This is a genomic window from Lysinibacillus sp. FW301-JW8, assembly GCF_058788755.1.
Window position 1 is genome coordinate 1 of record NZ_JBYTBB010000026.1, and the last position, 57,671, is coordinate 57,671.

General features: G+C 36.5%; 45 protein-coding genes, 1 rRNA gene, 2 pseudogenes and 2 riboswitches. Of the genes and pseudogenes, 39 read left to right on the forward strand and 9 right to left on the reverse strand.

From position 1 onward, the window contains the following. The first annotated feature begins 259 nt into the window (after positions 1-259). Positions 260-375: ribosomal RNA gene (gene rrf, locus AC3WOM_RS12100) — 5S ribosomal RNA — on the forward strand. Positions 376-1,446: 1,071 nt separating this feature from the next. Here rrf and AC3WOM_RS12105 read toward each other — a convergent pair. Both AC3WOM_RS12105 and AC3WOM_RS12110 read right to left on the reverse strand, forming a co-directional pair. Then, entirely contained in the window at positions 1,447-1,620 is a 174-nt protein-coding gene (locus AC3WOM_RS12105) for a hypothetical protein (RefSeq protein WP_492447003.1), read from the reverse strand. 66 nt (positions 1,621-1,686) lie between these two features. After that, entirely contained in the window at positions 1,687-1,839 is a 153-nt protein-coding gene (locus AC3WOM_RS12110) for a hypothetical protein (protein WP_492447005.1), read from the reverse strand. 197 nt (positions 1,840-2,036) lie between these two features. Here AC3WOM_RS12110 and AC3WOM_RS12115 point away from each other — a divergent pair, with 197 nt between their 5' ends. The 13 genes from AC3WOM_RS12115 to purD all read left to right on the forward strand — a co-directional run bounded on the left by AC3WOM_RS12115 (position 2,037) and on the right by purD (position 15,811). Then, the gene (locus AC3WOM_RS12115) at positions 2,037-2,231 is read left to right on the forward strand and encodes an NETI motif-containing protein (RefSeq protein ID WP_492447007.1); all 195 of its coding nucleotides are present in this window, start codon (positions 2,037-2,039) and stop codon (positions 2,229-2,231) included. 94 nt (positions 2,232-2,325) lie between these two features. Continuing rightward, positions 2,326-2,424: riboswitch (purine riboswitch) on the forward strand. A 408-nt stretch (positions 2,425-2,832) separates the two neighbouring features. Then, a complete protein-coding gene (purE, locus tag AC3WOM_RS12120; RefSeq protein ID WP_492447009.1) occupies positions 2,833-3,321 on the forward strand; it encodes a 5-(carboxyamino)imidazole ribonucleotide mutase in 489 nt (162 codons plus the stop codon). After that, positions 3,318-4,442, forward strand: coding sequence for a 5-(carboxyamino)imidazole ribonucleotide synthase (gene purK, locus AC3WOM_RS12125; protein ID WP_427548359.1), 1,125 nt, complete (start codon positions 3,318-3,320; stop codon positions 4,440-4,442). The genes purE and purK overlap by 4 nt, the downstream gene beginning before the upstream one ends. Positions 4,443-4,455: 13 nt before the next feature. Next, positions 4,456-5,751 carry an adenylosuccinate lyase gene (gene purB, locus AC3WOM_RS12130; protein WP_427548361.1) on the forward strand — a complete coding sequence of 432 codons (1,296 nt, stop codon included), beginning with the start codon at positions 4,456-4,458 and terminating at the stop codon, positions 5,749-5,751. A gap of 122 nt (positions 5,752-5,873) precedes the next feature. Next, the gene (purC, locus tag AC3WOM_RS12135; RefSeq protein WP_427548362.1) at positions 5,874-6,584 is read left to right on the forward strand and encodes a phosphoribosylaminoimidazolesuccinocarboxamide synthase; all 711 of its coding nucleotides are present in this window, start codon (positions 5,874-5,876) and stop codon (positions 6,582-6,584) included. Between the two features lie 2 nt (positions 6,585-6,586). Beyond that, positions 6,587-6,835 carry a phosphoribosylformylglycinamidine synthase subunit PurS gene (gene purS, locus AC3WOM_RS12140; protein ID WP_286925698.1) on the forward strand — a complete coding sequence of 83 codons (249 nt, stop codon included), beginning with the start codon at positions 6,587-6,589 and terminating at the stop codon, positions 6,833-6,835. Positions 6,836-6,837: 2 nt separating this feature from the next. Then, positions 6,838-7,521, forward strand: coding sequence for a phosphoribosylformylglycinamidine synthase subunit PurQ (purQ, locus tag AC3WOM_RS12145; protein ID WP_427548365.1), 684 nt, complete (start codon positions 6,838-6,840; stop codon positions 7,519-7,521). Then, complete coding sequence (gene purL / locus AC3WOM_RS12150) at positions 7,508-9,742, forward strand: phosphoribosylformylglycinamidine synthase subunit PurL (RefSeq protein ID WP_492447013.1); 2,235 nt, start codon at positions 7,508-7,510, stop codon at positions 9,740-9,742. The genes purQ and purL overlap by 14 nt, the downstream gene beginning before the upstream one ends. After that, positions 9,718-11,142 carry an amidophosphoribosyltransferase gene (purF, locus tag AC3WOM_RS12155; RefSeq protein ID WP_492447015.1) on the forward strand — a complete coding sequence of 475 codons (1,425 nt, stop codon included), beginning with the start codon at positions 9,718-9,720 and terminating at the stop codon, positions 11,140-11,142. The genes purL and purF overlap by 25 nt, the downstream gene beginning before the upstream one ends. Positions 11,143-11,219: 77 nt before the next feature. Further along, the gene (gene purM, locus AC3WOM_RS12160; protein WP_492447017.1) at positions 11,220-12,275 is read left to right on the forward strand and encodes a phosphoribosylformylglycinamidine cyclo-ligase; all 1,056 of its coding nucleotides are present in this window, start codon (positions 11,220-11,222) and stop codon (positions 12,273-12,275) included. Beyond that, positions 12,275-12,844, forward strand: coding sequence for a phosphoribosylglycinamide formyltransferase (purN, locus tag AC3WOM_RS12165; protein WP_492447019.1), 570 nt, complete (start codon positions 12,275-12,277; stop codon positions 12,842-12,844). Before purM ends, purN begins: the two co-directional genes overlap by 1 nt. 107 nt (positions 12,845-12,951) lie before the next feature. After that, positions 12,952-14,478 (forward strand): bifunctional phosphoribosylaminoimidazolecarboxamide formyltransferase/IMP cyclohydrolase, encoded by a 1,527-nt coding sequence (gene purH / locus AC3WOM_RS12170; RefSeq protein ID WP_492447021.1) that lies wholly within the window; start codon positions 12,952-12,954, stop codon positions 14,476-14,478. Positions 14,479-14,554: 76 nt separating this feature from the next. After that, entirely contained in the window at positions 14,555-15,811 is a 1,257-nt protein-coding gene (purD, locus tag AC3WOM_RS12175) for a phosphoribosylamine--glycine ligase (RefSeq protein WP_492447024.1), read from the forward strand. A gap of 92 nt (positions 15,812-15,903) precedes the next feature. Here purD and AC3WOM_RS12180 read toward each other — a convergent pair whose 3' ends face one another. After that, a complete protein-coding gene (locus AC3WOM_RS12180) occupies positions 15,904-16,362 on the reverse strand; it encodes a YgaP-like transmembrane domain (protein ID WP_427548376.1) in 459 nt (152 codons plus the stop codon). 202 nt (positions 16,363-16,564) lie between these two features. Between AC3WOM_RS12180 and AC3WOM_RS12185 the strand changes: the two genes are divergently transcribed. The 11 genes and pseudogenes from AC3WOM_RS12185 to gatB all read left to right on the forward strand — a co-directional run bounded on the left by AC3WOM_RS12185 (position 16,565) and on the right by gatB (position 30,408). Next, complete coding sequence (locus tag AC3WOM_RS12185; RefSeq protein ID WP_492447027.1) at positions 16,565-18,286, forward strand: adenine deaminase C-terminal domain-containing protein; 1,722 nt, start codon at positions 16,565-16,567, stop codon at positions 18,284-18,286. A 74-nt stretch (positions 18,287-18,360) separates the two neighbouring features. Beyond that, complete coding sequence (locus AC3WOM_RS12190) at positions 18,361-19,416, forward strand: DUF3048 domain-containing protein (RefSeq protein ID WP_492447077.1); 1,056 nt, start codon at positions 18,361-18,363, stop codon at positions 19,414-19,416. 15 nt (positions 19,417-19,431) lie between these two features. Continuing rightward, entirely contained in the window at positions 19,432-19,752 is a 321-nt protein-coding gene (locus AC3WOM_RS12195) for a YerC/YecD family TrpR-related protein (protein WP_004225717.1), read from the forward strand. A 110-nt stretch (positions 19,753-19,862) separates the two neighbouring features. After that, a complete protein-coding gene (pcrB, locus tag AC3WOM_RS12200; RefSeq protein ID WP_492447029.1) occupies positions 19,863-20,552 on the forward strand; it encodes a heptaprenylglyceryl phosphate synthase in 690 nt (229 codons plus the stop codon). A gap of 32 nt (positions 20,553-20,584) precedes the next feature. Further along, positions 20,585-21,277, forward strand: a pseudogene (locus AC3WOM_RS12205) (UvrD-helicase domain-containing protein); the annotation flags it as partial. Positions 21,278-22,075: 798 nt separating this feature from the next. Further along, positions 22,076-23,638: pseudogene (locus AC3WOM_RS12210) on the forward strand (3'-5' exonuclease); the annotation flags it as partial. Between the two features lie 14 nt (positions 23,639-23,652). After that, positions 23,653-25,656: an NAD-dependent DNA ligase LigA gene (gene ligA / locus AC3WOM_RS12215; RefSeq protein ID WP_492447031.1), complete on the forward strand. Its 2,004-nt coding sequence runs from the start codon at positions 23,653-23,655 to the stop codon at positions 25,654-25,656. Between the two features lie 151 nt (positions 25,657-25,807). Beyond that, positions 25,808-26,941: a CamS family sex pheromone protein gene (locus AC3WOM_RS12220; protein WP_492447033.1), complete on the forward strand. Its 1,134-nt coding sequence runs from the start codon at positions 25,808-25,810 to the stop codon at positions 26,939-26,941. 262 nt (positions 26,942-27,203) lie between these two features. Beyond that, entirely contained in the window at positions 27,204-27,491 is a 288-nt protein-coding gene (gene gatC, locus AC3WOM_RS12225; RefSeq protein WP_054772107.1) for an Asp-tRNA(Asn)/Glu-tRNA(Gln) amidotransferase subunit GatC, read from the forward strand. A gap of 24 nt (positions 27,492-27,515) precedes the next feature. Further along, complete coding sequence (gene gatA / locus AC3WOM_RS12230) at positions 27,516-28,979, forward strand: Asp-tRNA(Asn)/Glu-tRNA(Gln) amidotransferase subunit GatA (RefSeq protein WP_492447034.1); 1,464 nt, start codon at positions 27,516-27,518, stop codon at positions 28,977-28,979. A gap of 1 nt (position 28,980) precedes the next feature. After that, positions 28,981-30,408 carry an Asp-tRNA(Asn)/Glu-tRNA(Gln) amidotransferase subunit GatB gene (gene gatB / locus AC3WOM_RS12235; RefSeq protein WP_427548388.1) on the forward strand — a complete coding sequence of 476 codons (1,428 nt, stop codon included), beginning with the start codon at positions 28,981-28,983 and terminating at the stop codon, positions 30,406-30,408. A gap of 43 nt (positions 30,409-30,451) precedes the next feature. On the opposite strand, the gene AC3WOM_RS12240 is transcribed toward gatB, so the two are convergent. Then, positions 30,452-31,081: a hypothetical protein gene (locus AC3WOM_RS12240; RefSeq protein ID WP_492447036.1), complete on the reverse strand. Its 630-nt coding sequence runs from the start codon at positions 31,079-31,081 to the stop codon at positions 30,452-30,454. Positions 31,082-31,593: 512 nt separating this feature from the next. Here AC3WOM_RS12240 and AC3WOM_RS12245 point away from each other — a divergent pair. From AC3WOM_RS12245 to rlmD, 6 genes are all read left to right on the forward strand, one after another. Beyond that, complete coding sequence (locus tag AC3WOM_RS12245; RefSeq protein ID WP_427548900.1) at positions 31,594-32,154, forward strand: thioredoxin family protein; 561 nt, start codon at positions 31,594-31,596, stop codon at positions 32,152-32,154. Positions 32,155-32,250: 96 nt separating this feature from the next. Next, a complete protein-coding gene (locus AC3WOM_RS12250; protein WP_492447039.1) occupies positions 32,251-33,174 on the forward strand; it encodes a diacylglycerol kinase in 924 nt (307 codons plus the stop codon). A 623-nt stretch (positions 33,175-33,797) separates the two neighbouring features. Then, entirely contained in the window at positions 33,798-35,144 is a 1,347-nt protein-coding gene (locus AC3WOM_RS12255) for a cytochrome ubiquinol oxidase subunit I (RefSeq protein ID WP_492447041.1), read from the forward strand. Then, positions 35,141-36,166, forward strand: coding sequence for a cytochrome d ubiquinol oxidase subunit II (locus AC3WOM_RS12260; protein WP_427548906.1), 1,026 nt, complete (start codon positions 35,141-35,143; stop codon positions 36,164-36,166). Before AC3WOM_RS12255 ends, AC3WOM_RS12260 begins: the two co-directional genes overlap by 4 nt. A gap of 12 nt (positions 36,167-36,178) precedes the next feature. Then, positions 36,179-36,304: a cytochrome bd oxidase small subunit CydS family protein gene (cydS, locus tag AC3WOM_RS12265; RefSeq protein WP_492447043.1), complete on the forward strand. Its 126-nt coding sequence runs from the start codon at positions 36,179-36,181 to the stop codon at positions 36,302-36,304. A 418-nt stretch (positions 36,305-36,722) separates the two neighbouring features. Next, positions 36,723-38,090, forward strand: coding sequence for a 23S rRNA (uracil(1939)-C(5))-methyltransferase RlmD (gene rlmD, locus AC3WOM_RS12270; RefSeq protein WP_492447044.1), 1,368 nt, complete (start codon positions 36,723-36,725; stop codon positions 38,088-38,090). A 7-nt stretch (positions 38,091-38,097) separates the two neighbouring features. On the opposite strand, the gene AC3WOM_RS12275 is transcribed toward rlmD, so the two are convergent. From AC3WOM_RS12275 to AC3WOM_RS12285, 3 genes are read right to left on the reverse strand one after another with little or no spacing between them, the layout of a single operon-like run. Continuing rightward, positions 38,098-39,654 (reverse strand): recombinase family protein, encoded by a 1,557-nt coding sequence (locus tag AC3WOM_RS12275; protein ID WP_492447045.1) that lies wholly within the window; start codon positions 39,652-39,654, stop codon positions 38,098-38,100. Next, positions 39,651-39,875: a hypothetical protein gene (locus AC3WOM_RS12280; RefSeq protein ID WP_492447047.1), complete on the reverse strand. Its 225-nt coding sequence runs from the start codon at positions 39,873-39,875 to the stop codon at positions 39,651-39,653. Before AC3WOM_RS12280 ends, AC3WOM_RS12275 begins: the two co-directional genes overlap by 4 nt. Then, positions 39,872-40,021, reverse strand: coding sequence for a hypothetical protein (locus AC3WOM_RS12285; RefSeq protein ID WP_492447048.1), 150 nt, complete (start codon positions 40,019-40,021; stop codon positions 39,872-39,874). The genes AC3WOM_RS12280 and AC3WOM_RS12285 overlap by 4 nt, the downstream gene beginning before the upstream one ends. A 196-nt stretch (positions 40,022-40,217) precedes the next feature. On the opposite strand from AC3WOM_RS12285, the gene AC3WOM_RS12290 reads away from it, so the two are divergent. Then, complete coding sequence (locus AC3WOM_RS12290) at positions 40,218-41,357, forward strand: hypothetical protein (protein WP_492447050.1); 1,140 nt, start codon at positions 40,218-40,220, stop codon at positions 41,355-41,357. A gap of 80 nt (positions 41,358-41,437) precedes the next feature. Here AC3WOM_RS12290 and AC3WOM_RS12295 read toward each other — a convergent pair whose 3' ends face one another. Together AC3WOM_RS12295 and AC3WOM_RS12300 are read right to left on the reverse strand one after the other, a co-directional pair. Further along, complete coding sequence (locus tag AC3WOM_RS12295; RefSeq protein ID WP_492447052.1) at positions 41,438-41,857, reverse strand: hypothetical protein; 420 nt, start codon at positions 41,855-41,857, stop codon at positions 41,438-41,440. Between the two features lie 52 nt (positions 41,858-41,909). Then, a complete protein-coding gene (locus AC3WOM_RS12300) occupies positions 41,910-42,899 on the reverse strand; it encodes a tyrosine-type recombinase/integrase (RefSeq protein ID WP_492447054.1) in 990 nt (329 codons plus the stop codon). Positions 42,900-43,930: 1,031 nt separating this feature from the next. On the opposite strand from AC3WOM_RS12300, the gene AC3WOM_RS12305 reads away from it, so the two are divergent. The 7 genes from AC3WOM_RS12305 (at position 43,931) to AC3WOM_RS12335 (ending at position 57,406) form a co-directional block, all read left to right on the forward strand. After that, positions 43,931-45,538 (forward strand): ATP-dependent nuclease, encoded by a 1,608-nt coding sequence (locus AC3WOM_RS12305; protein ID WP_492447055.1) that lies wholly within the window; start codon positions 43,931-43,933, stop codon positions 45,536-45,538. Next, entirely contained in the window at positions 45,525-46,610 is a 1,086-nt protein-coding gene (locus AC3WOM_RS12310) for a UvrD-helicase domain-containing protein (RefSeq protein WP_492447057.1), read from the forward strand. The genes AC3WOM_RS12305 and AC3WOM_RS12310 overlap by 14 nt, the downstream gene beginning before the upstream one ends. Before the next feature lie 309 nt (positions 46,611-46,919). Then, the gene (locus AC3WOM_RS12315; RefSeq protein WP_492447059.1) at positions 46,920-47,948 is read left to right on the forward strand and encodes a ComEC/Rec2 family competence protein; all 1,029 of its coding nucleotides are present in this window, start codon (positions 46,920-46,922) and stop codon (positions 47,946-47,948) included. A 1-nt stretch (position 47,949) separates the two neighbouring features. Next, positions 47,950-51,849: a S1 family peptidase gene (locus AC3WOM_RS12320; protein WP_492447060.1), complete on the forward strand. Its 3,900-nt coding sequence runs from the start codon at positions 47,950-47,952 to the stop codon at positions 51,847-51,849. A gap of 740 nt (positions 51,850-52,589) precedes the next feature. Then, positions 52,590-53,444: a malate synthase gene (locus AC3WOM_RS12325; RefSeq protein ID WP_492447062.1), complete on the forward strand. Its 855-nt coding sequence runs from the start codon at positions 52,590-52,592 to the stop codon at positions 53,442-53,444. Positions 53,445-54,135: 691 nt separating this feature from the next. Next, positions 54,136-56,088, forward strand: coding sequence for a lipoteichoic acid synthase (ltaS, locus tag AC3WOM_RS12330; RefSeq protein ID WP_492447064.1), 1,953 nt, complete (start codon positions 54,136-54,138; stop codon positions 56,086-56,088). A gap of 334 nt (positions 56,089-56,422) precedes the next feature. Then, positions 56,423-57,406 (forward strand): tRNA dihydrouridine synthase, encoded by a 984-nt coding sequence (locus AC3WOM_RS12335; RefSeq protein WP_492447066.1) that lies wholly within the window; start codon positions 56,423-56,425, stop codon positions 57,404-57,406. Between the two features lie 171 nt (positions 57,407-57,577). Beyond that, positions 57,578-57,664, forward strand: a riboswitch (cyclic di-GMP riboswitch). Positions 57,665-57,671: the final 7 nt, after the last annotated feature.

Consider the following 57,671-nt stretch of genomic DNA (forward strand, 5'->3'; position numbering starts at 1 on the left):
GAGGTAGATAGGTTCGAGGTGGAAGTGTGGTGACACATGGAGCTGACGAATACTAATCGATCGAGGACTTAACCAAAATGTTTGAAACATTCAATGCACCGTTTATCCAGTTTTGAAAGAATAATTTCTTTCAAGGGTTTCAAGATACGAGTAGTTCGAGGAAGCGATGGAGAGAGGGAAGGAGCGTACTCAAGTACGTGACTGACTGAACGACAGAAGCTGACGAAGAAATGCGACGTATATTGAAAGCCGTAAATAGTCTAGTGATGATGGCAAAGAGGTCACACCCGTTCCCATACCGAACACGGAAGTTAAGCTCTTTAGCGCCGATGGTAGTTGGGGGCTTCCCCCTGTGAGAGTAGGACATTGCTAGGCAAATGACACAGTTAGCATTCAGCTGACTGTTTTTTTATTGTTAAAGAAATTATAGATTTTTTAAACACGAATAACTTAAGACATAGTTATAGTCTTAAGCTAAAATACTGCATCCTCAAGGTCGCTCGGGAAAAAATAGTAAAGCAAATCCTTTTACATCAGGCTCTCAATCTCTCTGTGCATAAGGAGTATGGCTGGTATCGTAAACACTATGTCCTGTGGTATTTATGGCCAGCACATATTGAATATAAACGATCTTTTTAGAGCATTTATTCTTTATAAGAAAAAAGTATAAAATGTCTATAAGAATAATGTAACTTTCTCAAAATACTATTTCTCAATTTCGCCTTCTGAATCCTCTTGGCTTTTATCACTTATACCCACAATTAATTTATCATCAAGCTTATTGTCCTCTAGCTTTTCAGTAATTCGCTTCTGAATATTTTGAATCCGTAATTTTAAATCCTATAGTTTATCGTATTTACGATTTATAAAAATTCCTCTACTAGCATCTAGATTAACTTCACTTTCAAGTTGATTATCCTCACGCGTCAATGCATTGTAGACCATATGTAATGTTTTGGCCTGTTCAAGGGACGCAGTTTTCGATAATATATCTTCAGTTGTATCTGTTGATTTATCTTTATTCAGTAGAAGACTCCCACCTCTACAGGTAGTGAGATGAATGCGGTTTTGATTCCTTTTCAGTGGGTGTCCAAACACCTACTGAAATAGAGGAACTCAGGCTAAGATCTTCACATCCTGTGAAAACGCCTGAGTGACCAACATCATGTTGCTGCCGCTACGTTAGCACTACGCTTTCGCACAAAAAAACATCATGTTGCTGCCGCTGCGTTAGCACTACGCTTTCGCACAAAAAAACATCTGTTGGCCCAAAGCCTCCAGCGGATGTTCACGGATTTTCAAAGAAATGAATAAAAGGATGTTAGCCTAAAACCTTCGCATCCTGCGAAAACGGCTAACTGACCTGCATCGGTAAAAACGCCACGTCCTGTGGCATTACCGAAATGACCGACATCGTGTCAACCCTCGTGCAGGCCTGGGCACAATTCAAAATCTGGACGCAATTACGCCAAGGCGAAATTGATTTTTGGTTGCTGCTCTGTCTACATTAGGGTTTTTGTGGAATTGTGCATCAATATTGGCAAGTTGCTTATCAAGTTCCTTTAACTGTTCTTTAATCGCAGCAATGCCGCCACCGTTATCTAATGTACGCTCAGTCAAACTGCTTTCTATTTCTTGGGTGCTTTCAAGTTGTTTTAATAAGCTTTCAATAAGGCTCGTTTTGCTCTACTGGTCATTAAATAAATTTTGTGCTTGTTGACCGGCTGTTAATGTGTCTTTTTGATTGAAGTTTTGTTTCTGTAATGAGTTCTTTTTAGTTGCTAATATAGAAGCTGTCTTATAAAGACTTAATAAAACTGAACCAACTAAAATTTCCATTTTCACCTCTTTCGTAAGGTGTATCTGGATTTCATTGAATGCTTATACCTGTATTATTAATTATATCCAAAATTGGCTGATGTAATGGGATGATAAATATCATTGAAAAATGAGAGCTTTGGAACCCAAAGTGGTTTCTTTTTTGTATTGTGATATCATAATTATGTGAATGAAACGAAATTGGAAGGAAGAACAACTTGGGAAAAAGACAAATTTGGTATGAGGTAGAAGAAAACGAGTCAATTGAAGATTGTCTGGCAAGAATGCGACAAGATGGTTTCATAGCAGTTGGCAGAAAAGAAGAACCGATTTTTCACTTAGTTAATGGAGAACCTACATTTTTACGTCAAAAAATACAATTTAAAGCGATGCCCTATCAAGAAACTGAATAGTTTTGACTAAAATCCGAACGTTTGTAAATAGCTAAAATAAAATGTTCGCATTTTTACATTGACGATAGTGAAATCACTTGTTAAAATGTGAGAAGGAAAAACAAATAAGGTCCCACATATATGCTAGAGGATTGGCTCTAGTGTCTCTACCCGGCACCGTAAATGCTGGACTATGCGGGAAAGCGCTTTTGGCATGTTACGGAAGGTATATGTACAGGAATGTACTTTTGCATATTCTTTTCTTAATAAGTCCTCAAGTAAACTGCTTTCACGTATATGGTAGAGTAGTTTATTTGGGGATTTTCTTTGTTTAACTTATTTCAGCGGGTGTCCAAACATCCGCTGAAATAAGTTAAAGCCTCCAGCGGATGTCACGGAAATCGGAAAGGAGTTCAATATAGGAAGTTTGCCTAAAATCATCGCATCCATGCGATAACGGCTAACTGACCTGCATCATGCAGGCCTAAGCACAAAGCCGATTCCGGACGCAATTATGACGAGGCATAATTGATAAAGAAAAGAATTGCAGTAGCTATTTGAAGAATAATGGCTTGCACAATATTTTAATCATTTTTCTATCGTTTAAAAGGAGCGACAATTCATGAATCCGAAAATCAGTGTCATTATGGGGAGTTCAAGTGACTGGGAAACAATGAAACATGCATGTGATATATTAGATGAATTACAAGTACCGTACGAAAAAAAGGTTGTGTCTGCCCATCGTACCCCAGATTTAATGTTTGAGTATGCAGAGTCAGCACGTGAGCGAGGTATTCAAGTGATTATTGCGGGTGCAGGAGGGGCTGCACATTTACCAGGAATGGTTGCAGCAAAAACAACGTTACCTGTAATTGGCGTGCCCGTACAATCTCGTGCTTTGAATGGTCTTGATTCTCTATTATCAATTGTCCAAATGCCTGGGGGTGTACCTGTAGCAACAGTTGCAATAGGCAGAGCAGGAGCGACAAATGCAGGTTTGCTTGCAGCGCAAATTTTGTCGACAACAGATACAGAGCTTGCTACTAAACTAGATGCTAGAAGAGAAACAATAAAGCAACAAGTATTGGAAAGCACAGGTGACTTGGTGTGACAAAGATTATTTATCCAGGGCAAACGATCGGTATTATTGGAGGTGGGCAGCTCGGTCGTATGATGGCACTTGCTGCAAAAGAAGTTGGCTTTAAAATTGCCGTTCTTGAACCAACAATGGACTCTCCATGTGGACAGATTGCAGATATCCGTATTGTGGCACCATATGACGATGAGGCTGCTTTAGAGGAGCTTGCAGAAGTAAGTGATGTGATCACTTTTGAGTTTGAAAATATCGATTATGATGGACTAAAACGCTTAACACAAATGGCTTATGTACCACAGGGTGCAGAACTAGTACGTATTACACAAAATCGAGTGACTGAGAAGGAAGCAATAGTGAAAGCTGGTTGCCCAGTAGCACCTTATATTGTTGCAAATACTTATGAGGAATTAGTAGCCAATATTGATACGATTGGTTATCCTTGTATAGTCAAAACAGCAAGAGGTGGTTATGATGGCAAAGGACAGCAGCTTTTAAAATCAGCACAAGACCTGCCATTAGCAAGGGAGCTTTTCTCTCATTCCCAATGTATTGCTGAGGGATTTGTACCTTTTGTAAAAGAGGTATCTGTTATTGTCCAAAGAAACGGTAATGGTGAATCCTACTGTCAGCCAGTTGGAGAAAATATTCATGTTCATCATATCTTACATGAAACCATTGTGCCAGCCCGTATAAAAGAAGAAACAGCTCAGGCTGCAGAACGAGAAGCTTTGAAAATTGCTGATTACTTACATTTAGTCGGAACGCTTGCGGTAGAGATGTTTGTATTAGAAGATGGTGGCATTATGATTAATGAATTAGCACCTAGACCTCATAATTCAGGTCACTATTCAATAGAAGCATGTAATGTTTCACAGTTCCAACAGCATATTCGTGCTGTATGTGGTTGGCCGCTACGAAAACCACAGCTTTGGGCATCATCTATTATGGTCAATGTTTTAGGGCAGCATGTCATGCCACTTAGTAACTCAATTGCTAAATATCCTGAATGGTCAATACATCTTTATGGGAAAGCTGAAGCTAAAGTGAACCGTAAGATGGGCCACGTAACGATTATGACAAAAGACTTGGAGAAAACACTACAACAAATCGAGGGTTCTGGCATTTGGTCAGAATAGAAGGAGATACGCGATGATCGAACGTTACACAAGACCCGAAATGGGCGCAATTTGGACAGAGCAAAATAAATATCAAGCTTGGCTAGAAGTTGAAATTTTAGCATGTGAGGCTTGGGCAGAAATAGGAGACATTCCAAAAGAAGATGTAGCTAAAATACGTGAAAATGCTTCATTTGATGTTAATCGTATATTAGAGATTGAGCAAGAAACACGTCATGATGTTGTAGCATTCACACGTGCTGTCTCTGAAACACTTGGTGAAGAGCGAAAATGGGTGCACTATGGTTTAACTTCTACTGATGTAGTTGATACAGCTCTTTCTTATTTGATTAAACAGGCAAATGATATTTTACACAAAGACATCGTGAATTTCATTGATATTATTGCAGCAAAAGCAAAAGAGCATAAGTATACGGTCATGATGGGTCGTACACATGGTGTTCATGCTGAGCCAACAACTTTCGGTTTAAAACTAGGTTTATGGTATGAAGAAATGAAGCGTAACCTTGAACGCTTTGAAGCAGCAGCAAAAGTAATTGAAACAGGGAAAATGTCTGGAGCTGTTGGAACATACGCCAATATCGACCCTCGTGTTGAACAGTATGTTTGCGATAAATTAGGGCTAACAGCATCACCTATTTCAACACAAACATTACAGCGTGACCGACATGCACAATATCTAAGTGCTTTAGCGTTAATCGCAACTTCCATTGAAAAGTTTGCAACAGAAATTCGCGGCTTACAGAAATCTGAAACACGCGAAGTGGAAGAAGCCTTTGCAAAAGGGCAAAAAGGGTCATCAGCAATGCCACATAAACGTAATCCAATCGGTTCTGAAAACATGGTTGGTATGTCTCGTTTAATGCGTGGCTATATGGTAACAGCTTATGAAAATGTAGCTTTATGGCATGAACGTGATATTTCACATTCATCTGCAGAGCGTGTTATTTTACCGGATGCAACGATTACTCTTAACTATATGTTAAATCGTTTCGGTAATATTGTGAAAAACTTAACCGTATTCCCTGAAAACATGAAACGTAATATGGGTCGCACTTTTGGTTTAATTTATTCTCAACGTATCTTATTAGCACTTATCGATAAAGGATTAGTGCGTGAAGAAGCGTATGATACAGTACAACCTTTAGCGATGCAGGCGTGGGACGAGCAAGTTCAGTTCCGTACGTTAGTCGATGCAAGTGAAAAAATTACATCGTATTTAACAAAGGAAGAGCTAGATGAGTGCTTTGACTACAACTACCATTTACAGCATGTTGATATGATTTTTGAACGACTAGGACTTAACTAATATTTATTTAGCCTGCTTAAAATGAATGTTAGAGCCACTAACGGATGTATCAGAATTGAATCATTACGGTTCAATTCTGAATAATTCGCACGTATTTCATAATATCCAGGGGGAATAACGATATGACTAAAGGTCAACTTTTGTATGAAGGCAAAGCAAAAAAATTGTATACAACAGAGGAGCCAAATGTGTTGCTTGTTGAGTACAAGGATAGTGCCACAGCATTTAATGGTGAGAAAAAGGAAGAGATTGAGGGAAAAGGTGTTTTAAATAACCGTATTACTTCATTAATATTCGAAAAATTACAAGCAAACGGAATTGCGTCACATTTCGTAAAACAATTATCTGATACACAACAGCTTGTAAAAAAAGTAGAGATTATTCCGATAGAGGTTGTAGTTCGTAATATAGCAGCAGGTAGTTTAGCGAAACGCCTTGGCTTAGAGGAAGGAACGCCATTAAAACGTCCAATCGTTGAGTATTATTATAAGGATGATGAGCTGGGTGATCCGTTCATTACAACGGAGCATATTGATGTACTTGATCTTGCAACGCCTGAAGAAGTGACAGCTATTTACGATGGTGCTTTAGCTGTTAATAAAGTTTTGCAGCCAATCTTTGCGGATGTTAATGTTACGCTAATCGACTTTAAATTGGAGTTTGGACGTGACCATGATGGAAACGTGCTATTAGCGGATGAAATTTCACCAGATACATGCAGACTTTGGGATGCAACAACCAATCAAAAGTTAGACAAAGATGTCTTTCGTCGAGACCTTGGTAATTTAACTGAAGTTTATACTATTATACTTTCTAGACTCGGAGGCAAATAACAATGAAAAAAGTTAAAATTTACGTAACATTACGCGAGAGCATTCTTGATCCACAAGGCTCAGCTGTACAAGGTTCTTTAGTAAAGATGGGGTACACTGAAGTAGAAGATTTACGTATTGGTAAATATCTTGAACTATCAATTAAAGATACAGAACGTGACATTGATACTCTAGTAAAAGAAATGTGTGCAAAGGTTTTAACAAACGTTGTAATCGAAGACTACCGTTATGAAGTCGAGGAGGCTAACTAATCATGAAATTCGCAGTACTCGTATTCCCTGGGTCCAACTGTGATATCGATATGTATCATGCGATTAAAGATGAGCTAGGTGAAGAAGTTGAATATGTATGGCATACAGCAACAGATCTAAGTGGCTTTGATGGTGTATTAGTACCAGGAGGATTCTCGTATGGGGATTATCTTCGTTGTGGTGCAATGGCTAATCAATCTAACATTATGACAGAGGTTAAGAAGGCAGCAGATGCTGGTAAACCAGTACTAGGTGTTTGTAATGGATTCCAAATCCTAACGGAAGCAGGTTTATTGCCAGGTGCATTACTGCGCAATAAAAACTTGAAATTTATGGGCCGTACAGTACAGCTAAAGGTTAACAATAACAATACATTATTCACAAATCAATATGAGTCAGGCCAAATTATCAATATCCCTATCGCACATGGTGAGGGTAACTACTACTGTGATGAGGAAACTTTACAGAAATTAAAGGATAACAATCAAATCGTGTTCACTTACTCAGGTGAAAATCCAAACGGATCTTTAGAAGATATCGCAGGGATTATAAACGAGCGCGGCAATGTATTAGGGATGATGCCACACCCAGAGCGAGCTGTTGATGCACTGGTGGGCGGCTCAGACGGTCTAGCAGTATTCAAATCAATTGTGAAGCAGTGGAGGGAAAATCATGTCAACAACTAAGTTTGAGCCAACAGCACAGCAAATTAAAGATGAAAAGCTATACGCTGGTATGGGGATGTCAGACGAAGAATTTGCAATGGTAGAAGGTATTTTAGGACGACTACCTAATTGGACAGAGACAGGTCTTTTCTCAGTAATGTGGTCTGAGCACTGCTCTTACAAAAATTCAAAGCCAGTGTTACGTAAATTCCCTACAAAGGGACCTCAAGTTTTACAGGGACCAGGTGAGGGTGCAGGTATTGTCGATATTGGTGACGAACAAGCAGTTGTATTTAAAATGGAATCACATAACCATCCATCGGCGATTGAGCCTTATCAAGGCGCTGCAACAGGTGTGGGCGGTATTATCCGTGATGTTTTCTCAATGGGTGCACGTCCAATCGCAATGCTGAACTCACTACGCTTTGGGGAATTAAAATCAGCGCGTGGTAAATATTTATTTGAAGAAGTAGTTGCTGGTATCGCAGGTTATGGTAACTGTATCGGAATTCCTACTGTAGGTGGAGAGATTCAATTTGATCCTTGCTATGAAGGTAATCCTTTAGTTAATGCTATGTGTGTCGGTTTAATTGACCATAAAGATATTCAACGAGGAATTGCTGCTGGTGTAGGTAATACAGTGATGTATGTTGGAGCAAAAACAGGTCGCGATGGTATTCATGGTGCAACATTTGCTTCTGAAGAGTTAACTGAGGAATCAGAAAACCAACGTCCAGCAGTACAAGTAGGGGACCCATTCATGGAGAAGCTTTTACTTGAAGCATGTTTAGAGGTTGTTAAATCTGACGCCCTAGTTGGTATTCAAGATATGGGGGCGGCTGGTCTTACTTCTTCTTCAGCAGAAATGGCTTCAAAGGCTGGTTCTGGTGTAGAAATGAACTTAGACTTAGTACCACAACGTGAGACAGGTATGACAGCGTACGAAATGATGTTATCTGAATCTCAAGAACGTATGTTATTAGTTGTGAAAAAAGGTCGCGAAGATGAAATTAAAGTGATTTTCGATAAATATGATTTAGATGCTGTAGCAATTGGTCATGTGACAGATGATAAAATGCTTCGTCTATTACACAACGGTGAAGTAGTAGCTGAAGTGCCTGCCGATGCACTTGCAGAAGATGCACCAGTTTATCATAAGCCATCTGCAGAACCTGCTTACTATGCAGAATTCCAAGCGATTGAGAACACTGAGCCAGTGGTAACAGATTACAAAGAAACTTTAAATGCACTTTTACAAGCACCTACAATTGCTTCAAAAGAGTGGGTTTATGATCAATTCGATTATCAAGTTCGTACATCAACAGTTGTTACACCAGGTTCTGATGCTGCTGTAATTCGTGTGCGTGGCACAAATAAAGGTTTAGCAATGACAACAGATTGTAACTCTCGTTATATTTATTTAGATCCAGAAGTCGGTGGTGCTATCGCAGTAGCTGAAGCAGCGCGTAATATCGTTGCAACTGGTGGTACGCCACTTGCTATTACAGATTGCTTAAACTTTGGTAATCCTGAGAAACCAGAAATCTTCTGGCAAATTGAAAAATCAGCTGATGGTATTTCTGCTGCTTGTACAGCCTTAAATGCTCCAGTAATTGGCGGTAACGTATCTCTTTACAATGAACGATCAGGCGAAGCAGTTTACCCAACGCCAACAATCGGTATGGTAGGGCTTATTGAAGACTTAGCTCATGTAACAACTCAAGAAGTAAAAGCTGCTGGGGATGTAGTATTTGTGATTGGTGAGACAAATACTGAGTTTGGCGGATCAGAGCTTCAAAAGTTAGTAAACAATGGAGTTATTTCAGGTAAAGCACCATCTATCGATTTAGCAGTTGAGGCTACACGTCAGCAAGCATTACTGAAGGCTATTAAAGCTGGGCTTGTACAATCTGCTCATGATGTGGCTGAGGGTGGTCTTGCTGTTGCCATTGCTGAATCAACATTTAGTGCAAACGGTCTTGGTGTTGACGTAACATTAACTGGCTCAGCAACAACAGCATTGTTCAGTGAAACACAGTCCCGTTTTGTGGTAACAGTAAAAGAAGAAAATGCAGCTGCATTTGTAGAAAACGTCAAAGATGCGGAGAAAATTGGTGTCGTAACAAACGATGCACTTGTTAAAATCAACGGGGACCAAGGTGTGCTTGTAGAAGGTACAGTGGAGGAATTCCGTTCTAATTGGAAAGGAGCAATCCCATGCTTGCTGAACTCAGAGGCTTAAACGAAGAATGTGGGGTGTTTGGTATTTGGGGTAACCCAAGTCCTGCACACCTTAGCTATTACGGGCTACATGCTCTTCAACACCGTGGACAAGAAGGTGCTGGAATCGTTGTTTCAGACGGTCAGCATCTTCGCGCGGTGAAAGGCGAAGGACTAGTTAATGATGTATTCAACGAAGATAAATTAAAGGCAGTGAACGGCAAAGCGGCTATTGCACATGTTCGTTATACGACTGCTGGTGGTGGCGGTATTGAAAACGTACAGCCATTATTATTCCACTCCTCAACTGGTAGCCTTTCAATTGCCCATAACGGTAACTTAGTCAATGCGACACATTTAAAACAGTATTTAGAGCGTCAAGGTAGCATTTTCCATTCTAGCTCTGATACGGAAGTGCTGGCGCATCTTATTAAGAAAAGCTCGCATTCACCATTCCGTGCGAAGGTGAAAAATGCCCTCTCTTTATTAAAGGGTGCGTATTCTTTCTTAATCATGACAAAGGATGAAATGCTTGTTGCACGTGATCCACATGGTTTACGTCCACTATCTCTTGGAAAGTTAGGAGATGGCTGGGTGGTAGCTTCTGAAACTTGTGCATTTGATTTAATCGGCGCAGAATTTGTTCGTTCTGTTGAGCCTGGTGAATTATTAATTATAAACGATGAAGGCGTAAAGTCAGATCGTTTTGCAGAAATGGATAAACGTGCAATGTGCGCAATGGAGTATGTTTATTTAGCTCGTCCTGACTCAGATATTGATGGAATTAATGTCCATATGGCACGAAAACGTATGGGTAAACAGCTTGCTCGTGAATGTGCACATATTGAGGCTGATGTTGTAACAGGTGTACCAGACTCAAGCATTTCTGCAGCAATTGGTTTTGCTGAGGAAAGCGGTATTCCTTATGAGTTAGGTTTAATTAAAAATCGTTATGTAGGTCGTACATTTATTCAACCAACTCAGGAATTACGTGAGCGCGGGGTAAAAATGAAACTTTCCCCAGTTGTACAAGTTGTGAAAGGGAAACGAGTTGTGATGGTAGACGATTCAATCGTTCGAGGTACAACTTCCCGACGTATCGTTAAAATGTTGAAGGATGCAGGTGCAGCAGAGGTACATGTTGTGATTTCTTCACCACCAATGACAGATCCTTGTTATTATGGCATCGATACGTCGACACATGAAGAATTAATCGCATCTAGCCATAATGTAGATGAAATCCGTGAAGCAATCGGTGCAGATACATTAACATTCCTTTCTGTTGAAGGTATGGTGGAAACGATCGCACGACCATATGAAGACGAAAATCGTGGGCTATGCCTAGCTTGCTTTACAAGTAAATATCCAACGGAAATTTTTCCAGATACAATCTTACCACATGAAAAAGAACTATTACGTTAAGAAAAAAATTCAATCACGCCTAGCATTGCAAGACGCAGGTGTGCCAAGGTGATTTGGATGATAAGGAGGATCTCTGCGTGTCAAAAGCATATGAACAAGCAGGTGTAAATATTGAAGCAGGCTATGAAGCCGTAAAACGAATGAAATCTCATGTTGAACGCACAAACCGTCTAGGTGTGATGGGTACGTTCGGTGGTTTTGGCGGTATGTTTGACTTGTCAGAACTAAATCTTAAGGAGCCTGTTCTTATTTCAGGTACAGATGGTGTTGGGACAAAGCTTAAGCTAGCCTTTATGGTGGACAAGCATGATACGATTGGCGTGGACTGTGTAGCTATGTGTGTGAACGATATTGTGGCACAAGGTGCTGAACCACTGTACTTTTTAGATTATGTTGCACTTGGTAAAGCTGAACCAGCGAAAATTGAACAAATTGTCAAAGGTGTTGCAGATGGCTGTGTACAATCTGGTGCAGCATTAATCGGTGGTGAGACGGCAGAAATGCCAGGTCTTTATGAAGAGGATGAGTATGATTTAGCAGGTTTTGCAGTAGGTGCATGTGAAAAATCAGCCATCGTAACTGGCGAAAAAATCGCTGAGGGTGACGTGCTTATTGGTATCGCTTCAAGTGGTGTGCATTCAAACGGTTATTCCTTAGTGCGCAAAATTGTTTTTGCGGATAATGATTATGCAGTAGATGCGATTGTGGAAGGCTATGAGGATCTTGGTCCTATTGGAGAAGCTTTATTAGTGCCAACAAAATTATATGCAAAACCTGTTCTTGCAGCTTTAAAAGCAGCAGATGTTCATGGCTGCGCACATGTAACAGGTGGTGGCTTTTATGAAAATCTTCCTCGTATGATGCCAGAAGGGTTAGCAACTGAAATTGACTTAGGTTCATGGCCAGTGCTACGTATTTTTGAGTTTTTGAAAGATAAAGGTCAGCTTGAGGATAAAGATTTATATAATGTCTTTAACATGGGCATCGGCTTCGTTTTAGCGGTACCTGCGGATGCAGCAGACAAAGTGATTGCTACAGTGGAAGCAAATGGTGAAAAAGCATATCAAATCGGTCGCGTTGTCAAAGGCGAGGGTGTTGTATTTAATGGCTCACATGATGGGAGTTTAGTGTAATGACTGCACCAGCTAAAATTGCCGTTTTTGCCTCAGGCAGCGGTAGTAATTTTCAGGCCATTCAAGAGGCGATTGAACGTGGCGAGCTACATGCAAAAGTCGAGCTTGTTGTGACAGACAAGCTTGGCGCGTTTGTAGTGACACGTGCCGAGAATTTTAGTATTCCAGTACTAGCTTTAAACCCAAAAGAGTTTGCTTCAAAAGCAGATTATGAGACAGCTATTATCGAGGCTTTACAGGAATGTAATGTGGAATGGATTGTGCTTGCTGGTTATATGCGACTGATTAGTGAAGTATTACTGTCAGCATTTCCACAGCGCATCGTGAATATCCATCCGTCATTATTACCAGCTTTCCCAGGTAAGGATGCTATTGGGCAAGCTATGGAACATGGAGTCAAAATAACAGGTGTAACTGTGCATTTTGTAGATGAAGGTATGGACACTGGTCCTATAATTGCACAAGCAGCAGTTGCCGTTATTGATGGTGACCGTGAGGCAACAGAAGTGGCTATTCATAAGCAAGAGCATGTACTATATACGAAAGCTTTACAGCAATTATTAAAGTAAATCATTGATGTGGAGTTAGGGCTGCTTACTGAATACCTAACTCTACTCCATCAATAATCGCAAGACATTTTCGTGGCAAACACGATAAAAATTAGGAGGATATTGTTGTGACAAAACGTGCATTAATCAGTGTTTCCAATAAAGATGGTATTTTAGAATTTGCAAAAGAACTAGTAGCATTAGGTTATGAAATTTTATCAACTGGTGGTACAAAAAAAATGCTACAGGACAATCATGTTGCTGTAACTGCAGTTGATGAAGTAACTAAATTCCCTGAAATTTTAGATGGTCGTGTAAAAACATTAAACCCATTGATTCACGGTGGTTTATTAGGAAAATTCGACGATGCTTCTCATCAAGCACAAATGAATGAGCATGGCATTGAGCCAATTGAGATTGTATGTGTCAATCTTTATCCGTTCGTTGAAACAATTTCAAAGCCTAATGTAACATGGGATGATGCTATCGAAAATATTGATATCGGTGGTCCAACAATGTTACGTTCTGCAGCTAAAAACCATCAATATGTCACAGTAATTGTAGACAGCAATGACTATGCAAACGTATTAGAGGAACTAAAAGCAAACGGTACAACAACAATTGAAACGCGTCGTAAGCTAGCTGCAAAAGTTTTCCGTCACACAGCTGCCTATGATTCCTATATTTCAAACTACTTAACAGAAGAAGAGTTTCCAGAGAGCTTAACAATGACATATGAATTAAAACAAAATTTACGCTATGGTGAAAATCCTCATCAAAAAGCGGCATTTTATCAAAAACGTCTTGGCTCAGATTTCTCATTAGCTTATGCAACGCAATTACATGGCAAAGAATTATCATACAATAACATTCAGGATGGCAATGCAGCATTACAAATTGTCAAAGAATTTGAAATGCCAGCAGCAGTTGCTGTAAAACATATGAACCCTTGTGGTGTTGGTACAGGAGTAACATTAGAGGAAGCATTTGATAAAGCATACGCTGCTGATCCTACATCTATATTTGGTGGCATTATCGCATTAAACATGGAAGTGGATGCAGCAACGGCTGAAAAATTAAGTCATATTTTCTTAGAAATTATTATTGCACCTGCCTTTACGCAAGAAGCACTTGATATTTTAACGCAAAAGAAAAATATTCGTTTGTTAACAATTCCTTTTGAGCAAGCAAAACAAGATAATTTCAATGTAGTATCTGTAGAAGGTGGACTTCTCATTCAAGAACCAGATCGTTACGGCTTTGCCAATGCTGATATTAAAGTAGTGACAGATCGTGAACCAACAGAACGAGAATGGGAAGCATTACAGCTTGGTTGGTCGGTTGTCAAACATGTAAAATCAAATGCAATTGTCGTAACTGATTCTCAAATGACGCTTGGTGTTGGTGCAGGTCAAATGAATCGTGTTGGTGCTGCTAAAATTGCTTTTGAGCAAGCTGGTGAAAAAGCAAAAGGTGCTGCATTAGCATCTGATGCGTTCTTCCCAATGAGTGATACAGTGGAAGCAGCTGCGGCAGCTGGTATTACGGCAATTATTCAACCAGGCGGCTCCATTAAAGATCAAGATTCTATTGATAAAGCAAATGAGTATGGTATTACAATGGTATTTACTGGTGTACGCCACTTTAAACATTAATCAAAATATATTAAATTCTACAGACCGAGATGTTGGTTCATCTCGGTCTTACTTACAAATAGGAGGATTTCCCAAGATGAATGTATTAGTAATCGGAAGCGGTGGTCGTGAGCATGCTATCGCTAAACAATTTAGTAATTCCCCATCAGTTCGTAAGGTATTTGTTGCACCTGGCAATGATGGAATGCGAGGCGATGCAGAGGTCGTTGCTATTGATACGATGGATTTTGCAGGTTTAGCGCAATTTGCAAAAGAAAATGCAGTAGATTTAACTTTCGTCGGACCTGAGCAACCACTTGCTGAAGGGATTGTAGATTTCTTTATTGCTCGTGGTTTACGTGTATTTGGTCCAACAAAAGAAGCAGCACAAATCGAAAGCAGTAAATCATATGCTAAGGATATTATGAATAAATACAATATCCCAACAGCTGCTCACGAAACGTTTACAGAAGCAGAGAAGGCAATCACATATATTAAAGAACAAGGTGCACCTATTGTTATTAAAGCGGACGGCTTAGCGGCTGGAAAAGGTGTGGTTGTTGCTATGACACAGGAAGAAGCCATTGAAGCTGTTCAGGATATGATTGGTAATCAACGTTTTGGTGAATCTTCTTCCCGTGTTGTTATCGAGGATTTCTTAGATGGTGAAGAATTCTCATTTATGTCATTCGTCCATAAAGGTCAAATTTATCCAATGGTTATTGCTCAGGATCATAAACGAGCATACGATGGAGATAAAGGTCCTAATACAGGTGGGATGGGTGCTTATTCACCGGTACCTCAAATTTCACAGGAAATAGTAGACGTAGCTTATAAAACAATTGTTGAACCAACTGTTAAAGGCATGGAATCAGACGGTGTATCGTTTACTGGTATTTTATATGCAGGGCTCATATTAACGAAAAATGGTCCAAAAGTGATTGAGTTTAATGCACGCTTTGGGGATCCAGAAACACAAGTCGTTTTACCACGAATGGTTTCTGATTTTGGTGATTTTATGATGGCTTTAATGGATGAAAGACCATTTGATTTACAATGGTCAGAAGAAGCAATGCTTGGTGTTGTAATTGCTGCAGAAGGATATCCAGGGGATGTTGAAAAAGGACATGCATTACCTTGTTTAGAGAATCTATCAGCTTCACATGCCGTATTCCATGCAGGTACAAAGCTTGCAGGTGACAAATTCGTTGGTAACGGTGGGCGAGTTTTATTAGTTGGAGCAAAAGCATCTACTCTAAAAGAAGCGCAAGAAAAAGTATATGCAGGTATTGCAACTGAAGAATGGAACAATTTCTTCTACCGTAAAGATATTGGATGGCGAACATTTAAATAAAATTTCATCATGCTTTGAAACTTATTATTGTTTTCAAACGTATGATTTATAAGGGTAAGAGCCGTCTCACATAGTTGAGACGGCTCCTTTGACTAAGAAGGATTTTGTGCTTTATTTGTAGAATTTCTACTGTCTGAGGAATTTTGATTTGAAGTGCTGGCGTCAGATTGCTTTGAAGCAGTTGCGTTTGATTCTGACGAATTACCAGATATGGCAGAGGAGAAATCTTTCATGAGTTTGTCGATTTGCTCAGATGACATGGATTGATTAGATGTCATAGATTGATCAGATGACATAGAATTTTGTCCGCTGAGCATACTTTGCATAGAGCTATTCATGGCATTTTGCATATTGGAACCCAGTAAAGCTTTTGTCGGGCAATATTTAAAGATACCCTCAGCCATTTTCATAGCACCTAATGCTATCATTAATCGACCTCCCGTACAGTTAGGATTTCTTGAGACCCTAGCGATGCCAAATGCCGTCATACTTGTACCCATGGCAAAGCGACAGAAGGCATTTTTTTCACTTAAATTAGCTTGTTGCATCATACTATTTCCTCCTTTAGTCATTGTGGAAAAAATAAAGCGGGGTGCACTTTGCTTTATGAAAGTGCTGTGTTACGATTGAAACAAGATGATTGCATAAAAAACTCATTTTAATGAAAAAATGCGCTTATGCAGTAGTAGTATGTGATATCACATTAGAATTACACAATGAAATTTTTACGTAATTTAGGAAGGAGCGAATAGAATGGATCCAGTATGGAAAATTACAAAATTACGCCAACAATTAGCAGTAATTGATGGTAAAAAGGCACCGGATATTGTGTTAAAAAATGCACGTTATTTACATAGCATGCTCAAACAATGGATAGTAGGAAACATTTGGATTTTAGGAGATCGAATTGTCTATGCTGGTGACAGAATGCCTCCTTTAATAGAGGGAACAGAGGTGGTTGATTGTACGAATAAAACAATTGTACCAGGCTATATTGAACCTCATGTCCATCCATTCCAGCTCTATCATCCACAATCATTTGCTGATTTTTGTGGACAGTTAGGCACAACTGCTTTTATTTCTGATAATTTAAGTTTTGTTTTATCTTTAGAAAATAAGAAAGCGTTTTCAATATTGAATCAGTTGAAAAAGCTTCCGTTTTCTTTTTACTGGTGGACACGCTTTGATTCACAAACTGAGATGGAGCAGGAGGAAGAGATTTTCTCTAATACATCAATTTTAGAATGGTTAGAACGGGATGATGTTTTACTTGGAGGAGAATTAACGGGCTGGCCAAGATTATTGCATGGGGATGACCAAATGCTCTATCGTATGCAAATGGCTAAAGGATATGGCAAAAAAATAGAAGGACACTTTCCTGGAGCTTCAGAAAGAACTTTAGCCCGTATGAAATTGCTTGGAGCAGATGGTGATCATGAGGCAATGACAGTGGAGGAAGTGGAAAGGCGTATTATGCAGGGGTATGCGGTAACACTTCGCCATTCTTCGATTCGCCCAGATTTACCGCATCTCTTAAAAGGAATTGTAGAAAAAGAGCTTCCTATTTTTGATCATTTAATGATGACAACGGATGGCTCAACGCCTTCTTTCCATCAGGATGGTGTGATGGATAAATGTATTCAAGTAGCTTTAGATGCAGGTGTATCACCAATAGATGCCTATCAAATGGCTACTTATAATGTGGCACGCTACTACAATATGTCCAACCTACATGGTTTTATCGCGACAGGACGCTTTGCTTCTTTGAATATTTTACAGGATGAATGGCATCCAGTTCCTGAAAGCGTATTGTCCAAGGGTGTCTGGTTAAAACGTGATGGACAGCGTGTGCATAAACTTGCAGCTATTGATTATTCAGCCATTCCAGCGTTTGATTTAGGATTTTCATTGAATTCTCATGATTTCCAGTTTTCAATGCCTTTTGGAATTGAGCTTGTGAACGATGTAATTACAAAACCATATAATTCCTTAGTTACTAGGGAGGGGCAACTTGCTGATCATGATGAGAGTTATTTAATGCTCATTAATAGAGACGGCAATTGGCACGTCAATACGATGATTAAAGGCTTCGCGACTAGTGTTCAAGGATTTGCCTCATCTTACTCCAATACGGGTGATATTTTACTTATTGGAAAAAATAAAGAAGATATGATAAAAGCCTTTGAGGAAATGAAAGCAATGCAGGGTGGTATTGTCCTTGTAGAAAAGGGAGAGGTTATTGCTTCTATTCCTTTGACAATCGGTGGTCTACTTTATGATGGAGATGTAGAGGAGCTGACAAATAAAGAACTAACTTTAAAACAAGCATTAGCTGAACGAGGTTATCGCTTAGGTGACGCAATCTATACTCTATTATTTTTACAATCCACTCATTTACCTTATATTCGTATAACACCAAAAGGGATTTTTGATGTTATGAAGAATAAGTTATTATTACCAGCAGTTATGCGCTAGTTGGATTTCACTTTAGCGTAACTATAGTCCAATTACAGTTTGTGTGATTGTTTAAAGGAGAGAGAGTAATGCTTGTGCTTAAATCAAAAAAACTATTCATTACTATGGCATTTAGTGCCTTGTTGATAGGAGGATGTTCAAAGGATTCCTCGGAAGTAAAGGAAGACGAAAAGAATAAAACTGAAGAAGAGCCAGTTATTGAGGAGCCTGTAAAAGAGGAAGCATTTCTTGCTCCGTTAACAGGTGAGGCTGTTAAAGAAGAAATCACACAACGTCCAATTATTGTGACGATTAATAATCATCCAGCTGCACGTCCGCAATCGGGAATAGCAGCAGCGGATATTATTTATGAAATGCTGGCAGAGGGTGATGTTACTCGTTTTTTAGCAGTCTATCAAAGTGAGTTACCAGAAAACTTTGGACCTGTTCGTAGTGCAAGATCCTATTTTGTCGATATGGCAAAGGGCTTTGATGCCTTTTATGTAGCTCATGGTTATAGCCCAGAAGCAAAATCAATGCTTGAGAATAATGTAATCGAAAATATAAATGGCATGAATTATGATGGTACACTCTTTAAACGTTCGAAGGATCGTGTTGCACCACATAATTCATATATTTCATCTGAGAATTTATTAAAAGGCGCTAAAAATATAGGCGCTTCAATGATTTACAGCGAAAAAGTGCGTCAGGCTTTTTATGAACCCGATGAACGTGGTAAAATAGGCATTGAAACAAGTAAAGTTGACATTTACTACGGAAATAGTGAGTATTTCCACAATTCGTATGTGTATGATCATCAAAGTAATCATTATGGACGACAATCGGCTGGCGTTGACACAAAGGATATGTTAACAGGCGAGGCATTATCATTGGCAAATGTTCTGTTTTTTGAAATGAACCATCGAACAATTGATAATGTTGGACGCCAAGAAATTGATTTAACTTCTGGTGGAAATGCGTACGTATTCCAAAATGGATATATGAGAGAAGTTAAATGGGCTAATATTGATGGATTACCGATGGCTGTAGAAGAATCTGGGGAGCTTGTTAAATTAGCACCAGGAAAGTCATGGGTTCATTTCGTACCAGCTTCACCAGGGTTACAGGCAATGGTGAAAACGCAGCCTTAAAGGGAGGAAAATTGCATGCAAATCGAAAAAATTCGAGGGCATCAAACAGATCAATTGTTTAAAGCAGTGTTAGAGCTGAAAGACATCGAAGAATGCTATAAGTTTTTTGATGATTTATGTACGATTAGTGAAATTCAATCACTGGCACAGCGCTTTGAAGTTGCGCATTTATTACGTTTAAAAAAGACCTACGAATCAATCAAAAAGGAAACAGGTGCTAGTACAGCAACTATTTCTCGTGTACGACGTTGCTTTGATTATGGAAACGATACATATGATGAAATGCTAGGTCGTTTGTATCCTGATGAAAAACCATTTCAAGCACCAAAAGAATAGTAGGTAAAGAGGCTGGGTAGAGTTTCTGCTCAGTCTTTTTCATTTTTTTGTCGTCAGTCATAAGCTATACTTGTAAACGAATAGATACAAAATGATAGGTGGTAAAATCAATGGATTATTTAGAATGGAGACATGTGTTTAAGCTTGATCCAGCTAAAGAAATTACAGATGAAGCATTAGAAAAAATTTGCGAATCAGGAACAGATGTCATTTTAGTTGGTGGGACAGATGGTATAACATTAGACGGTGTATTAGATTTGCTTGTCCGTGTAAGACGCTTTGAGGTACCGATAGCGCTTGAAATTTCTACAATTGAATCGGTAACACCAGGGTACGACTATTACTTTATTCCGACAGTATTAAATAGTGATGATCCTAAATGGATTAAAAACTTACACCATCAGGCTATAAAGGAGTATGGGGATATTATGGTGTGGGATGAGCTAGTAGCGGAGGGCTACTGTATATTAAATCCACATTGTAAGGCTGCTGAGGTGACAAATGCGAAAACGGATTTATCAATAGATGATATTGTTGCTTATGCACGTCTGGCTGAAAATTTTTTTAAGCTACCAGTATTTTATGTAGAATATAGCGGAACTTATGGTGATATTAATGTTATTAGTGCTGTGAAGCGGGAGCTTAATAATACACGATTGTTTTACGGTGGTGGTATTACTTCTACAAAGCAGGCAGCTGAAATGGCAAAATATGCGGATACAGTAGTAGTAGGTAATATTATTTATGATGATTTAAAAGCTGCACTTGCTACTGTTAAGGCTGTTAAAAATACGATATAATTTAAGAACAAACGTTTGTAAGGCGGTGCAAAATGGAGCAGTTAACAAAAAATTTATTAGCAGGTATGAATCCTGAACAGGAGAATGCGGTCAAAACGACTGAAGGGCCACTTCTAATTATGGCGGGTGCTGGATCAGGAAAAACGCGTGTACTAACACATCGTATTGCGTATTTAATCATTGAAAAAGAAGTATATCCATCAAAAATCTTAGCCATCACTTTTACCAATAAGGCTGCACGAGAAATGCGAGAACGTATTGATGGCATTCTTGGAAATGGGACGGGCGATAGTATGTGGGTATCCACATTTCACTCGATGTGTGTACGTATTTTAAGACGTAATATTGATCAGCTTGGAATGTCACGTAATTTTTCAATTTTAGATTCCACAGATCAACTATCAGTCATTAAAAATGTGATGAAGGAAGAAAATATTGATTCGAAGCGTTTTGAACCTCGTGCTATTTTAAATGCAATTAGTGCAGCAAAAAACGAATGTATTGCAGCAGATGATTATGTCGCCCAAATCAATGAGCATAATCCCTACGAAAAAACGGTTGCACAAGTTTACAAAGGCTATGAAAAAAGATTACGCCGCAACCAATCCCTAGATTTCGATGACTTAATAATGACCACTATTACATTATTCAAGCGAGTCCCAGAGGTGCTTGAATACTATCAAAATAAATTCCAATATATTCATGTTGATGAGTATCAAGATAGTGCGACACGTTGCTAATTGAAAAGATTAGCCACTAACGAATGTTAGGAGAACTAAGAATCAGAAGAGTCGAATGAAGAGGTAACGCTCAGAAAGGCTCGCCTAATCCTCCGAATAGCGTAGATTTGTGCAATCAAAGCTAGGTTATAAGCTCGGTGAAGTCAGTTGAATATCACCCTAATCGAAAGAAGGAAAGCGGAATAGAGGTATTCTGTGTGATAGATAGGCTGGGGTTCTATAAGAAAATCTATGGTTAGAATGTAAATTATATAACTATTTACTGACGAAATTCCGAATGTACGGCTCTAGAGGTATAGCCATTCGAAAGGGTGGTCCGTCACGCGCGGGTTAGTGAGGTGGAGTAAGATTTGTCTTTATGAAACACCTTATGATGTTACAGGCATCATCCAGCTAACAGGGTTAGAGGAATGACCTAAGGATTTTATATGAAAAGATATGATTCTTGGAACGTGGGAAGCTGGTTACGTGGAGAGATTGCACTCAGTGAAGCGGTATGAGGGAAAGCTACTATGTATGTATAACCTCATTTTAAGTACAGTGAAAGTGATGGCACAGTACCAGTGAAGCCGTGATAATAAGCGGTGGAGGGATAGCCATTAGTTAGTTAATTGAAAAAACAGGCTATATTTCGTGACTAATAGGCTCAAGTAGGACTAAGAGAAATGAAATAGTAGAATGAAGAGCAATTAACTGATGGAACGCCGTATGAGGGGAAACTCTCACGTACGGTGTGAATGGGGGGAAAAGCTAGAGACCACTTCAAAGGCTTACCTATCCATATCCAATAAATCTCAATATTTACTTGTGCAGTTATTGGCTAAAAAATTTAAAAACATTTGCGTTGTAGGGGATTCAGACCAATCAATCTATCGCTGGCGCGGGGCAGACATTGGCAATATCCTATCCTTTGAAAAGGATTATCCAAATGCAAAGGTTATTATGCTTGAACAAAATTATCGTTCAACAAAACGCATCCTCCAAGCAGCAAATGACGTCATTCAAAATAATACAACACGTTACCCAAAAGAACTGCGTACAGAAAATGCAGAAGGTGAAAAAATCGTCTTGTACAAGGCGTATAACGAGCAAGAGGAAGCACAATTCGTTATACAAACAATTCAACAGCTGATTAAAAAAGATAATCGCTCATTCGATGACTTTGCGATTTTATATCGCACAAATGCTCAGTCACGTGTTATGGAGGAAGTACTTGTTAAATCCAATATGTCTTATCAAATTGTTGGCGGTACAAAGTTCTATGATCGTAAAGAGATTAAGGATTTACTGGCTTATTTACGTCTTATTGCCAATAATGATGATGATTTATCGCTGGCACGTATTATTAATGAACCAAAGCGCAGTATTGGTGCTACCTCCTTTGAAAAAATGGCGCGCTATGCAATTGAACAAGATCGTTCAATTTTTGATGCCATGAATGACCTTGTATTTATGGGGCTATCAGGCAAGGCTGCAAATTCAGCTGAGCAATTCTATGCGATGATTAAAGGCTATACAGAGATGCAGGAATATTTATCGGTCACTGAAATGGTAGAGCAGGTGATTGAAAAATCTGGTTATCGAGCAATGCTACAAAATGAAAAAACGATTGAAGCAGAAAGCCGTCTAGAAAATATTGAAGAATTTTTATCAGTAACAAAAGCATTCGAAGAGCGTAGTGATGATAAGAGCTTAATAGCCTTCTTAACAGATTTAGCACTTATTGCAGATATTGATGCATTAGATAAAGAAGATACATCCAAAGGCAATATCATTTTAATGACGATGCATGCCGCAAAGGGTTTAGAATTCCCCGTTGTCTTTATCATTGGAATGGAAGAAAATATCTTCCCGCATTCTCGTTCACTTGATGATATGGATGAAATGGAAGAAGAACGGCGTCTAGCTTATGTTGGCATAACTCGTGCAGAGGAGCGTTTGTATTTAACGTGTGCACAAAGCCGAACGATTTTTGGTCGTTCTAGTTATAACAATGCCTCTCGTTTTTTACGTGAAATTTCAGAGGATATTACACAATCTATTTCCAAAGGTGGCGCGAAACCTGAAGTTCCATTTGCTTCTAGTAACCGTTCGGCAGGCAATTATCAAAGGCGAACACTTGGAGACATTCAGAAAACGCAGCCTGCAACCTCTCGATTACAAGCAACTGGTGGAGACCAATTTGGCTGGAAGGCTGGAGATAAAGCAGTCCATAAAAAATGGGGAACAGGTATGGTTGTTAGTGTAAAAGGTGAGGGTGATAGTACAGAGCTAGATATCGCCTTTCCACAACCAATCGGTATTAAACGATTACTAGCACAATTTGCACCTATTGAAAAAGCGTAAGCGGAGGAACTAAAATGAACGAAATCGAACAACGCATTGCGGAACTAAATAAATTATTGCATGAATATGGTCATGCCTACTATGTGTTGGATCAACCTGTCGTAGCAGATAGTGTCTATGATCAATTATTACATGAGCTTATTGCACTAGAGGAAGCAAACCCGTCATTAATTTTCCCAGATTCACCAACCCAGCGAGTTGGCGGAGCAGTGGTAGACGGTTTTAAAAAGGTGACGCATGATTTTCCTATGCTAAGTCTTTCTAATGCTTTTAATGAAGTCGATTTACGTGAGTTTGACCGAAAAGTACGTCAAGCAATTGGTGATCATTTTTCCTATGTTTGCGAGTTGAAAATCGATGGTCTTGCCATTTCCTTAAAATATGAAAATGGTGTTTTTGTACAAGGTGCAACGCGAGGAGATGGTGTTGTAGGAGAAGATATTACTGCGAATTTAAAAACGATTCGCGCGATACCTTTGCGTTTAAAGGAACCAATCACGATAGAGGTTCGTGGTGAGGCGTATATGCCTAAGAAATCCTTTGAAGCATTAAACACTCAGCGTGTTGACAATGGAGAGGAGCTATTTGCTAATCCTCGAAATGCGGCTGCAGGTTCATTACGTCAGCTAGATCCTAAAATCGCTGCAAGTCGTCAATTAGCAACATTCATCTATGCTATTGGCGGCGATGGTGAAGTATATGGCATCGATGGTCATGCAGAGATGCTTGATTATTTAGAGGGGATGGGATTTCCTTCTAATAAGGAACGTCAACGCTGTTCAATGATTGAGGAGGTATTAGCCTTTATCGATAAATGGACAGAAAATCGTTCGAATTTAGCTTATGAAATTGACGGCATTGTTATTAAGGTGGACCGTTATGCTCAGCAGGATGAATTAGGGTATACAGCAAAGAGTCCACGTTGGGCAATCGCCTATAAATTCCCTGCTGAGGAAGTAGTAACAACATTACTTGATATTGATTTAACAGTTGGTCGTACAGGTGTTGTGACGCCGACTGCCATTTTAACGCCTGTTCAAGTGGCGGGTACGACAGTTCAACGTGCATCATTGCACAATGAAGATTTAATCCGTGAAAAGGATATTCGTATAGGCGATACAGTCATTATCCGAAAGGCTGGTGACATTATTCCGCAAGTTGTGGGAGTGCTGCTGGAGCAACGACCTGAGGATACAGTGCCTTACGAAATGCCTAAAAATTGCCCTGTCTGTGATAGTGAGTTGATTCGCATAGAGGGTGAAGTAGCATTACGTTGTGTAAATCCTGCATGTTTTGCACAAATTGCTGAAAGTATTAAATACTTTGTATCACGAAATGCGATGAATATTGATGGGCTAGGTGATAAAGTCGTTGAGCAATTATTGCGTGCGGGTTTAATTCACGATGTATCTGATCTATATCATTTAACTGTTGAGCAACTTGTTGAGCTTGAGCGCATGGGTGAAAAATCAGCGACAAATTTAGTACATGCTATCCAGGCCTCAAAGGAAAATTCAATGGAGCGCTTATTAATCGGACTAGGGATACGGCATGTTGGTGAAAAGGCTGCAAAAATAGTTTCTGAAACATATGGAACGATGGAGGCAGTAATGGCAGCAACAGAGGAGCAGCTAGTTGAAATTTATGAGATTGGCGATAAAATGGCCTCTTCGCTTGTTGAGTATTTTTCAAATGAGGATGCATGTGCAGTGATTAGTCGTCTAGCAGAAGCAGGCGTCAATATGATTTATAAAGGTAAAAGGGTAGAGGTAACTGTAGGAGATAATCCTTTTGCAGGTAAAACAATTGTCTTAACTGGTAAACTTGAGCAATTGACACGTAACGAAGCAAAGGCGAAAATAGAAGAGTTGGGTGGTATTGTTACAGGCAGTGTCAGCAAAAAAACAGATCTTGTCATTGCAGGAGCAGATGCCGGTTCTAAACTAACAAAAGCCGAGCAATTAGGTATTGAAGTTTGGGATGAGGACAGCCTGATAGAACAACTTAACCTCGTTTAACAATTTAGATGATTATCGTAGTACTTGATGAATTGTCCTAACAGATTTGACAGAAAGCCAAGGCATTTTAATAGCAGATGCCAGCTTTCTGTTTACATAAGAACAGATTCATCAAGTAGAAATTGAATATCAGTAAAGGAGTATTAAAATAATGAAGTCACTTCGACTCATTCCAGCAATTATCGCTGCTACAATGCTAGTTGGCTGTGTGCCTACTAAGAAGGGGACAGAGCTTACACAAGAGACACAACAGGAAAAAGCGGAAACAACCGTTATTCCAAGCTTTAAGATAGATGAATCCTATTATAGTGCGTTAACTCCTTACAAGGAAAGTGCTAGCAGGGGATTGGTAGTTTCAAATATATATACAAAATATGATATGAAGGAAGTAGAAACAGGCTTGATGCGTCTTTCTCAAAAGGAGTTTGACACAGAGAATTTTTTCTTCCAGGAAGGTCAGTATTTAGCTAAAAGTACAGTGACCGATTGGCTAAAGCGTAGTTCCCAAGTCAAGGATGGTTTAAATCCTCCTTCAGTGGAATCTATGCCACCAGAGGAGCGTGCAAAGAAGGCACCTATATATTTATCACATATTGTTGAGCAAAATTATTTAACGAAGACAAAAGATAATAAAGTGAAATTAGGCGGTATTTCGATAGGACTTTCCTTAAACTCTATTTACTATTATCAAAAAGTAAAATATGGGGAGTATTATGAGGAACCAATACCAGAGTCAGCACTTGTTGAACAAGGCAAGAAAATGGCTACAGAAATTGTGTCTCGACTAAGAGCTCGTGAAGAATTGAAAGATGTCCCTATTGTAATAGGCTTATTTAAACAGAAAGCTAACAATGATATTATTCCAGGAACATATTTTAGCTATGGCGTTGCAAAATCTGGACAAAACGATGTAGCGGATTGGCAAGTAATTGATGAAGAATATGTCCTATTCCCAACAGATGAATCGAAGGATGTTTATCGAGAGGATAGCAATGAATTTAAGAAATTTAAATTGGATATCGATAAATATTTTTCTAACTATACGAGTGTGATAGGAACAGGCTTCTATCAAAATAAAGAAATACAAAAGCTAAAAATAGAAGTACCCATTCAATTCTTCGGTCAAGCAGAAATTATTGGTTTTACCCAATATCTAACTGGTGTTCTCATTAATCATTTCGATAATATCAATGTTGAAGTAAGTATTACTTCGATAAACGGTCCAGAGGCGTTAATTATTAAGAAATCGAATGATAAAGAACCTTATGTGCATATCTATGAATAAAATATAGTCAGCTCCGGGCTGGCTATATTTTTATGTAGCCATCCAAAGAAAAGCTAGAAAAAGAAGGATAGAAATAACGAAGAAATGGATACACCTATAAAGAGACAACACTCTGCCACAGTAGTGAAAGTTTCTATATTTTTGGTGAAAGTTGTGATTTTTAATAGGAAAAATGTTATGATTATTTGCATGGTTAACTTTATTCAACCCTATTGTTATCAAGAAAAACAATGATTTGAATGTGTATTCGGAGGTGTAAAAAATGGCAAAATTAACAAAAGAGGAAGTTAAGCACGTTGCAAATTTAGCACGTCTTGCTATATCAGAAGAGGAAGCTGAAAAGTTTGCTGAACAGCTTGGTAAAATTACAGACTTCGCAGAGCAATTAAACGAACTAGATACAACGAATGTTGAACCAACAACTCACGTCCTACCATTAGTAAACGTTATGCGTGAAGATGTGGCAACAAAAGGCTTAGACCGTGAAGTAATGATGTTAAACGTAAAGGAACAAGAAGATGGTCAAGTAAAAGTACCAGCTATCATGTAATACTAAAAAATAGGAGGATTCCTCATGACGTTATTTGAACGTTCAGCAAAGGAGCTACAAGCTGACTTAAAAGCGGGTAACTTAACTATCGCTGATTTAACAAAAGAAGCATATGAACGTATTGCCAAGCTTGATGGCAATGTACAAGCATTCCTTGCTTCAAATGAAGAGAAAGCAACTGCACAAGCAGCTGAAATGGACAAAGTGCCATTTGAAGAGCGTGGACCACTGTTTGGTCTTCCCATCGGTGTAAAAGACAACATCGTAACAGAAGGCTTAGAAACAACTTGTGCTTCTAAAATTCTAGAAGGCTTTATGCCAATATATGATGCAACTGTAGTGAAAAAGCTACGTGATGCCGGAATGGTAACGATCGGTAAACTAAATATGGATGAGTTCGCAATGGGGTCTTCCAATGAAAACTCCTACTATAAAACAACAAAAAATCCTTGGAACTTAAACCACGTACCAGGTGGTTCTTCAGGTGCATCTGCCGCAGCAGTAGCAGCAGGGGAAGTACCATTCTCACTTGGCTCTGATACGGGTGGTTCTATCCGCCAACCAGCAGCTTATTGCGGTGTGGTTGGGATGAAGCCTACATATGGTCGTGTATCTCGTTTTGGACTAGTAGCATTTGCATCTTCTTTAGATCAAATCGGACCAATTACACGTAATGTTGAAGACAACGCTCTTTTACTTGAGGCAATTTCAGGTTTAGATCCTAATGATTCAACGTCTGCAAACGTAGAAGTACCAAACTATGTAGCAGCTCTAACTGGTGATGTAAAAGGCTTACGTATCGCTGTACCAAAAGAATTCTTTGGTGAAGGTGTTGGTGAAGCAGCACGTCAATCAGTGCTTGATGCGTTAGAAGTATTAAAAGGCTTAGGTGCTACAGTAGAAGAAGTCTCACTTCCTCACTCCAAATATGCACTTGCTGCTTACTATATCCTATCTTCTTCTGAAGCGTCCTCGAACCTTTCTCGTTTCGACGGTATCCGCTATGGTTTCCGCGCAGAAAACGTTACAAATTTAATGGACCTTTATAAAGAAACACGTGCACAAGGCTTTGGTGATGAAGTAAAACGTCGCATTATGCTTGGTACTTACTCACTAAGTGCAGGTACGTACGATGCTTACTATAAAAAGGCACAACAAGCCCGTACACTAATCAAAGCAGACTATGACAAAGTATTCGAAGACTTTGACGTAATCATTGGACCAACTGCACCAACACCAGCATTCAAAATTGGTGAAAACGTGGATGATCCAATGACAATGTATGCAAACGATATTTTAACGATTCCAATCAACCTAGCTGGTGTACCAGCCATTTCCATCCCGTGCGGCTTGGAGAATGGATTACCATTAGGCTTACAAATTATTGGTAAATACTTTGACGAAGCAACAATTTACCGTGTAGCTCATGCTTTTGAACAAGCAACAGAGTTCCATAAACAAGTTCCTCAAATTTGGGAGGGAAAATAACATGAACTTTGAAACAGTCATTGGTTTAGAAGTACACGTTGAGTTGAAAACGAACTCAAAAATCTTCTCACCAGCACCAGCTCATTTTGGTGCTGAACCAAATACAAATACAACAGTTATTGACTTAGGATACCCTGGTGTTCTGCCAGTGCTAAATAAAAATGTTGTAGATTTCGCTATGCGTGCTGCACTTGCACTGAATATGGAAATCGAACAAGAAACAAAATTTGACCGTAAAAACTACTTCTATCCTGACAATCCGAAAGCTTATCAAATTTCTCAATTTGATAAACCAATTGGAAAAAATGGGTGGATCGATATTGAAGTAGATGGCTATACAAAACGTATCGGTATTACACGTCTTCATATGGAAGAAGATGCTGGTAAGCTTTCTCATGCTGGTGACCACTCTTTAGTTGACTTTAACCGTCAAGGTACACCACTTGTAGAAATCGTTTCTGAGCCAGATATTCGCACACCAAACGAAGCGTATGCGTATCTTGAAAAAATAAAATCAATCATCCAATATGCAGATGTTTCAGACTGTAAAATGGAAGAGGGATCTTTACGTTGTGATGCCAACATCTCAATCCGCCCATATGGTCAAGAAGAATTTGGTACAAAAACAGAGCTTAAAAACCTGAACTCCTTTAACTATGTTCGTCGTGGTCTAGAGCATGAGGAATTACGTCAAGCTGATGTTCTTCTTTCAGGTGGGGTAATTGAGCAAGAAACTCGCCGCTTCGATGAAAAAACAGGTAAAACTATCCTTATGCGTGTTAAAGAAGGAACTGATGATTACCGCTACTTCCCAGAGCCTGACTTAGTACGTCTATCAATCGATGATGAATGGTTAGAGCGTGTAAAATCAGAAATTCCTGAACTTCCAGATGCTCGTAAAAAACGCTATGTTGAGGAACTAGGCTTAACACCATATGATGCAGGTGTTCTTGTTATTTCAAAAGAAATCTCAGACTTCTTCGAGGCTATGGTAGCTAAAGACGCGGATGCCAAGCTTTCTGCAAACTGGCTTATGGGTGATGTTTCTGCCTACTTAAATGCAGAACAAAAAGATCTTAAAGATACTGCATTAACGCCAGAAAATCTTGCTGAAATGGTGAAATTAATCACGGATGGTACAATTTCTTCTAAAATCGGTAAAAAGGTATTTGCTGAATTAGTAGAAAATGGTGGCTCAGCACAAGATATCGTTAAAGCAAAAGGTTTAGTTCAAATTTCAGATGAAGGTGCATTACTTGCGATTGTTACAGAGGTCCTAGACAATAATGCACAATCAATCGAAGACTTTAAAAATGGTAAGGATCGTGCTATCGGCTTCTTAGTAGGTCAAATTATGAAGGCTACAAAAGGTCAAGCAAACCCTCCAATGGTCAATAAATTATTACAACAAGAAATTGCAAAGCGTTAAAAATAGATGGTACTAGGCTATAGCCTTAGTACCATCTTTCCTTTTATAGTTTGGTTTCCATTAAATTTCCATCCTGATAAAGCGAATAGCGATGTGTAGGCGTATTAAATGATTGCCCTTCGCATTTTAATTGCTGAGCTTTCGTTAAATTTTCTTTAATCGTTGCAAGTCGTTGCCGTTCTGTATAAACAGGATCTAAGTTATAGGAAAGGAATACAGCTGCATCTTTCGGCAATTGAATATGTCCCGTTTCGTCCACCTCATAGGTAGTATTCCCAATTGTAATTTTTTCTCCCTGCCTATACCCAATATCAAGTAAATTATTTGTCATAAAGGCATTGAGACCATCCACCATCTGACGTCCGGCAAAAATTTTCCCGTCTTCACGTAAATAATGCTCCACAGACGCACCACTATTTTTCACCGTAAACCAACCTGATTCAATGCCAACACTTTTGCATATCTCTAATGCTTCTTCACTAGAATACGAATACCTTGTACCAATTAAACCAGATTTACTTGTGAGACTTGAAAAGAATTCGGCAATTTTATCTACATTTTTATAATCTTTTGAAGAATAGATAGATGAAGCCTCTACACAAAAATGCTCTCCCATATCCGTTATGGCGGGACCTAGAATAGAGCCAGAATGATGATAGTAGCATTTCATCACTGCAGTTACACCATTATAATTAAACCGATAGTTAGCGCCATCAGTAAATTCAAGAACATTATTTTTTCCTGTATCTCTTGAATTTTTTGACCTTGTAAAGTAGTGATCGATTGTGGTGCTTGTTGGTTAGTGACTTGCTGTTGTCGGCTAGCGAGAGAAATTTCGACTGTATCTAATTTTTCATAAAGTTTTCATTGTGCCTTTAGATAATTGATTATATTGACTTAATTGCTTCATAGTTGACATATTTGCTTTCGAAGCATCTTTATTCATTATGCCTCGGAATAACGAGAAATTATTTAGTTTCAATTAAATACACCTCATATTTTAATATCGAAAAGATGTATTAATTTAACTTTTATGCAAGTTGTTTTGTAATAAAATAGCTTATCTATAGATAATAGGTTATAAATAAAGAAGTTCATTATTTTTATAAAGCTTTACAGTTGTCTAAAAAGAGTATTCATAGCAAAATATAGAATAGAAAATAAAAAATTAGGGGGATACCTACAATGAAAACAGAGCAACAATATTTTGATGAAGCAATTTCAATTCAGCAATACATGGATAATATGACAACGCTAAAAGAGGAGAGCTTTCGTATTTATGATGGCTTCGAAGTGCCAACAAATGATGATTTTGTCGAGCTGCTAAAAAACAAGCAGCCTAAAATTTTAACGATTACAGAGGATTGGTGTGGGGATGCTATGCTAAACAATCCGATTATTCGCCGAGTTGCAGAAGCAGCAGGTCTAGATATGCGTGCTGTACTACGTGATGAGGATACAGATTTAATTGATCGCTATTTAACAAATGGCGGTCGTGCTATTCCAATCTATCTTTTATTAGATAATGCTGGACAGGTTATTGGCAAATGGGGACCTCGTGCACCACAATTACAGGAACTAGTAGTGAGCAAACGAGCAGGGCTGCCTGATAAAGAAGATCCTGCATTTGAAGATGCACAAAAGGCATTATATGCGGAAATTCGTGAGGAAAATATAACGAATCAATCCTATTGGACATTTGTTTATGAGGATTTTAAAAATCAAGTGACAGCTGCGTGGGAATAGTCGTTAATGGAGTACGGTGTGTCTAAAAAATAGTGCAACATTTCAGCGAATAATTCGTTGAATGAAGTAGAATCTTATGAAGCAGGAAGGTATGTTATGAAACGTGCAAGAATCATTTATAATCCTACATCTGGACGAGAGGTATTTAAAAAGCATCTACCAGAAGTATTGGAAAAACTAGAGGTAGCAGGCTATGAGACATCTTGTCATGCAACAACTTGTGAAGGCGATGCAACCATTGCGGCAAAAAATGCAGTAGAACGTGGCTTTGATATCATTATTGCAGTTGGTGGAGATGGCACATTAAATGAAGTTGTTTCAGGTGTGAGCTCATTCGAAAAACGACCAAAAGTTGGTTTAATTCCGATGGGCACAACAAATGACTTTGCCCGTGCCGTGCACATTCCCCGAAATATTGAAGATGCTGTAGATATTATTATAAAGGGCGATACGTTGCCAGTGGATGTAGGTTTATTAAATGGGAAACGCTATTTCATCAATATTTCTGCGGGTGGTCGCATTACCGAGTTAACCTACGAAGTACCGAGCAAAATGAAAACAATGCTCGGACAGCTAGCTTATTACTTAAAAGCAGTAGAAATGATTCCATCCATCAAGGCTTCTCACATGCGTATTGAATATGACGGTGAAGTATTCGATGGAGATGCGATGATGTTTTTATGTGGTTTAACAAATTCAGTGGGCGGCTTTGAAAAGCTTGCCCCAGACGCAAGTATCAATGATGGATATTTTACATTATTAGTATTGAAAAAAGTAAGCCTTCCTGAATTTATTCAGCTGGCAGCAATGGCTTTAAGAGGCGAGCATTTAAATGATGATCGAGTGATTTATAAAAAAGCAAGTGTGGTAAAAGTAACGACAGAAGATGAAATACATTTAAATCTAGATGGCGAATACGGTGGGGATGCGCCTGCCACGTTTGAAAACCTAAAACGCCATATTGAAATTTTTGTACCACTTGCAGATATTCGTGAGGAAGATCGTATTTTAATTGAATAATTAAACCAAGGAGCTTTCTTGTGCTTAATCCAGTGCAAGAGAGCTTTTCATTTGATTTTAAGTATTGAAGGAACAATTTGGATATTTTTTCTCTATAGTGAAAGGAAGAGCTCAAAAAAGGAGATCGTATCTTTTTTGATATGGGAAAAAGTAGCTCAGAAAATGCCGAATCGCTTAATAGTGAGGAGAAGAAGCTCAAAAAGATACTGAACCACTCAATAGTGAAAGGAACTAATTAACGAATAAAAGTCACCTGATTTAAGGTTTAATTTTTTATTTAATTATGGTTCTAAAAAACCACTTATAACTTGGATATTATTCACAATAATGTATTGAAATCCATGGTGAATGTTGATTGTGAATGAATTAAGAAAAATGTTTGGCAAATGTGCGTATATTACTTGAACAAAATTTGAAACCTTTATAATAGGCTGAAATTTCGGTCCATTTTAAAGGTTTTTTTCGTTGTAATAGTGGAAAATGGGGGTATAGCTAAGGGAAAGGAAGTGTTGCCTTTGTATAAGTCACAGGAAAGAAAGCTCATTTGGCTAAGCTTCGGTGTTGCAATTATCATGCTACTTTCCATACTTGGAAGAATATTTGGAAGTTAGGGGGGCAATGAGATGATTAACGAATCAGCAGTCTTTTGGAGTAGAGCATTAACTGAGCTAACATTATCGTTCCATATTATTTATGCAACGATTGGTGTTGGTGTTCCGTTAATGATTATGATTGCTCAATGGACTGGGTATAGAAAGAACGATGAGCATTATATTTTAATGGCTAGACGCTGGGCACGTGGTTTTGTCATTACTGTTGCAGTTGGTGTAGTTACGGGAACAGCAATAGGCTTACAGTTATCTTTATTATGGCCCAACTTTATGCAACTTGCTGGTCAAACAATTGCGTTACCACTCTTTATGGAAACGTTTGCATTTTTCTTTGAAGCCATCTTCTTGGGAATTTATTTATACACATGGGATCGCTTTGATAGTCAGAAAAAGCACATGTTATTGCTAATTCCTGTAGCTGTAGGTGCATCCATGTCTGCTGTGTTTATTACAATTGTCAATGCATTTATGAACGCACCACAGGGCTTTGATATTGTAGATGGGCAGCTAGTAAATATTCAACCCTTTTTAGCAATGTTTAATCCAGCGATGCCAACAAAGGTAGCCCATGTTCTTGTGACAGCCTATATGACATCAGCATTTGTCTTAGCAGCTATTGCAGGATATCGCATGCTTCGAGGTTCTAAGCATGAGTACCATAAAAAATCATTATTATTACTTATGAAGATTGGTCTGATTTTCTCTATTGCAGCAGCAATTATCGGAGATTTCTCAGGAAAGTACTTAGCAGAATACCAGCCAGAAAAATTAGCGGCCGCTGAATGGCATTTTGAAACAGAAGATAAAGCCTCACTTATACTTTTTGGTGTGTTAGATGGTGAGGAAGTGAAATATGCCATAAAGGTTCCGTATGCCCTTAGTATATTGGCTCATAATAACCCAACTGCAGAGGTTATTGGCTTAGATCAATTTGCAGAGGAAGATAGACCACCACTTTATATTCACTATCTTTTTAATATAATGGTGTTTATTGGCATGTTCATGGTGCTTGTTTCACTGCTTTATGTAGTGGGGAAAGCACGTAGCTGGCAGTTTATCCACACACGTTGGTTTAGATGGATTATTGTTGCAGGAGGACCGCTTTCCATTATTGCTATTGAGGCAGGCTGGTGGCTCGCAGAAGTTGGGCGACAACCTTGGATTTTATATGGTTTAATGCGAACACCAGAGGGGGCAACTACGAGTGACCATGTAGATTTAATGATGCTATTATTTACTGGTGTCTATGCCGTATTGGCAGTAGGTAGTATTGTGGTATTGGTTCGTATGTTCAAAAAGAATCCAATTGAACGTGAAATTGAAGATCGCCATTCTGAAAAAGGCGGTGATTTCCTATGACATTAGAGATTTTAGGTATATCAGTCCTATGGATTTTCCTATTCGGCTATGTCATTGTTGCATCGATTGATTTTGGGGCAGGCTTCTTTAATGCCTACAGTCTACTCATTGGGAAAAATCATATTTTAACGAATATTATTAAGCGTTATTTATCGCCTGTTTGGGAAGTGACAAATGTCTTTTTAGTATTTTTCTTTGTTGGGATTGTAGGATTTTTCCCGCAAACAGCCTTTTATTATGGAACGATTTTACTTGTGCCAGTTAGTATTTCACTCGTGCTGCTAGCAATACGAGGCTCCTACTATGCATTTGAATCATACGGCTCACGAGGTCATATCGGATACACACTAACATATGGTGTGGCAGGCTTACTTATCCCAGCCTCTCTATCCGTCGTATTTGCAATTGCTGGTGGCGGATATGTCGATATTGTAAATGGGCAGCCCGTCTTAAATTATTGGACGCTCTACACAAGTGCATTTGCCTGGAGTATTGTCGTTTTAAGCATAGCTGCTGTACTTTATATTTCAGCTGTATTTTTAACATGGTATGCCCACAAAGCAAAGGATAAGGAAGCCACAAACCTAATGCGAAAATATGCGCTTATCTGGGCCGCACCTTTAATGGTTAGTGCGCTAGGCATTGTGTATGAAATGAAATCCATCAACCCAGAGAGCTATAATCATATGGTTGAATTATGGTGGCTGTTTGCCATTTCAGCAATCCTATTTATTATTACGGTGTTATTAATATGGATGCGAAAAAATTACGGTCTTGCTGTAGGACTATTGATTGCACAATTTGCAGTGGCATTCTTTGCCTACGGTATCGCACAATATCCATATTTACTGTACCCGTATTTAACAATTTACGATAGCTTCACCAGCACACAAATGGCAATCGCTCTTGTGATTGCGTTTATTTTAGGTCTATGTCTGCTTATTCCGTCACTTTATCTATTGATGAAGCTATTCCTATTTAACAAAAATTACGTGACAGGAAAAGAAGACAATCACGCATAGGAGGAAAGAATAATGGAGAAATTTCTTATGTTTTATGCGCCATTTATTGTAGTAATTCTAGGAATTGTCGCAGCATTCTGGTGGGCTCCCAAAGATCATCATATAGCAAAAGAGCAGCAGGAAGAGAGTCGCGAATAGCGGCTCTTTTTTCGGCAGGGCGGGGATGGTCAATCAGGATAGCTGAGGTAAAGGGAAGAACCACTCAGGTTAGAGAAGAATCCGCTCGGGTAAAGAAAAGAACCGCTCAGGTCGGAGAAAAAACTGCTCGGATAAAGAGAAGAATCGCTCAGGTCGGAGAAAAACTGCTCAGGTAAAGAGGAGACCCGCTCAGGTTGGAGAAAAAATTGCTCAGGTAAATAGGAGAACTGCTCAGGTTGGAGAAATATCCGCTCAAGTAAAGTGTAGCTTCGCTCAGCTCGCAGATGTATCCACTCAGGTAAATTACGCCAGTCAGATTCTGCTCATCAGATAGTTCCTACAATAATTAACAAGCCTTGTTCTTTTTTCATCCGCCAACACATGCTACAATAAGAAGATTGAAATGGAGGATGTACGAATGTCAGCACCCGTGAAAAAGAATAATCGACTAACAGTTTATATAGAAGATATAACACATGATGGTAATGGTGTCGCAAAGGTCGATGGCTATCCACTATTTATTCAAGGCGCACTTCCTAATGAAACGGCAGAAGTTCATGTGTTGAAAACCTTAAAAAATTACGGCTTTGCCAAAGTTGTAGAAATTATCGAGCCGTCCCCAGACCGCGTGGGAGCACCTTGTGACTATTTCCAGCAATGTGGTGGTTGCCAATTACAGCATTTATCCTATGAGGGGCAGTTAAAATGGAAAGAAAATATGGTAAGGAACGTTATGCAACGCATAGGTAAAATTGATGCACCTGTTCTTCCTGTGAAAGGCATGGAAGAGCCTTGGCATTACCGCAATAAAGCACAAATTCCTTTTTCCATAGATGAAGCAGGACAAGCAATTGCAGGTTTTTATAAAACTAAAACGCATAGCATTGTCGATATGGAGCGTTGTTTAATTCAAACAGGTGAGGCGGATGCTATTCTTGCAGGCTTGAAAAAGGAATTAGCGAAAATAGGTATCCAGCCATACAATGAGCTATCACATGAGGGGATGCTACGTCACATAGTCATTCGTAAAGCTCGTGCAACTGGTGAAGTCATGGTTGTACTCGTAACCAAAAAGAAAAAGTTCCCTCAAAAAGAGGCAGCCGTTGCGACGATACAAAAGCTTGTACCAAATATCACTTCAATAATGCAAAACATCAACAGCGACAAAACAAACGTCATCTTTGGTGATGAAACCATAAATCTATGGGGCAAGGATGTAATTATTGATTCAATTGGTGATGTACGCTTTGAAATTTCAGCTCGTTCATTCTATCAAGTAAACCCTGAACAGACTGAAGTTCTTTACAAACAAGCACTAGACTATGCTGATCTACAGGGTGACGAACGAGTAATTGATGCCTACTGTGGAATCGGTACTATTTCTTTATTCCTTGCTCAAAAAGCAAAGGCAGTTATGGGCGTAGAAATTGTCCCACAAGCTATTGAAGATGCAAAGCGTAACGCAGTACTGAACGGCTTTACAAATACGTATTTTGAGGCAGGCCCAGCAGAAGAAGTGATTCCACGCTGGTATAAGGAAGGCAAAGAAGCCGATGTCCTAGTTGTAGACCCACCGCGTAAAGGCTGTGATGAAGCACTTCTAAAAACCATTTTAGAGCAACGTCCAAAGCGAGTTGTTTATGTATCGTGTAATCCAGCCACACTTGCACGCGACCTAAGTATTTTGGAGGATGGTGGCTATCAAACACAGGAAATTCAACCTGTCGATATGTTCCCACACTCCACACATTGTGAATGCTGTGCGTGGCTTGAACTAGCTGATTAATCCGTATTTAAGCGTGCTTTTGAACGTACGCTTTATTCGGATGTGTCTTTGGTAAAGCTAACTTAATATTGCTAGAAACATAAAAAGCAGACGGTTTAGAAGTGCGATAATGCACTTCTAATTGGCCGTCTGCTTTTACTATGATTTTATGAATGAAGCGAGCTAAGATTGTTGGTGTAAGCTCTGTGAGTGGTTGTTTAGGATTTAATTGACTAAGGATATATGTTTTCAATTCATCTTTACTAACGATTGATTCTGTTTCTTCATTATTTAATTCATTTAGCTGCTGTACTAATTTTTCAATTTTAGGGTTTAGTCCAGTAACAAGGTCATCATAAGCGCCTTGATCGATTTTATCATCTAACAGTTTATCGAGCGCTTTTTGCTTTTTTTTCCGTAATTGTGTTAATTCAGTCTGTAACGCTTGGCTAGTTGAATCAGCATTTTTAGCTGATAAAGACTTATTAACTTTATTTTCAACTAATTTTTCAATTGATTCATAAGAGACATTTGAAAAAAAAATTTGATTTAGGTCGTTTAATAATAATCGGATTAAATCCTTTTCTTTAGGTCGGAAGTTATCAGAACATGCTTTTTTACCATGTTTATTTTGATAGCCACAAACATATCGATCACGCTTAAAGTGCATCCCAGCACCGCAATTGTCGCAAATAAGTAATCCGGTAAATAAATGCGTACTTTGTTGGGAACGTATTTTTTTTCGAGATTTAATCAGCTGTTGGACTAGGTCAAAATCTTCTATAGAAATGATTGGTTCATGCGTGTTTTCACGAATAATCCAATCTTCTTTCCGATTTTGAATCCGTTTGATTGTGGTTGGTGAAATGGTAGAAGTCTTTTGGGCAACTAAACAACCAGTATAGATTTCGCGTTCTAAAATTTGTCGTACAGTTGACCCGTGCCAATGTTTTCCTGCGTTACGATTCCCTTTACGTTGAGCTGGGGTAGGGATGTTTTCATTAAATAAATAACGTCCGATTGCATCGAAACTTTTACCGTTAATATATTCAGCGTAAATGAGCTTTACAATCTCCGCGCTGCCGTCGTTGGCAATGAATAGTTTTCCATCTGTTAAATCATAACCGTAAGGCGCTTCGTCAAAGCGACCAGATTTTGCACGTACCTTATAAGAAGCTTTAATTCGTTTACTTGTACGAACCGCTTCTATTTCAGATAACCAAGCGTATAAGCCGAGATTCATTGAGTTATCGTCTAGTGTATTAATGGCACCATCTAATGTAACTAAATGAATACGATTCAATGTTAAAATATTATAAAATTCGTAAGAAAAAGCTCCATTTCGAGAAATACGAGATAATTCTTTTGAAAGTACGACATCAAACTTTTTATCTTTTGCATCCTTCATTAATTGCTGAATACCTTGGCGATTAGTTTTTGAGCCGGATTCAATATCAATATAAATTTCGACCAGTTCCCACCCTTGTTCTTCAAGATAATTTTTTAAAAGTGCAATTTGAGCAGGGATTGAAGTTTTTTGTCCAATGTTATCTGTTGAAACACGAACATAAATTACACACCTCATAGGAAATCACCTGGTTTATTTGAATGATTTAAAGTATTCTCCTGAGTCTCATTATAATAAGCTGTTTTTAAATGAAGGCTTGTATAAGTGGCTTCCATTTCTGAAAGCCAAGCAAATAAACCAAAATTCATTGAGTTGTCAAAGAGCTTGTTTTGAGTAGAAATCGATGCCTTTTTGATATCCAAATCATTTGCTACACGAGCATATATTGTATATTTCATTGTTTTACATCCTCCTGAGAAGATGTAGTAGAATTCACCTTAGTTTCAGCATAGAACTGTTCGATATATGTGTCAAACAAGAGTTCGAGTGTTTGTTTAATACATAATGTTGGATTTTCGCTTTCAAAGATATTTGTGGTTTTCATGTTTCCTCCGTAATCAATATGAAAAATAGATTCTTTTAGCTAAAAGTAAACACAGTCTACTTTATAAAATTCTCTATTTTAAGGTTAAAGAGAAAAAAATCAATAAATATATTATTCTTTGAAAAAACTAGTATATTTGTTAGGCAAAAAGTAAATAGATATCTTATTAGCAATTCTAATACTAGGAGGAAAGTTAATGAGAATCGATATGACAGGTAAAAGATTTGGGATGTTAACTGTAATTAGACCAGTGGGTAAGGCTGAAGATGGCTCTATTATATGGGAAGCGGTCTGTGATTGTGGTTTAAGTAAACCCCTAGAAGTAAGTGGAGGAGATTTAAGAAGAGGGAGAAAAGTAAACTGTGGATGCCTACATGGAAATCGTGCAGATCTGTTAGGTAAAAGGTTTGGGAAATTATTAGTTACAGGATATCAAATTGATGATGTTGGAAGAAATTTCCTTTGGAAAGTTAAATGTGATTGTGGTAATACGACTATGGCAAAAACTCGTGATTTAACGAGTGGTAGTAAAAAATCATGCGGCTGTATTAAATCACCTAATTTGATTGGTAAGAAATTTGGTAAATTAACAGTAACTGAAAAGATAGCAGAGAAAAGGAATGGCTACCATTTATGGAAAGCTCTTTGTGACTGTGGAGAATACACTGAGGCTACTACAGGACATTTAAATAGTGGTAGTAAAAAAAGCTGTGGCTGTTTAGTAAACGAGTATGAAGATATTACTGGATTTAAGAGAAATAAGTTAACAGTTATACGGTTAGCAGATTATAGAACACAAAAGGGAGAACTTTTATGGGAATGTTTATGTGATTGTGGAGACATTACATACGTTACTAAGGATAAGTTTTTTAATGATCATACAAGATCGTGTGGCTGTCTTAAAGAGGCTTTAAGAGCTGAAAACCATCACAATTGGAAAGGGGGGGTTACTCCTATTTCTAAAAAGTTTCGTCGTTATATCAAACCTTGGAATGTAGCTAGTTTTATGAAGACAGATTATAAGTGTTATATTTCTAATCAAGCTGGCAAATTGGTGAATCATCATGCTAACGAAAAATATCCATTCTATAAAATTTTACAAGAAACATTTGAGGTTGCAGGGCTAGAAGTGCAACCTAACATTGGATATTACAAAGTAGAAGAGCTTGAAATGTTAAGTGAAGTGTGTTTAAAGTTACATTTTAAATATGGACTGGGAATTCCTTTAAAAAAAGAATTACATGCTGAATTTCATGAAACATATGGATTTTCACATTGGACTAATGAAGATTTTGAAGAGTTTGTAAAAAATAAAAAGGCATTATATAAAGATTAGGGGGCAGGTTAACTTCTATCTTAATCTTAGGTTTGGTGTACGTGAGAAGTTTATAAAGAGTAGCATTTAATTTCTATATGCTACTCTAAATTATTTAGGTGAGAATAATAATTACTTAAAAATGCCGCTTCAAGGCTCATATCCTTATTTAATTCACGTTCAATTTCTAATAGCCAGCCGTCATACTTACGAGAATAGTCCACTCTTTTAAAAGTATAAGGATACATTTGAAGCATTATTTCTTCTTTGATAATGTCTAATACTTGGTTGATGCTTAAATCACCGGGCAAGTCCAATACATACACTTTATAGTGCATCCCTCGTTCAGCATTATAGCCTTCGCGTAATGATTCGCGCTTTGTACCTTTGCCTTCAACTTTACGTCTCCAAGCCCCAATAGCTTCTCTAAGTCTTTTTGTTTCACTTGTAAGCTTCTTTTCGAGAAATATTACCTTTTCTTCTAGCGCTAAAACTTCGAGTGATTTTGATTGTTGCTGCACGAAATCATCCCCTATAATATTTTAAATAGTATAGCTGCTAAAAATCATATTTCTAGTTATCCGCTAAATAAATTTTCGTCACGTCTTCACGGTTATGACCGATTAACTGTGCTACCTTTAAACGGGCATTTTCCTCTGAATAACCATGCGCGAGGAAAGTGTCGTAATGCTCCTTTGCATAGGCATGTCTAAAGCTATGCATCGTTATTTCAATTCCTGCTTGGCGCGTATTCAACGGATCAATGATTTTATAGCGGTTATTTTTAATAAAGTCTTGAATCCGTTGAATAACTTGATGTGCTTTTTGCGTAGGAGGAACAAAAATCTTTCCACCGCGCGGAATATTTTGTATTGCTAGCTTTAATGTTGTTGTAGCAGCATCATTAAGTGGTACATGGCGGATAAGACCACCTTTGCCCGTAACCGTTAAATAGCCTTCTCTAAATGCTCTTTCAACGTCTGTGCGGCTTAATCGTATGGCTTCATGAATTCGTAAGCCCATTTCATTCGCTAATATAATAACAAAGGCCATATCAGGATTTTTCGTTTGCTCAGCAAGCTGAACTAATGCTTTATATTCTGTTTGTGTAGGACGACGATCCACACCACCAAAACGTCTTCGTTCTAACGAAAACTCACTAAATTTTTCGCTCAGTACTTGGTTGCTGCTGAGGTAATAACGGGCCTTTGGGATTTGGTCATGAAAATAGCGTATTGCAGCTAAGTCATTTTTAATGGTTGCTGCTGATTTCCCTTCACTTTGACGTTCGATGACATACTCTACTAAATGCTTGTTTTGAATATTAGCCAATGTTTTCAAATTATAATTGTCTGCTAAGAAGCGGCAAAATAAATCCATGTGATTGTAATACTGTGGCAATGATTTATGCACACTTATTCCTTTTCCATGTTTCGCAATTTTATTTAATTGTGACATTAAATTAAGGTATCCTCCTTTATTTAAAATAACTTCATTTTTCTTTGCTGCCATTTGCATTTCTTTTTCTGTTTTAATCCATCCTCGATTTCCTATGATGAACAATCCTCTCTGTTGTATTTGATAAAAGGGCAGACTTCACCCATTTGAAATTTTGACCATCTTTATGACTTTTATATAAAAAGGTCTTGAAGAAGCGCTATATCACTAGGCTTCCCAACCCTTTAAACCCACTGTCTATATGGATATATATATATATAGTTATGAATGATAAGGCCGTCTTTAACGTCTTGTTAAGTACTACTTTGCACAACTTTAAGCAAGATTGCTTAACGCTATAAAAGCGGGTGCAGCTTGCTTATACTAGCGATTTGCTAGCTTCTAAAGGTAAAGAAAAGCAAGGTCAATGTCCACAGACATAGTTATCTATTTTAAATAGATGGTTAGAACTGAGCTATTGTTAAACTCTTGCTCTAAGAGTATTGAGCTACTTGTATTTTTAGGTGTATTACCACCATTAATAGTTGTCCCCAAGCTAATTTGAGACGATGGTTAAAGTTAACTAGTATCTAGCAACAGCTATGCGATACAGACCATTTCAAAGTTAGGCAACAGCACGATTTGAAACTGGATTTCTCTTTCTATATAAAACGTTGTGATGAGTACGAAGCAAAAAATCAACGTGTCTTTTTTGCTTCACTAGCAATGAATGCTGGAAACCTAGCCAATTGAAATGCAATTGGATTATTCAATATATGTGAAATAAGTAAAATACTTATGGGATTTTTTAAAAGGTACTCGGAGATTAGTAGATAGGAATGTGATTTTGAATTGTTGGAGTAGTTTGATCGATACGAGATTAGTGATTTTTCTAACTGTTGATAGAGGTATATTAAAAGGCGCTATTTGCACACGTAGTCAAATAAAGATTTTTAGGTTAGGTATCACAGAAGTGAACTGATGGGATTGTTGGAAGTGAAATATAAAACAATAAGTAAAGACTTATATGAATATTGTAGTAGCTTTTTAACTTAATTTTAAGAGTACAGGTGAAATTTTCAAGTCCAGTAAAATGTAATTTTTTAAATTTTATACATGGTATAATGTGGTTAATCAAATGAGGTTGGGGTGATTACATGATTAATAGATTAAAAATAAAAAATTATAAATCCTACAAGAACTTTGAATTAAATTTAAATCCAGACTTGAATATTATTATTGGAGATAATGAAGCGGGGAAATCCACTCTGCTAGAAGCTATTAATTTAGTTTTAACAGGTCAATTAAACAATAGATTACTTCAAAATGAATTAAGTCCATATTTATTTAATATAGAATGTGTAAAAAAGTATTTACAAGATTTAAGCACTAATCCCCAAGTTGAATTACCTAAAATAATCATTGAATTATATTTTGATAATCCAGATAACGTATATAGCGAGTTGAAGGGAACAAATAACTTATTAAGAATTGATTCTCCGGGAGCTTCTATAAGCATTGAATTTGATTCGACATATCAAGCTGAATATGAAGCTTATATTCAAGATGTTAGTACAATTAAAACATTACCGATTGAATATTACAAAGTTGTTTGGCGATCTTTTGCGGGTAATAGTTTAACTTCTAGAAGTATACCAGCCAGATCCACATTAATAGATACTTCTACTTTAAAATATCAAAACGGAACAGATATTTACCTGCATAAAATTTTAAATGACTCCTTAGAACCCTCACAGCGCACAGAATTAGCAGTTCATTATAGAAAACTCAAAGAAACTTTTTCAGAAAACCCTTCGATATCAACAATAAATGAAAGTATAAATGAAAAGAAAGGTGATATTACTGATAAAAATTTAAACGTATCGGTTGATATTTCAAGCAAAACTAACTGGGATAAGATTATCACTGCTTATTTGGATGAAGTTCCATTCGAATACATAGGGAAAGGTGAACAAAATGCCATAAAAATGAAATTGGCATTAGAATCCAGTACAGAAATAGAAGCAGTGGTATTAATTGAAGAGCCAGAAAATCATTTGTCGCTATCTAACTTAAATAAATTACTAAATGTAATTAAGACTAAGAATGAAAATAAGCAATTAATAATTACAACGCATAGTAGCTTTATTTTAAATAAGTTAGACATTGGAAAAATGTTATTACTTTCAAACGACAAAGTTATAACAACATTTAATGAACTTGATAGAGAAACTAGAGATTTTTTTATGAGGTTGCCTGGGTATGACACTTTGCGTTTAGTATTAAGCCGAAAAGTTATTTTAGTAGAAGGACCATCAGATGATTTGATTGTACAAAGAGCTTATAAGGATAAGTATGGGAAATTGCCTTTAGAAGACGGTGTAGATATTTTTTGTGTAGACGCCTTATCCTTTAAACGCTTTATTGAAATATCTGCTAACCTTAAAAAGGAAATTATTATAATCACAGATAATGATGGTAATATAAAGTCAAATATCACTGAAAAATATGAAGAATATTTGAGTAATCCCAATGTGAAAATATTTTATGGGAATGATGAAAACTTAAATACGCTTGAACCCAATATAATTAAGGCTAACGAAAGTAACTCGGGTTTATTAAAACAAATTTTTAATCATCCTAAATTTAGTGATGAGCGGTTATTAAGTTATATGTTAAATAATAAAACAAGTTGCGCACTTAAAATTTTTGAATCTGATAAAAATATTCATATGCCGAGGTATATTTTAGATGCAATTGAATAATAAAGTTATTGTTGCAGCCGCTGGATCTGGTAAAACAACTTATATAGTAAATGAGGCATTGGAAAATGCACCTAAAAAAACTTTAATAGTTACATTTACTAATAAGAATCGAGAAGAAATTGAGAAGAAAATTAATACACTTCATGGATTTATACCTAAATATATTGTAGTTAAAAGCTGGTATTCATTTTTGTTAGCAGACTTAATAAGACCATACCAGAATACTGTTTATGAAGAACGAATAGAAGGAGTATATTTTCCGAATGGGCCAGTTAATAGATACATTTCTAAATCAAATTTTAAAGCATTCTTTTTGAACAATAAGAATGAGGTAAATAAAGATAGGCTCTCCGAATTAGCAGAGCTAGTAGCTCAAAAATGTGAATATAAGACTATTACTCGATTAAGTGAATTATACGATTATCTTTTTATAGATGAAGTACAGGATATGGCTGGCTATGATTTAGAAATATTTAATTTTTTAATGTATTCTCCAATAAATACATTGTTTGTAGGTGATATTAGACAAGCAACCTATGCAACAAACAATACGACTAAGAATAAGAAGTACAAAGGGATAAATATTATTAATTACTTTATGGAAAGAACGGAAATCTGTGAGGTAGATCAAAGCTTGAATATTAGTCATAGATGTAATCAAATGATATGTGATTTTGCTGATGGCTTATTCGAGGGTATGGCTAGTACATTATCAAAAAATGAAAAACATACTGGACATGATGGAGTATTTATTATTCATCCGAATGATGTAGAAGAATATATTCAAAGATATAATCCCCAGTGTTTAAGATACGACTCCAGAACGGCTTTACCAAGAGCGATTAATTTTGGGGATTCAAAAGGTTTAACATTTGATAGAGTCCTCATAAAACCTACTGCTAAGATGGAAAAGTATTTGAAAACTGGGGAGTTAGTTTTAGATGAAACAACTTTAGCTAAATTTTATGTTGCTCTAACAAGGGCTAAATATAGTGTAGGAATTATTAGTGCAACTAAAAATGTTAAGGTAAATGGTACTTGTAATTTTAAGGAAGAAAGCATTTTAAAATAATTACGACTAAGGGGATATAATGGCCAAATCTAAGAGCTTTGAAGAATTTTATTATGTTAAAACGGGTAAGAACTACAATGTTTAAGATGTGATAGGTTATGCAATTAACAAAATAGTTTTAGTCCGATTGGCGGGTGTTATAATAGCTGATTTATTGATATTAAATCATACGATTAGAGATTTCCATGTGAAGTTTACCTTTTTGGCTATTCATAAAGAAAAAGTATTGAAAAGAAATGAAAAAAATTTTTACCAATGTTTTTATATTGCTATAAAGATGATTGGTAATATTAACTTAGAGGAGATCCTATGTTAAAGATAAAAGTTATTAAGGCTTTTGATGGAGACTGTATATTAATTAGTTTTTTAGATAGTGATAAAAAAGTTAAAAATATATTAGTTGACGGTGGTACCTATAGAACCTATTCTAGAAATTTAAAACCGGTTTTACAAAGTCTTCAAGATAAAGAGGAAAGTATAGATTTATTAGTTATTACACATATACATGATGACCATATTGGTGGGATAGTAGAGTTGTATCAAGATGCTGATTTTAATAAAGATTTAATAAAAAAAGTATGGTTTAATTCTAAAGATTTATTAAGAAGTATGGCACCAAATTTAGATGAATCCAATGAAGAAATTAATTTACTTCTATCTAATGATTCTAAAATGGGAATGAAGAGCGGGAATACATTAGAAGCAGAATTAAGAAAAAAAGGTCATTGGGAAGAAAAGGTGATTTTTTTGGGGGAAGAATTAAATATTGATAATGCTAAAATTACAGTTCTAGCCCCAACGTTAAATGGTATAAAGGCCTTAAAAAAAGTGATGAAAGTCGAAGAAGATGAAACCACATTACAAGCTGCTAATAAAAAGGATTACGATGAGAATATATGTGATTTAATTCAAAAAAAATTTGCTGAAGATACTTCTGACACTAATAGAAGCTCGATAGCACTAATATTAGAATATATTGATAAAAAAGTGCTTTTATTAGGAGATTGTTGGCCAAGTGATATAGTTTCATCTTTACAAGAGCTAGGTTATTCCAATGAGAATAAATTGAAAATTGATTATTTAAAAGTATCTCATCATGCAAGTAAAAAGAACACTAGTAAAGAGTTATTAGATTTGATAGATTGTGAAAACTTCATTATAAGTACAGATGGTTCACAACACGGTCACCCAAATAAAGAAGCCTTTGCAAGAATAATTGAAAACAGGGGACCAATAAAGTTTTACTTTAATTATGAAATTTATAATGAGATTTTCTCAAAAGAAGAATTAGTAGATTATAAAGTTCAATGTTATGAAATAGAAGAAATAGAGGTGTAATATGAGTTTTTCAAAAATATATGAGAATATTGCAGTGAAAATTAAGTGTATAGATGAAGAGGGAAGTGGTCTATTATTTAAAATACCATCTCAAGATTATGCTTATGTTTTCACAGCTAAACATTGTTTAGAAGGGACTTCAAAAGAAGCACAAAGTTTTTCGAAAGCAAATATAGAAATTTTGCGATTAGAAAATGGAGAGTGGAACTCGATTGAGGTCATTGATTATAAATTACATAATAAGTCCGATTTAGCTTTAATAATTGTTAAACCTCCTGAAGATCTTGAAGAAATTTTATTAGCAGAAAAAAATTATAGAGAAAATGTTACAATTTATGGTTTTCCACAGCATACAAGATCACATAGAAATCCGGCGGAAAGCTTTGATGCAAACTTATTAAAAGAACAAACTAATATAATTGAATTGAAAACAGAATATGATTTATCTACTTTTGATCGTGGTGCAGCTACTTATTTACCAGGATTCTCAGGTTCAGGAGTTTTCATCGAAACAACAGATAGAAAAATTGCTTTAGTAGGGATTTTTACTGAGATTAAGGATCGAAAAGTTGCATATCGTACATTAAATGCTGAATCTATTGAACAATTTAACGAAATAATAGCAAGTACTGAATATCACCAGCTACCGATGTTAAAACCCGAATATGTTTTAAAAAAAGTATTTCCACATGCAAAAATTTTAAGTGAGTGGAAAAGGGACGAACGTTTAAATTCTACAGAATGGCTTGATTCAGAAAGAACTAGATCATTAATTAATGATATTCATAATCATTTGTTAAGTGATAATGAGATAAATATTTTACATCTTGTAGGGAGATCTGGAATTGGTAAAACTAGAGCAACACTACAAGCTTGCATTGAAAAAGAGGAACTTTCAAATATACTTTATTTTAATAGTTATGTTTCATTTAAAGAATCTGTAGATAATTATAATTTTGATCCTAATAAAAGATATTACTTTGTGGTAGATGATATAACTATAACTGAATGGGAAAGTCTAAATAATATGTATTCTACTTCTAATATTAGAATCATTACTTTAGGTGTCTCTCCTGAGTATAAGATTAGAGCAATAGAAGGTTTAAGAATAATAGAACAGCCATCAGAAGAAGATATAATAAACTTAATTCAAAATGTTAATCCGGTTATTGATGCCCTTGGTTGCCAGAATATTTTGAGATTAAGTGATAAAGATTTGAGATTATTAATACTTTTATTAAATACGTATCACAGGGAACAATCGTTTACAAGTATGTTACATGTAGGAGATAGATTTTGGAGCATGGAGAGTACTTTAGATAGAATTCTTAATCAATTTGAGTCTGAAATCGGTGATATAAACGAGTTTAAAAAATATTATAGTAAGTTATGTCTTTTGATAGATATTGGTATAGCTGGAGAATATAAAAATGAAATAATTTATCTATCGGATTATTTTGGATTAAATCAACAAAGTATGTTTGCATTCGTCGATAAAGCGAGTAAATGTTGGTTAGGCTTAATAAAAAACGAATTTTTTGAGCCATTACCGAGAGCTTTATCAAGATATATTTTTGAAATTGATTCATGGCCCTTTGTTAAAAATGATTTAAGTAATTTTATTAATGGTATGCCAACTAATCTAATGAAAAAACGTTTTATTAACAGGGTAGAAGAATGTCATGAAGTGTTTCGACAGGAGGTAGCTGCGGAATTATCCGCCTGGTTTCTAGAGACTTTTTCTGAAGAAAGATTAGAATTATTGAATAATGTAGATAACGCTAAGGTTTTTAAAGTATATACAGAGTTTTCACCTGAAATTGGTCTAGGGTGGTTAAAAAGAACTTTAAAGAGAGCAAGTAATGAAGAATTATTAAACTTTAAGGGAAATGGAGGGTTTTTAAGTTCAAATGGAGAACGAAGATACATAGTATGGCTATGTGAACATTTAGCATGTTTTAAAGAATATTTTTGGGCATGTGAAGAAGTATTGTTTATTTTAGCTCAGAATGAAACTGAGCTACATATATCGAATAATAGTAAAGGAGTTTGGATAGGACTATTTACACCGATTTTATCAAATACTGAGACACCGTTTGAAGGTAGATTTACTCTACTCATGCACAGATTAAAAAATTCTACAGGTTTAAATCTTAGTTTAATATTAGATGCTATTGTGCCGGTGTTTAATGGAATAGGCTCTAAGATTGTACCACCAAAAGTAATTGGAGGTAGAGTGGTGCCACAAGAGTGGAGACCGGCCAATGAACAAGAGTTGAAAGATTTGAAAGTAATGGCAATGGAAACACTAATTTCTAATTTAAAACCTATTAAAGATGAAAGAATAGAAATTATAAAAGATTTTATAATCAAAGAATTAAGAACGTTTATCGATTTCGGAACTATAGAAGCTTTAAAAGATATCTTTAAAGAATATGGAATCGAGGAAGATACTGAAATTAAGTTGAGAAATGCGATTGAAGATTTGTTATATAGGCATCTCAAATATGGTCATTTTATAAACAACGTTGAAGAGTTAAGAAACTGGTTAGAAGAACTAAGTGATCCGAGCTTTGACGGTCTTATGAAAGAATATCTTTTAGGTGATTATTGGGGAAGTTATCATAGAAAAGGTGAGTCAGTCGTTGATAGAGATATTGATTATTTGGCAAAAGAAGTATTAGAAAATAATGTTATTATGGATAGTTATTTAAAGTTGGTAGGAGATATTCATAATAATATTTTTGTGCAAAAGTTGATGAGAAGAATCGGTTTTTTAGATCAGCAAAATCAATTCAATGATTTTATTGTTAATTTGATTAAAGAAAATAAAAATACAATAATAGTTATTGCGTATTTACAAGGTATATTAAGTAAACAGGGCTTCTTCCCAGAAATATATATAAACATATTAGATGAGTATGAAGAAAAATTCCCTGAAAGTATTTTATCAATAGTAATTGGATGCGAAATAAATGGTTCTGGATATGATAGGTTATTAAGAATAATAAAAAATAATAAAAGTCTAATTGGAAGTTTATTATCTATGCAATATAGTACTTGGAATGAAACCTTGTCTGATTCTCAAATATATGAACTATTTTTACAGATTGAAAGTGCATCTAATGACAGACTTTCAAGATATATAATATTGAAACTAGCATATGGTTGGCATCGTCAAAATCATAAAACTGTGGCCACTCCAGAAATGTCAGTATTTTTAATAAAAATACTGTTAGAATGTTTGATTGTGGAAAATTATAAATTCGACGATTGGGACTGGGAACAAGTTTTTGAACTTTTATCAGAAGAATTAATGGAACATAAGATATCATTACTAGTTGTAATTTTGAAAGGTAAAAAGGCTGGTCATTCCCATTTGGAAAATATTTCTTTGAAGTATCTTAAAAAGTTTGCAAAAGACGGGTACTCCGAGTATGTTATGTCTAGTTTAGGCACAGTTATGCTAAATGCGAATAATTATATTTTCTATTTACGTGTTTATAGAGGTCTATTTGAATCTATTGAAATAGAAGTTGTTAAGAAGTGGGTCGAAGATAATGGGATTGAAGCAGCTAGAGCTTTAGCACGACATATTGAATCGCCTGCTAGCAGAGAGGAAGATAAATCTTACGTTCCTCCTCTTACAGAGTGGCTTCTATCTATTTATGAATGGGATGATAGACTATTCCATGAGTTTATTGCTGGAAGACATTCTTTTGAAGTGATAAATATTTCTGAAGCAATAGAAAATCATGAAAAACTAATAATAGAAATGGAGCCGTATTTACAGCATAGATTAAGCAGAATTAGACAATGGGCAGAATATGAAATTAAACAATCAGATGGAATTAAAAAAGATGAGCAAATTAGAAGGCATAGAGAAGAAAGAGAGTATTAGATAAGGTGAATCCACTACATCTCTATTTGATTTTATACCACCATCAGCACTCACCACATTGTGAAGCGGTTGCGTGGTTGGAGTTATCTTAATATACCTGGTACACACGTAATTCGCATACGATACCGAAAATTTTAAAGCTATACTATATAACTTGAAAAAGTAGACATACTCAATCCAGACCCTGATTTTCTTGCAAATAACTTTTGCGAAATTGGGGTCTTTTTATATGGAACTTAATTGGAAATATCTAATGTTCAGCATATATGATTAGTACATAGATTAATCTATCCGTTTCTTTTCTAGGAAAGGAATTGCTTGTATTGATTTTATATCATGAAGACTTCCTATGCTTATCACCGGTAATCAAGTAGTTATTTATAGGGGCTTTCCAGAAGTTTTGCGACTTTTTGGAGGGCTTTATTTCATAGCTATTTCACGGGAATTCAGAGAATAAATTTTAATTTTACCTCATGATAAAATATATTGTCAATAATAAATTTGTAAATTTATAAAAAAATGTTATAATAGTCTTACAATTGTTTTTTTAAAATCGTATTTCGAATTCCGCTGTCCTTTTTTACAGATAGAATTTGGATACGTTTTTTTATTATCCTTTTTTAAGCCGAAGAAAAAAATTAAAACAGTTATGTGAGCATTAAAGGAAGTTAGTTGAATAAAATTATTAATTTACTATCTAATAGTAACTGGGTTTTTATTTCATAAGGAGGACTAGAATAATGAATCTAATCAATAAGAAAGTTACACACAAGCGTTTTGGCATGGGTAGTATAGTTAAACATAATGAAACTAGTATTGAAATAAATTTCGCATCGGAAAATAAAATGTTTGTTTTCCCTGATGTATTTGGAACGCACCTAAAACTACATGATAAAAGTGATGCTAATTCACTTGATAAAATAATACAAAAAAAGGAGATGGAACGAAAGGAGGAAGAACGGAAGAAAGAAGAGGAAAAAAAACTACAACGAAAATACCAGGAACTTCGCTTAGAGCACGAAAAACTTATGAAACATCATAAACTTCATCCAGAATCACAAATGGTTTTTAGGTGTGACACAGAAGAACGAAATAGTTCTTTTTCAGAGTGGAAGGTTTTTTCGGGCGCAATAAAAAGTGGTAATAACAAGGGGAAGCCAAACAAACCCATCCGCTTGCATCAAAATAGTGCTGTCCTGTTAACAGCAATAGATTCCGGCATGCCTGAAAAAGCCAGACATATCTTAGGTGTCTATATGGTGAATGAAGATTTTATCGGTAAGCTTTGTGAAGATGGAAATATTCTTGCTCATTCAAAATACAGAATCCAACTTACAGAACAGGAATCGGATCAGCTACTTTTTTGGCAATATTATGTAGATAAAAAATCCCCTGACAAAATGACATGGAATACAGGTAAATACCGTTATTTTGATAATTTATGGATGGCTCAAATTTTACTTGATATAGTTTCGTTGAAAAGTAACACAGAGGAACGAGAGCTGGCACAACAATTTTTTAAACATTTTTGTAAAATGAACCAGATAACAGTTCAAGATTTAGCAAAGCCTAATGGCGCATTAATGCGTATTTAGACGTTAGCCCAAAGATAATAAGAATGACAGGGGACTGACATATTTTCCTATCTATCACTAATGCCGAACAGTACTTGGCTTTGTTTGCTAACAAACGTGTGGAGTTAATATAATAATCATTTATCAAGAACGAATTCTTATTAAAGGAATTCGTTCTTTTTGTATTGAAAAATGAATAAAGATATTTTTGGTTGAATTTATTGAGCGAATGAAGTGGGACTGTAAAAGATGGAAGTAAAGTGATATGAACGAATTATGGGAAGGTTTATGATGATTAAAATTTGTTTATTGAAAGGGATTTTTGCAAAAACAATCGATATATACTAGGAAAACAAAGATATTATCCTCCCATATGTTGACCTGGTATTATGCATAATATATGAAAATTCATCTGAAATAAAGTATTGGAAATTAGACTGAACTGAGGACAGCGCAAGAGCTGACATTCTGCCACTTAAAAAACAACAAATGTTAGTTAAAAAACCAACATTTGCAAGGTTTTTTATTACAGAATTTATGTGAATTGGCAATAATTATACTAATTGTCTTTTACGCTATTAACAACTTGACAGAAATCTAAATGGGGAGTAAGCTACATAAGCTGCAAAAAAAGTTATTGTGAAGTAACATTTTTTAAAATGCAATACTTATTTTAGATTTAAATTTAGATAAGTAAAAGGCAGGTGCAAAAATGAGAAATCTAGTAAGTAAAAAAGATGATCTATTACACAACTTTTTAGGAATATATTTATTAGCTGTTTTAATGCTATGGATTAAAACATATATCAGTCAACTATCACAATTTGACCTAGGCGTGGAAGGAATCATACAACAATTCCTTTTACTAATAAATCCACTAGGTTCAGCAATGCTATTTCTAGGATTTTCATTTTTATTTAGAGGAAAACGAAAATATACATCACTAGTTGTCATTTACACTTTGATGTCTATTCTTTTATATGCCAATATTGTTTATTACCGATTCTTTAGTGATTTCATTACATTGCCTACACTTTCCCAAACGCAGAACTTTGGAGATTTAGGTGGTAGTGTGCTTTCTTTACTAAAGCCTTATGATATCTTGTTCTTTGTGGATGTATTTTTAATGTTTTACCTACGATTCTCAAGAAAAATACAAAAAGATACCAATCGTTTTGGTTATAAAAAAGCAATGACAATAATTGCATTTGCATTAGTAGTATCAATCCTTAATTTAGGGCTAGCAGAAACTAGTCGCCCGCAACTATTAACGCGAGGTTTTGATAGAAACTATATTGTGAAATATTTAGGAATGTATAACTATACGATTTATGATTCAGTAGAAACGATGAAAGCATCTTCACAGAGAGCTTTGGCGGATAGTAGTGATATTACAGAAGTGATTAACTATACAAAATCTAACTACGCTAAACCTAATGCAGAATATTTTGGTGCAGCAAAAGGCATGAACGTTATCTATTTACATTTAGAATCATTCCAAAACTTTCTTATCAACTATAAATTAAACGGTGAAGAAGTTACACCATTTTTAAATTCATTAACAAAAGATAAGAATACAATGTATTTTGATAATTTCTTCCATCAAACAGGACAAGGTAAAACGTCCGATGCAGAATTTATGCTAGAAAATTCTTTATTTGGGTTACCACAAGGCTCTGCTTATATTACAAAAGCACAAAATACGTACCAGGCAGCTCCTAGTATTTTAAGAGATTATGGTTATACATCAGCTGTATTCCATGGTAATAACGGAAGTTTCTGGAACCGAAATGTGATTTATAAATCATTTGGTTACGACAAATTCTTTGATGCTAGTTATTATAACACGGGTTCTTCAGATGACATGGCTGAATATGGTTTGTTGGATAAACCTTTCTTTGAACAATCTCAAAGTCTTTTAAGCTCCTTACCACAACCTTTTTATACGAAATTAATTACGGTAGGGAACCACTATCCATATAAAATGGATCAAGGCTTAGTAACAATTGATAAAGCTAATACTGGAGATGTAAGTGTTGATAATTATTTCCAAACAGCTCGTTATGCAGATGAAGCAATCGAACAGGTCTTCAATCAATTAAAACAATTAGGCTTATATGATAATACGATGATTGTTCTTTATGGTGACCATTACGGTATTTCCGATAATCATAATGCAGCGATGGAGCAAGTGATTGGGAAAGAAATTACACCATATGAAAGTACTAATTTACAACGCGTACCATTATTCATACATGTTCCCGGAATACAAGGTGGAACCAACCATACTTATGGTGGACAAACAGACCTTCTTCCAACGTTATTGCATTTACTGGGGATTGATACGCAAAAATTTGTTCAATTTGGCTCAGACTTATTATCAGAAGAGCATAATGAAATTGTGCCTTTTAGAAATGGCGATTTTGTCAGCCCTACGATTTATTCAATTAATGAAAAATATTATGATAATAAAACAGGTTTACTACTAGATGACAGTCAATTAGAGTCTGCAAAAACTATCAAAAATGAAGTAGATCGTAAATTAGAATTGTCTGATAAAGTCGTGAATGGTGATTTATTGAGATTCTATACGCCAACAGGTTATACTCCAGTTGATCCTTCTCAGTATAATTACTCTAAAGATGAGAATGTAGAATCGAATTAATGATTGCAATTTGCTGGGCAGTTCAAGAAAAAGTGTTTGATATCAAAGAATTTATGATCCGAACAGCTTTATGATATCTTACTGTTATCTTGAATTGCCTTTTTAAATGTTATTTTTGTATAAGAATTATTCCACACATTGTAAAACCGTAGATGGTTGAAGTTGGCATAATAGAAAAGCAGTTGATATAGAAAATCTATACCATCTGCTTTTTTGCGATTTTCACAAATTATAAATGTCCAAAAGTACTTGTGTTTGATAATAAGTTATTAAGCATGATATAAGTGTAAATGAACTTTATATTTTTTAACCGAGAGTTTGAAGTTGTATTATAGTGAGAGGATTTGGATTTGAAATGATAGATAATTTTTGGCGTGATTTACCACGTCCATTTTTCGTGCTTGCACCAATGGAAGATGTGACAGATGTTGTTTTTCGTCACGTAGTAAACGAGGCTGGTCGACCGGATGTATTTTTCACAGAGTTTACAAACTCGGATAGCTATTGTCATCCAGAGGGCATGAAAAGTGTGCGTGGTCGTTTGATTTTTACAGAAGATGAACAACCAATGGTGGCACATATTTGGGGGGATAATCCGGAATATTTCCGTCAAATGAGTGTTGGTATGGCAGAACTAGGATTTAAAGGAATCGATATTAATATGGGTTGCCCTGTACCGAATGTGGCATCAAGAGGGAAAGGTAGTGGCTTGATTCTGCGTCCAGACGTTGCGGCAGAACTTATACAAGCAGCTAAAGCGGGAGGATTGCCTGTCAGCGTGAAAACACGACTTGGCTATAACGATGTAAATGAGTGGGAGCAGTGGCTAACACATATTTTAAAACAGGATATTGCAAATCTTTCTATTCATTTACGAACAAGAAAGGAAATGAGCCAAGTAGATGCGCATTGGGAGCTAATTCCAAAAATCAAAAAATTACGTGATCGTATTGCACCAAATACGCTACTAACAATCAATGGAGATATTCCTGATCGTCAAACTGGGCTGCAGCTTGCTGAACAATATGGTATTGATGGCGTTATGATTGGAAGAGGTATTTTTAAAAATCCTTTTGCTTTTGAAAAAGAGCCAAAAGAGCATAGCAGTAAAGAGTACCTTAATCTTTTAAGATTACAGCTTGATCTTCAAGATCAATATGTGGAAGTACTACCACGTTCAATCACAGGGCTGCATCGCTTTTTCAAAATTTATGTAAAAGGATTCCCTGGAGCTGCTGAACTAAGAAATCAACTGATGAATACGAAATCAACAGATGAAGTGCGTGCATTGCTTGAGAACTTTGAAAAAGAATGTTGATGGGCAGTGAAATGATATAACTTTCAACAAGTTTGTGAAAAAATGAATTTGAGAAATCCTCTAATTCATCTGATATTATTAGGAGTAAATTACTAAATGTCGACAAAAATTGACAAGTCCTTTATAATGTAATTGTAATATATCAATGTGATGTTAGTATTATTTTTATAAAATTGAAAAAGGCAAACTTATCGAAAGATAAGGACGCAAAGCTACGAGTCTAAAATCCCCTTGGATAATGATAGTCGGGTTGCCAAGATAATAA

Coding starts and splice junctions, on each gene's coding strand:
- AC3WOM_RS12110 (WP_492447005.1), bottom strand. CDS start 1,839: ATGGAAATTTTAGTTGGTTCAGTTTTATTAAGTCTTTATAAGACAGCT.
- purE (WP_492447009.1), top strand. CDS start 2,833: ATGAATCCGAAAATCAGTGTCATTATGGGGAGTTCAAGTGACTGGGAA.
- purB (WP_427548361.1), top strand. CDS start 4,456: ATGATCGAACGTTACACAAGACCCGAAATGGGCGCAATTTGGACAGAG.
- purC (WP_427548362.1), top strand. CDS start 5,874: ATGACTAAAGGTCAACTTTTGTATGAAGGCAAAGCAAAAAAATTGTAT.
- purS (WP_286925698.1), top strand. CDS start 6,587: ATGAAAAAAGTTAAAATTTACGTAACATTACGCGAGAGCATTCTTGAT.
- purQ (WP_427548365.1), top strand. CDS start 6,838: ATGAAATTCGCAGTACTCGTATTCCCTGGGTCCAACTGTGATATCGAT.
- purL (WP_492447013.1), top strand. CDS start 7,508: ATGTCAACAACTAAGTTTGAGCCAACAGCACAGCAAATTAAAGATGAA.
- purF (WP_492447015.1), top strand. CDS start 9,718: ATGCTTGCTGAACTCAGAGGCTTAAACGAAGAATGTGGGGTGTTTGGT.
- purN (WP_492447019.1), top strand. CDS start 12,275: ATGACTGCACCAGCTAAAATTGCCGTTTTTGCCTCAGGCAGCGGTAGT.
- purD (WP_492447024.1), top strand. CDS start 14,555: ATGAATGTATTAGTAATCGGAAGCGGTGGTCGTGAGCATGCTATCGCT.
- AC3WOM_RS12180 (WP_427548376.1), bottom strand. CDS start 16,362: ATGATGCAACAAGCTAATTTAAGTGAAAAAAATGCCTTCTGTCGCTTT.
- AC3WOM_RS12185 (WP_492447027.1), top strand. CDS start 16,565: ATGGATCCAGTATGGAAAATTACAAAATTACGCCAACAATTAGCAGTA.
- AC3WOM_RS12195 (WP_004225717.1), top strand. CDS start 19,432: ATGCAAATCGAAAAAATTCGAGGGCATCAAACAGATCAATTGTTTAAA.
- pcrB (WP_492447029.1), top strand. CDS start 19,863: ATGGATTATTTAGAATGGAGACATGTGTTTAAGCTTGATCCAGCTAAA.
- ligA (WP_492447031.1), top strand. CDS start 23,653: ATGAACGAAATCGAACAACGCATTGCGGAACTAAATAAATTATTGCAT.
- AC3WOM_RS12220 (WP_492447033.1), top strand. CDS start 25,808: ATGAAGTCACTTCGACTCATTCCAGCAATTATCGCTGCTACAATGCTA.
- gatC (WP_054772107.1), top strand. CDS start 27,204: ATGGCAAAATTAACAAAAGAGGAAGTTAAGCACGTTGCAAATTTAGCA.
- gatA (WP_492447034.1), top strand. CDS start 27,516: ATGACGTTATTTGAACGTTCAGCAAAGGAGCTACAAGCTGACTTAAAA.
- gatB (WP_427548388.1), top strand. CDS start 28,981: ATGAACTTTGAAACAGTCATTGGTTTAGAAGTACACGTTGAGTTGAAA.
- AC3WOM_RS12245 (WP_427548900.1), top strand. CDS start 31,594: ATGAAAACAGAGCAACAATATTTTGATGAAGCAATTTCAATTCAGCAA.
- AC3WOM_RS12250 (WP_492447039.1), top strand. CDS start 32,251: ATGAAACGTGCAAGAATCATTTATAATCCTACATCTGGACGAGAGGTA.
- AC3WOM_RS12255 (WP_492447041.1), top strand. CDS start 33,798: ATGATTAACGAATCAGCAGTCTTTTGGAGTAGAGCATTAACTGAGCTA.
- AC3WOM_RS12260 (WP_427548906.1), top strand. CDS start 35,141: ATGACATTAGAGATTTTAGGTATATCAGTCCTATGGATTTTCCTATTC.
- cydS (WP_492447043.1), top strand. CDS start 36,179: ATGGAGAAATTTCTTATGTTTTATGCGCCATTTATTGTAGTAATTCTA.
- rlmD (WP_492447044.1), top strand. CDS start 36,723: ATGTCAGCACCCGTGAAAAAGAATAATCGACTAACAGTTTATATAGAA.
- AC3WOM_RS12275 (WP_492447045.1), bottom strand. CDS start 39,654: ATGAGGTGTGTAATTTATGTTCGTGTTTCAACAGATAACATTGGACAA.
- AC3WOM_RS12280 (WP_492447047.1), bottom strand. CDS start 39,875: ATGAAATATACAATATATGCTCGTGTAGCAAATGATTTGGATATCAAA.
- AC3WOM_RS12285 (WP_492447048.1), bottom strand. CDS start 40,021: ATGAAAACCACAAATATCTTTGAAAGCGAAAATCCAACATTATGTATT.
- AC3WOM_RS12290 (WP_492447050.1), top strand. CDS start 40,218: ATGAGAATCGATATGACAGGTAAAAGATTTGGGATGTTAACTGTAATT.
- AC3WOM_RS12305 (WP_492447055.1), top strand. CDS start 43,931: ATGATTAATAGATTAAAAATAAAAAATTATAAATCCTACAAGAACTTT.
- AC3WOM_RS12310 (WP_492447057.1), top strand. CDS start 45,525: ATGCAATTGAATAATAAAGTTATTGTTGCAGCCGCTGGATCTGGTAAA.
- AC3WOM_RS12315 (WP_492447059.1), top strand. CDS start 46,920: ATGTTAAAGATAAAAGTTATTAAGGCTTTTGATGGAGACTGTATATTA.
- AC3WOM_RS12320 (WP_492447060.1), top strand. CDS start 47,950: ATGAGTTTTTCAAAAATATATGAGAATATTGCAGTGAAAATTAAGTGT.
- AC3WOM_RS12325 (WP_492447062.1), top strand. CDS start 52,590: ATGAATCTAATCAATAAGAAAGTTACACACAAGCGTTTTGGCATGGGT.
- ltaS (WP_492447064.1), top strand. CDS start 54,136: ATGAGAAATCTAGTAAGTAAAAAAGATGATCTATTACACAACTTTTTA.